Origin of the sequence: Methylocystis rosea SV97 (assembly GCF_000372845.1) — a bacterium.
GTDB lineage: Bacteria > Pseudomonadota > Alphaproteobacteria > Rhizobiales > Beijerinckiaceae > Methylocystis > Methylocystis rosea.
Genome location: NZ_KB889963.1, coordinates 1,512,978 through 1,570,648, shown reverse-complemented (window position 1 = coordinate 1,570,648; position 57,671 = coordinate 1,512,978). Strand labels below are relative to the sequence as shown.

Annotated in this window: 48 protein-coding genes (1 of these 48 only partly in view); 28 read left to right on the top strand and 20 right to left on the bottom strand. The window is 62.6% G+C overall.

What is annotated here, in order from left to right; genetic code table 11:
* Nucleotides 1–121 precede the first annotated feature (121 nt).
* Nucleotides 122–478: a membrane protein insertion efficiency factor YidD gene (yidD, locus tag A3OO_RS0108225; protein ID WP_018407360.1), complete on the top strand. Its 357-nt coding sequence runs from the start codon at nt 122–124 to the stop codon at nt 476–478.
* Here yidD and A3OO_RS0108220 read toward each other — a convergent pair.
* The 3 genes from A3OO_RS0108220 to A3OO_RS0108210 form a co-directional block, all read right to left on the bottom strand.
* Nucleotides 475–1,044 (bottom strand): L,D-transpeptidase, encoded by a 570-nt coding sequence (locus A3OO_RS0108220; RefSeq protein WP_018407359.1) that lies wholly within the window; start codon nt 1,042–1,044, stop codon nt 475–477. The genes yidD and A3OO_RS0108220 overlap by 4 nt on opposite strands.
* A gap of 103 nt (nt 1,045–1,147) precedes the next feature.
* Nucleotides 1,148–1,819: a phosphoribosyltransferase gene (locus tag A3OO_RS0108215; RefSeq protein WP_040573738.1), complete on the bottom strand. Its 672-nt coding sequence runs from the start codon at nt 1,817–1,819 to the stop codon at nt 1,148–1,150.
* Between the two features lie 7 nt (nt 1,820–1,826).
* Entirely contained in the window at nt 1,827–2,876 is a 1,050-nt protein-coding gene (locus A3OO_RS0108210) for a hypothetical protein (protein WP_245257135.1), read from the bottom strand.
* Nucleotides 2,877–3,182: 306 nt separating this feature from the next.
* Between A3OO_RS0108210 and A3OO_RS0108205 the strand changes: the two genes are divergently transcribed.
* The 3 genes from A3OO_RS0108205 to A3OO_RS0108195 all read left to right on the top strand — a co-directional run bounded on the left by A3OO_RS0108205 (nt 3,183) and on the right by A3OO_RS0108195 (nt 5,810).
* Entirely contained in the window at nt 3,183–3,827 is a 645-nt protein-coding gene (locus A3OO_RS0108205; RefSeq protein ID WP_018407355.1) for a dienelactone hydrolase family protein, read from the top strand.
* Between the two features lie 61 nt (nt 3,828–3,888).
* A complete protein-coding gene (locus A3OO_RS0108200) occupies nt 3,889–4,914 on the top strand; it encodes a ribose-phosphate diphosphokinase (RefSeq protein ID WP_018407354.1) in 1,026 nt (341 codons plus the stop codon).
* 53 nt (nt 4,915–4,967) lie between these two features.
* Nucleotides 4,968–5,810 carry a GNAT family N-acetyltransferase gene (locus tag A3OO_RS0108195; RefSeq protein WP_018407353.1) on the top strand — a complete coding sequence of 281 codons (843 nt, stop codon included), beginning with the start codon at nt 4,968–4,970 and terminating at the stop codon, nt 5,808–5,810.
* Here A3OO_RS0108195 and A3OO_RS0108190 read toward each other — a convergent pair.
* On the bottom strand, nt 5,780–6,523 hold the full coding sequence (locus A3OO_RS0108190) for an SOS response-associated peptidase (protein ID WP_018407352.1): 744 nt from the start codon (nt 6,521–6,523) through the stop codon (nt 5,780–5,782). The genes A3OO_RS0108195 and A3OO_RS0108190 overlap by 31 nt on opposite strands.
* Before the next feature lie 18 nt (nt 6,524–6,541).
* Nucleotides 6,542–6,826 (bottom strand): hypothetical protein, encoded by a 285-nt coding sequence (locus A3OO_RS21355; RefSeq protein ID WP_018407351.1) that lies wholly within the window; start codon nt 6,824–6,826, stop codon nt 6,542–6,544.
* A gap of 389 nt (nt 6,827–7,215) precedes the next feature.
* On the opposite strand from A3OO_RS21355, the gene A3OO_RS0108180 reads away from it, so the two are divergent.
* Genes A3OO_RS0108180 through A3OO_RS0108170 form a run of 3 tightly spaced genes read left to right on the top strand, consistent with a single transcriptional unit; the run spans nt 7,216 to nt 8,383 of the window.
* Nucleotides 7,216–7,458, top strand: a complete 243-nt coding sequence (locus A3OO_RS0108180) for a hypothetical protein (RefSeq protein WP_018407350.1) — start codon at nt 7,216–7,218, stop codon at nt 7,456–7,458.
* Complete coding sequence (locus A3OO_RS21350) at nt 7,455–7,796, top strand: antibiotic biosynthesis monooxygenase family protein (RefSeq protein ID WP_018407349.1); 342 nt, start codon at nt 7,455–7,457, stop codon at nt 7,794–7,796. The genes A3OO_RS0108180 and A3OO_RS21350 overlap by 4 nt, the downstream gene beginning before the upstream one ends.
* A gap of 29 nt (nt 7,797–7,825) precedes the next feature.
* Nucleotides 7,826–8,383, top strand: a complete 558-nt coding sequence (locus A3OO_RS0108170) for a peroxiredoxin (RefSeq protein WP_018407348.1) — start codon at nt 7,826–7,828, stop codon at nt 8,381–8,383.
* On the opposite strand, the gene A3OO_RS0108165 is transcribed toward A3OO_RS0108170, so the two are convergent.
* Nucleotides 8,367–9,305: a dimethylarginine dimethylaminohydrolase family protein gene (locus tag A3OO_RS0108165; RefSeq protein WP_051080394.1), complete on the bottom strand. Its 939-nt coding sequence runs from the start codon at nt 9,303–9,305 to the stop codon at nt 8,367–8,369. The two genes, A3OO_RS0108170 and A3OO_RS0108165, sit on opposite strands and share 17 nt — an antisense overlap.
* Nucleotides 9,306–9,319: 14 nt before the next feature.
* Nucleotides 9,320–10,387 (bottom strand): ornithine cyclodeaminase, encoded by a 1,068-nt coding sequence (locus A3OO_RS0108160; RefSeq protein WP_018407346.1) that lies wholly within the window; start codon nt 10,385–10,387, stop codon nt 9,320–9,322.
* A 132-nt stretch (nt 10,388–10,519) separates the two neighbouring features.
* On the opposite strand from A3OO_RS0108160, the gene A3OO_RS0108155 reads away from it, so the two are divergent.
* Nucleotides 10,520–10,936 carry an Lrp/AsnC family transcriptional regulator gene (locus tag A3OO_RS0108155; protein WP_018407344.1) on the top strand — a complete coding sequence of 139 codons (417 nt, stop codon included), beginning with the start codon at nt 10,520–10,522 and terminating at the stop codon, nt 10,934–10,936.
* 63 nt (nt 10,937–10,999) lie between these two features.
* On the opposite strand, the gene A3OO_RS0108150 is transcribed toward A3OO_RS0108155, so the two are convergent.
* Both A3OO_RS0108150 and A3OO_RS0108145 read right to left on the bottom strand, forming a co-directional pair.
* Complete coding sequence (locus tag A3OO_RS0108150; RefSeq protein WP_018407343.1) at nt 11,000–12,436, bottom strand: ATP-binding protein; 1,437 nt, start codon at nt 12,434–12,436, stop codon at nt 11,000–11,002.
* Nucleotides 12,433–13,158, bottom strand: coding sequence for a response regulator (locus A3OO_RS0108145; protein WP_018407342.1), 726 nt, complete (start codon nt 13,156–13,158; stop codon nt 12,433–12,435). The genes A3OO_RS0108150 and A3OO_RS0108145 overlap by 4 nt, the downstream gene beginning before the upstream one ends.
* A 275-nt stretch (nt 13,159–13,433) precedes the next feature.
* Between A3OO_RS0108145 and A3OO_RS0108140 the strand changes: the two genes are divergently transcribed.
* The 8 genes from A3OO_RS0108140 (at nt 13,434) to A3OO_RS0108100 (ending at nt 24,439) form a co-directional block, all read left to right on the top strand.
* Nucleotides 13,434–15,254, top strand: coding sequence for a SulP family inorganic anion transporter (locus A3OO_RS0108140; protein WP_018407341.1), 1,821 nt, complete (start codon nt 13,434–13,436; stop codon nt 15,252–15,254).
* A 60-nt stretch (nt 15,255–15,314) separates the two neighbouring features.
* A complete protein-coding gene (hyfB, locus tag A3OO_RS0108135) occupies nt 15,315–17,312 on the top strand; it encodes a hydrogenase 4 subunit B (protein ID WP_018407340.1) in 1,998 nt (665 codons plus the stop codon).
* Nucleotides 17,309–18,262: a respiratory chain complex I subunit 1 family protein gene (locus tag A3OO_RS0108130; RefSeq protein WP_018407339.1), complete on the top strand. Its 954-nt coding sequence runs from the start codon at nt 17,309–17,311 to the stop codon at nt 18,260–18,262. Before hyfB ends, A3OO_RS0108130 begins: the two co-directional genes overlap by 4 nt.
* Nucleotides 18,262–18,924: a hydrogenase-4 component E gene (locus A3OO_RS0108125; protein WP_018407338.1), complete on the top strand. Its 663-nt coding sequence runs from the start codon at nt 18,262–18,264 to the stop codon at nt 18,922–18,924. The genes A3OO_RS0108130 and A3OO_RS0108125 overlap by 1 nt, the downstream gene beginning before the upstream one ends.
* Nucleotides 18,921–20,369, top strand: a complete 1,449-nt coding sequence (locus tag A3OO_RS0108120; protein ID WP_018407337.1) for a hydrogenase 4 subunit F — start codon at nt 18,921–18,923, stop codon at nt 20,367–20,369. Before A3OO_RS0108125 ends, A3OO_RS0108120 begins: the two co-directional genes overlap by 4 nt.
* 17 nt (nt 20,370–20,386) lie before the next feature.
* A complete protein-coding gene (locus A3OO_RS0108115) occupies nt 20,387–21,904 on the top strand; it encodes a hydrogenase large subunit (RefSeq protein WP_245257134.1) in 1,518 nt (505 codons plus the stop codon).
* 12 nt (nt 21,905–21,916) lie between these two features.
* Entirely contained in the window at nt 21,917–22,432 is a 516-nt protein-coding gene (locus A3OO_RS0108110; protein WP_018407335.1) for an NADH-quinone oxidoreductase subunit B family protein, read from the top strand.
* Nucleotides 22,433–22,690: 258 nt separating this feature from the next.
* Entirely contained in the window at nt 22,691–24,439 is a 1,749-nt protein-coding gene (locus tag A3OO_RS0108100; protein WP_018407333.1) for a carbohydrate porin, read from the top strand.
* A gap of 78 nt (nt 24,440–24,517) precedes the next feature.
* On the opposite strand, the gene A3OO_RS0108095 is transcribed toward A3OO_RS0108100, so the two are convergent.
* A complete protein-coding gene (locus A3OO_RS0108095; protein WP_018407332.1) occupies nt 24,518–25,549 on the bottom strand; it encodes an HAD family hydrolase in 1,032 nt (343 codons plus the stop codon).
* A gap of 603 nt (nt 25,550–26,152) precedes the next feature.
* Nucleotides 26,153–28,432, bottom strand: a complete 2,280-nt coding sequence (locus A3OO_RS0108085) for a PAS domain-containing protein (protein ID WP_018407330.1) — start codon at nt 28,430–28,432, stop codon at nt 26,153–26,155.
* 137 nt (nt 28,433–28,569) lie between these two features.
* Here A3OO_RS0108085 and A3OO_RS0108080 point away from each other — a divergent pair, with 137 nt between their 5' ends.
* Nucleotides 28,570–29,340, top strand: coding sequence for a bestrophin-like domain (locus tag A3OO_RS0108080; RefSeq protein WP_156824779.1), 771 nt, complete (start codon nt 28,570–28,572; stop codon nt 29,338–29,340).
* Nucleotides 29,341–29,461: 121 nt separating this feature from the next.
* Nucleotides 29,462–30,292, top strand: a complete 831-nt coding sequence (locus tag A3OO_RS0108075; RefSeq protein ID WP_018407328.1) for a class I SAM-dependent methyltransferase — start codon at nt 29,462–29,464, stop codon at nt 30,290–30,292.
* A gap of 388 nt (nt 30,293–30,680) precedes the next feature.
* Here A3OO_RS0108075 and A3OO_RS0108070 read toward each other — a convergent pair whose 3' ends face one another.
* Nucleotides 30,681–32,057 (bottom strand): tryptophanase, encoded by a 1,377-nt coding sequence (locus A3OO_RS0108070; RefSeq protein ID WP_018407327.1) that lies wholly within the window; start codon nt 32,055–32,057, stop codon nt 30,681–30,683.
* Between the two features lie 316 nt (nt 32,058–32,373).
* Nucleotides 32,374–33,684: a hypothetical protein gene (locus A3OO_RS0108060; RefSeq protein ID WP_040573388.1), complete on the bottom strand. Its 1,311-nt coding sequence runs from the start codon at nt 33,682–33,684 to the stop codon at nt 32,374–32,376.
* A 455-nt stretch (nt 33,685–34,139) separates the two neighbouring features.
* Between A3OO_RS0108060 and A3OO_RS0108050 the strand changes: the two genes are divergently transcribed.
* Entirely contained in the window at nt 34,140–34,943 is an 804-nt protein-coding gene (locus tag A3OO_RS0108050; RefSeq protein ID WP_018407324.1) for a lytic murein transglycosylase, read from the top strand.
* Between the two features lie 74 nt (nt 34,944–35,017).
* On the opposite strand, the gene A3OO_RS0108045 is transcribed toward A3OO_RS0108050, so the two are convergent.
* On the bottom strand, nt 35,018–35,770 hold the full coding sequence (locus A3OO_RS0108045; protein ID WP_018407323.1) for a hypothetical protein: 753 nt from the start codon (nt 35,768–35,770) through the stop codon (nt 35,018–35,020).
* Nucleotides 35,771–36,229: 459 nt separating this feature from the next.
* On the opposite strand from A3OO_RS0108045, the gene A3OO_RS0108040 reads away from it, so the two are divergent.
* The 9 genes from A3OO_RS0108040 to A3OO_RS0108000 all read left to right on the top strand — a co-directional run bounded on the left by A3OO_RS0108040 (nt 36,230) and on the right by A3OO_RS0108000 (nt 51,734).
* Nucleotides 36,230–36,997 (top strand): Bax inhibitor-1/YccA family protein, encoded by a 768-nt coding sequence (locus A3OO_RS0108040; RefSeq protein WP_018407322.1) that lies wholly within the window; start codon nt 36,230–36,232, stop codon nt 36,995–36,997.
* A 113-nt stretch (nt 36,998–37,110) separates the two neighbouring features.
* The gene (locus tag A3OO_RS0108035; RefSeq protein WP_018407321.1) at nt 37,111–37,839 is read left to right on the top strand and encodes a cytochrome c biogenesis CcdA family protein; all 729 of its coding nucleotides are present in this window, start codon (nt 37,111–37,113) and stop codon (nt 37,837–37,839) included.
* Entirely contained in the window at nt 37,797–39,014 is a 1,218-nt protein-coding gene (locus tag A3OO_RS0108030; protein ID WP_245257133.1) for an acetyltransferase domain-containing protein, read from the top strand. Before A3OO_RS0108035 ends, A3OO_RS0108030 begins: the two co-directional genes overlap by 43 nt.
* 155 nt (nt 39,015–39,169) lie before the next feature.
* The gene (locus tag A3OO_RS0108025) at nt 39,170–41,764 is read left to right on the top strand and encodes an MMPL family transporter (protein ID WP_018407319.1); all 2,595 of its coding nucleotides are present in this window, start codon (nt 39,170–39,172) and stop codon (nt 41,762–41,764) included.
* 72 nt (nt 41,765–41,836) lie between these two features.
* Entirely contained in the window at nt 41,837–42,409 is a 573-nt protein-coding gene (locus tag A3OO_RS0108020) for a DUF2147 domain-containing protein (protein WP_040573384.1), read from the top strand.
* A 280-nt stretch (nt 42,410–42,689) separates the two neighbouring features.
* Nucleotides 42,690–44,234, top strand: a complete 1,545-nt coding sequence (locus tag A3OO_RS0108015) for an efflux transporter outer membrane subunit (protein ID WP_018407317.1) — start codon at nt 42,690–42,692, stop codon at nt 44,232–44,234.
* Nucleotides 44,231–45,490, top strand: a complete 1,260-nt coding sequence (locus A3OO_RS0108010) for an efflux RND transporter periplasmic adaptor subunit (protein WP_018407316.1) — start codon at nt 44,231–44,233, stop codon at nt 45,488–45,490. The genes A3OO_RS0108015 and A3OO_RS0108010 overlap by 4 nt, the downstream gene beginning before the upstream one ends.
* Nucleotides 45,487–48,627, top strand: a complete 3,141-nt coding sequence (locus A3OO_RS0108005; protein WP_018407315.1) for an efflux RND transporter permease subunit — start codon at nt 45,487–45,489, stop codon at nt 48,625–48,627. The genes A3OO_RS0108010 and A3OO_RS0108005 overlap by 4 nt, the downstream gene beginning before the upstream one ends.
* Nucleotides 48,624–51,734 (top strand): efflux RND transporter permease subunit, encoded by a 3,111-nt coding sequence (locus A3OO_RS0108000; RefSeq protein ID WP_018407314.1) that lies wholly within the window; start codon nt 48,624–48,626, stop codon nt 51,732–51,734. Before A3OO_RS0108005 ends, A3OO_RS0108000 begins: the two co-directional genes overlap by 4 nt.
* A 1-nt stretch (nt 51,735) precedes the next feature.
* Here A3OO_RS0108000 and A3OO_RS0107995 read toward each other — a convergent pair whose 3' ends face one another.
* From A3OO_RS0107995 to A3OO_RS0107970, 6 genes are all read right to left on the bottom strand, one after another.
* Nucleotides 51,736–52,023, bottom strand: a complete 288-nt coding sequence (locus A3OO_RS0107995) for a hypothetical protein (protein ID WP_026222795.1) — start codon at nt 52,021–52,023, stop codon at nt 51,736–51,738.
* A 148-nt stretch (nt 52,024–52,171) separates the two neighbouring features.
* Complete coding sequence (gene bluB / locus A3OO_RS0107990; protein WP_018407312.1) at nt 52,172–52,897, bottom strand: 5,6-dimethylbenzimidazole synthase; 726 nt, start codon at nt 52,895–52,897, stop codon at nt 52,172–52,174.
* Nucleotides 52,887–53,915 (bottom strand): threonine-phosphate decarboxylase CobD, encoded by a 1,029-nt coding sequence (cobD, locus tag A3OO_RS0107985; RefSeq protein ID WP_040573730.1) that lies wholly within the window; start codon nt 53,913–53,915, stop codon nt 52,887–52,889. The genes bluB and cobD overlap by 11 nt, the downstream gene beginning before the upstream one ends.
* A complete protein-coding gene (locus A3OO_RS0107980) occupies nt 53,912–55,369 on the bottom strand; it encodes a cobyric acid synthase (protein ID WP_018407310.1) in 1,458 nt (485 codons plus the stop codon). Before A3OO_RS0107980 ends, cobD begins: the two co-directional genes overlap by 4 nt.
* Nucleotides 55,366–56,181 carry a cobalt-precorrin-6A reductase gene (locus tag A3OO_RS0107975; RefSeq protein WP_018407309.1) on the bottom strand — a complete coding sequence of 272 codons (816 nt, stop codon included), beginning with the start codon at nt 56,179–56,181 and terminating at the stop codon, nt 55,366–55,368. Before A3OO_RS0107975 ends, A3OO_RS0107980 begins: the two co-directional genes overlap by 4 nt.
* 173 nt (nt 56,182–56,354) lie before the next feature.
* Nucleotides 56,355–57,671 carry the 3' portion of an indolepyruvate ferredoxin oxidoreductase family protein gene (locus A3OO_RS0107970; protein WP_018407308.1) on the bottom strand. Its footprint extends 2,199 nt past the window's final position, so only the last 1,317 of its 3,516 coding nucleotides appear in the window; the start codon falls outside the window, past its right edge — the gene reads right to left on this strand; its stop codon occupies nt 56,355–56,357.

Genomic DNA, 57,671 nt, shown 5'->3' with positions numbered 1-57,671 from the left:
GGGAGGCTGCGACAAGGATCGTCTCGCCCGGCGGCGGCGCCCCGACAGCCGTCTCGCTCAGGCCCGGTAAAATTAAGCGCGCGCCCTTCAGATTCGCGTCCGGCGGAAATAGATTGCGGTTGTGCTGACCCTTCTTGCCCTGCTGCGATCTCTCCCCGCTCGCGCGGCGCGCGCGCTGATATTCGTCTACCGCGTCACCTTCTCGGCCTTCGCGGGACGCTTCTGCCGCTATGCGCCCACCTGCTCCGAATACGCCGATGAAGCCATCGCGAAACATGGCTTTTGGGCTGGCGGCTGGATGGGGTTCGCGCGCATCTGCCGCTGCCGTCCGGGCGGCGGCGCGGGTTTCGACCCTGTGCCCGAGACACTGCGCGCCAATGCGCGCCCGCTCACGCCCTGGCGCTATGGCGTCTGGCGCCAGCGCTTGGTCTGCGAAGCCGTCGAGCCCGGAGACAAGATGGACGCCGGGCGCCCTTAATTGAGCACGACGACTTTCGTCCCGACCTTCACGCGACTGTAGAGATCGACGACGTCCTTGTTGGTCATGCGGATGCAGCCCGATGACACGGCGGCGCCGATCGTGTCCGGCTCGTTGGAGCCATGAATCCGATATTGGCTCGAGCCGAGGTAGAGCGCGCGCGCGCCAAGCGGATTTTCCATGCCGCCGGCCATATGGCGCGGCAAATCGGGTCTGCGCTTGAGCATTTGCGGCGGCGGGCTCCAGTCCGGCCACTCGCGCTTGCGCGAAATCGTTTTCACGCCGGACCAGGTGAAGCCCATTCGGCCGACGCCGACGCCATATTCGATCGCGCGTCGATCGCCGAGCACGTAATAGAGCCGACGGTCCTTGGTCGAGATGACGACCGTGCCGCGCTTGAATTCCGGATGGCGCCAATAGACGGCCTGCCGCGGTATCGCCTGCTCGCGAAAAACATTGAGGAAATCGGCCAGCGGACCGCGATTGATCGGACTGTCGAAAGCCTGCGCCGGGGCCGCCGTGAAGAGAAGCGCGACAAAAATGATCGATCCGCTGTTTTGGCGCATGGTTGATCTCCCAAAAGCCGCGGAGAGAGTTTTTTGGGCGATTACGGCTGATTTCGGGTCGCCGATAACGGCGACGACATAGCGCCATGCTCCGTTCGGCCGCTCAGATCGTCGCGTTCGACGCGCCCCCGGCCCTCTTGGCGCATCGGTTCAGGATTTCGATCACTTCACCATCGCTGATCTGGCGAAAATCCCGGTAGAAAAAGCCTATCGCGCCGAACGCGCGAGGCGTCTCAAGACAGACAATCTCATCGACTTCAGCGCTGAGTGACTCCAGCGTATCTGGAGGCGCGACCGGCACGGCCAGCACAAGCTTTTTGGGCCCGCGCGCGCGGACGGCGCGCAGAGCCGCGCGCGTCGTCGCGCCGGTGGCGACGCCGTCGTCGACAACGATGGCGATGTGCCCTTTCGCTTCCGGTCGTTCACGGCCTCCAAGATAGAGCTGCCGGCGCCGCTCGATCTCCTCAAGCTCGCGCGCGCACACCTCCTCAAATTCTTGTTCGCTCACATTCGCTATGGCGATCACGTCCTCATTGCGCACGATGATCGGCGCGCCGCCATCCGCCACGGCGCCCATCGCCAGCTCCGGCTGAAAGGGCACGCCAATTTTCCTGACGAGCACGAGATCGAGAGGCGCCTTCAACAAAACCGCGATCGGCTCGGCGACGGGCGCGCCGCCGCGCGGCAGGGCGAAGACGACAACATCCTCGCCCTTGAATTTCTCAAGCTCGGCGGCAAGGCGATGGCCAGCGTCGGTTCGGTCGTAAAAGGACATGGCGCCCTCACCTTCGATTGTCGGCGGCGAGCGCCGATTGCGCAAGATTCAGATAGCGCGTCGCCAGCGGCTCCCACTTCGTTGGCTCCCGGGGCGCATCATCGAGAAGATGCGCCACAGACTGCCGCGCGCGCAGCACCGCGCGCCAAGCCGCGTAAAGCGACACCAGGCGTCGCGGGGGTTCGCAGGAGAGTCGCTGCGCCACTTTGTCGACGAGTTCGACGCCGAGCGTGTGCGCGCCAAGCAGCGCACATTCGACGCCAAGATAGGCAAGCTCGTCGAAGGGATCGACCTGGCGCAGTTCGGCGTTGAACTCCAGACAGTCGAATATGGCGATCGGGTCACGAAAGCAGATGTGCTCCGGGCGCAAGTCGCCATGCCCGTCGACGACCCGGCCCTGAAAGACGCGCTGCTGCAACTCTGATCGGCTGGCCGCCAGTCTTGCGTCGAGAAGGTCGAGCAGAACGGGCGTGCGCCCATGGTCGAGCGCGAAGTCCCGCCGCGTCAGAATGTCCCGATTCTTTTCCTGCTCGCGAAAAAACCGCAGCGCATAATCCTCGGCGCTGATCGAGGAGCGTTCCACGCCGTGATAAAAACTCCCCAATGTGTCGCAAAGCGCGTCAATCTGCGCCGCGCTCAAGCGATCTTCGGCGATCAGCCGATCGAGCATCGCGTCGCGCGGCAGGCGGCGCATCTCGACAAGCCAGTCGATGACCGCGCCATCGCCGCCAAGCGCAATGCCGCCTTCCGCGCTATAGGTCAGCGGCGCGACGCCCAAATACACATCGGCCGCGAGCCGGCGATTGAGACGCACCTCCTCGCGACAATTATGTTCGCGAGCATCGATCGTCGAGAAGTCGAGGAAGGGATAGCGAACGGGCTTCTTGAGCTTGTAGACCTTATCGCCTGCGAGAAAAACATAGGACATATGCGTTTCCAGCACGGCCACCGACGCCGGCGCATGCGAATAGGCTCCGGGCGCGCTGAGAAATCGAACCTTCTCGGCAGTTGCGGGAGAGCCCGTGTCGCCAATGGCGCTCGCTCCGCTATCGGGCATCGACTCCATCGCCGCGGTCGATTTGCTGCGGGCCGCGGCCTTCGACCAAGCCGTCGCAGGCTGTCCCACGTTCAAAGCGAACTTCGAGCTTTTCGATCATGCGCATGATCCTCTCTTGCGCTCGGATGGCCGCTCAAGGCCCTGAAAATCGATCTGCCGCTGCGTTAGCATGAACCTCCCTCTCACAAGCGAGCGTCCTTAAGGGAATATGGCGAGGGCTGAGCGGTTTCTCCAGAAGAAGATTCATACTGCGACGCCATGTAGGACGCCATGTAGGCTGAAACGTCCAATCTGCACGAGGTCCCTATGACGCGCGACTTTACGACCGCCGACGTCGCAATCGGCCCCCATCGATTGGAGGGATCGCTGTACCTGCCTCAATCGCCACAGGGCCTTGTCATTTTCGCGCATGGCAGCGGCTCCTCGCGCTTCAGTCCGCGCAACAGATATGTCGCCGAGCGACTCGTCGCGCAGGGATTCGCCTGCTTGCTGTTCGACCTCCTCACCGCCGAGGAAGGCGAATTCCGGCGCAACGTCTTCGACATTGAACTGCTCGGCGCGCGCGTCCGCGAGGCGATCGACTGGGTGAGGGACAGCGATATTGCTCGCTTGCCCATCGGGCTGTTCGGGGCGAGCACGGGCGCCGCCGCCGCGCTCGTCGCCGCGGCCGATGAACCACGCGTCGCCGCCGTCGTCTCGCGTGGCGGTCGGCCAGATCTTGCAGGCGACGCGCTGCGGCGGGTTCAAGCGCCGACATTGCTGATCGTCGGCGGACTGGACTATGGCGTGATTGAACTCAATCGCAGCGCGCAGCAGCTGCTCATATGCCCCAACCGTCTCGACATCGTCCCCGGCGCCACCCATCTCTTCGAGGAGCCCGGCACATTGGAGAGCGTCGTCGAGCGCGCGGCCAAATGGTTTGGCGAGTCTCTTTGCGCGCCTCAGTCGTGACCCAAGAATAACGCCCAAGAATAACGCATGCCAAATTTTTCTTAGCGCAGAAGGTTTGAAAATGATGACGATGGCGCTGACCGAACCGCCGAGCGAAGCAGAGAGCAGCCTTGCGCTATTCGCGCTCGGCGCCAGCATATCTTTTGGCGAAGACGTCGCACAATTGCTTGGCGCTGAGCTCGCGCCGCTGGAAGACCGCGAGTTCGAAGACGGCGAATATAAGATCCGGCCGCTCGAAAATGTGCGCGGCCGCGACTGTTACGTCGTTTTCACCCTAAATGGCGACGACGTCGCGAGCAGCGCCGACAAGCTCTGCAAACTGCTGTTCTTCGTCGGCGCGCTGAAGGACGCAGGCGCTCAGCGCGTCACGGCCGTCACGCCCTATCTGTGCTTCGCGCGCAAGGACCGGCGCACCAAGCCCCGCGATCCGGTCACCACGCGCTATGTCGCGCAGCTGTTTGAAGCGCTTGGGACGGACCGTGTGGTCTGCGTCGACGTACACAACATCGCCGCTTTTCAGAACGCCTTTCGTTGCGAGACCGTTCACCTTGACGCTCAGGCGCTGTTTGCGCGTCATGTCCTGGCCAACATCGGGGACAGGCCGGTCGCCGTCGTCTCTCCCGATCTTGGCGGCGAGAAACGCGCGGAGCTTTTTCGGCTGCGGCTCGAAGGCATGCTGAAGCGGCCAGTCGCCAAGGCCTTCATGGATAAATACCGAAGCGAGGGCCACGTCGCTGGCGATATTTTCTCGGGCGACGTCAAGGATCGCACGGCGATCATCATCGACGACCTCATCGCCGGCGGCGGCACGGTGGCGCGCACCGCTGCGGCCTGCCGCGCCAATGGCGCGGCGCACGTCTGGGTCGCGGCGACCCACGGCGTCTTTTCCGAAAAGGCGGCGTCCGCGCTTAAGAGCGCGCCGATTGACCGGCTCATCATCACCGATACAGCGCCGCTGCAACCGTCCATGGCGGCCGCGCTTGGCGATCGGTTGATGGTGGTCAGCGTCACTGGTCTCCTCGCCGAAGCGATCAGACGCCTGCACGCAAATGGTTCCATCACGCAGCTTCTGGAGAACGGGCCCTAGCCGCCGGCCGCGCTTTGGTTGCGTCCTGCAGCGACTCGCGCCACAAGCCTCGCATGAACTTGGAAGACATCCTCATTCGCCGAATGTCCAAGAGCGAACTTGATCGCGCGCTCGATTGGGCCGCGGCCGAGGGCTGGAATCCCGGACTGTATGACGCGGAGAGTTTCTACGCCGTCGATCCGAAAGGGTTCTTTATCGCCGAACGCGCGGGCGAGCCTCTGGGCTGCGTCTCCGCCGTCGCCTATGACGAGTCATTCGGCTATGTCGGGCTATTCATCGTTCGTCCGCCCTACCGTGGACAGGGCGTCGGCCTTCGGCTCTTGGACGTCGCACTGCAGCACGTGCAGGGCCGCAATGTCGGGCTCGACGCCGCGATCGACCTTCAGCAGACTTATGCGCGCTACGGATTCACATTCGCCTATCGCAACATACGTCATCGATGCGTCGGCGGCGGCAAAGCGCCTCCCGACCTGACTGAATTGGCTGACGTCCCCTTCGACGAGATCGTGCGATATGACCAGACGGTCTTTCCGACGTCGCGACCGAATTTTCTCTCGCACTGGATCGCGCAGCCGCAGAGCGCCGCGCTCGCCGTGGTGAAGCCAGAGCGGCTCGCCGGCTATGGCGTGCTGCGCGCGTGTCGCGACGGCTACAAGATCGGGCCGCTGTTCGCGGATGATTCACAGATCGCCGACGCGCTGTTTCAAGGCTTATGCGCACGAGCCGCGCGTGCGCCGGTGTTTCTCGATACGCCCGAAGCAAACTCGGCCGCCATCGCGCTGGCGCAGCGACGCCAGATGACCGCCGTGTTCGACACGGCGCGCATGTATACGGAAGGAACGCCGCCGGATCGCATCGACCGCTGCTACGGCGTCACGACCTTCGAACTCGGGTGATTCGCTTCGCCTGACAGGGCGCCGAGGCGATCGATGAGATCGGACGCCGCGAGGCTCGGCGCGATCAGCGTCGCATCGTCGTCGGCTTCGCCCGAACGGTTGACGCGCGGCGACACGGTCCATTCCTGCAGAGCCTCTTCGGGCGGCGCCCGGAGCAACGCCCCGGGATCCTCGCCTGTCATCCATGCGTTGGCGTCGCGCCAGTCGAGAATGACCGGCATGCGATCATGGAAACGGCGCATCCAGCCATTCGCTGGACCGACGATGATCGTCGCGGAGTCGATCGTCGCATCGCTTTCAATATCGCGACAGCTCTCGCACAAGCTGGCGAAGGCGAGCGGGCGGCCGTCGGGCGCCGTGAAATAATGCGGATTCCTGGCGCCTTTCGCCCCGGTCCATTCATAGAAGCCCGACGCCGGGATGATGCAGCGCCGAGATGCGAAGGCCGAGCGGAACATCGGTTTTTCGGCGACCGTCTCGGCACGCGCATTGAAAGTTGCAGGCAGTTCGCGCAGGGGCTTCTTCCACCAGGAGGGCGCGAAGCCCCAGCGCATCTGGACAAGTTCGTTTCCCGCCGGCGTCGGCCTGATGACCTCGATCATCGTCGTCGGCGCCACATTGTAGCGGGGCTGCAAATTACGCGGCTGGCCGATCAAATCGGCAAGCCGCTGGAGCTCCTCCCAGGAGAGATGCTGCGTGAAGCGCCCGCACATAGGCGAGACCGTCCTGTCTCAGTAGTAGTGCCGATGACGGCGGTAATAATATGGGCGCGGCGCCGTCGCGGCGCCAATGATCGCGCCGCCTGCTGCGCCGACCGCCGCCGTGGCGAGCGTCGGGCCGGCCAGTCCGCCTGAGGCAAGCGCGCCGATGCCGGCGCCGCCCAAACCGCCGATGACGCCGCCGCCGAGAGCGCGTTCCGCGGGCGTGTAGCAGCCATAAAGCGGCATCGAGGCCGTCAGAAGCGTCGCAAGGACGAGGGCTTTCTTGGCCCGGCGGGGCGTGGCGATGCTGTGCATTTTTATTCCCTTGTTCACACTCTTCTCGCCGCGTTGGCGCTGAAGCCAAGCCTTCGCGGCGCATCGTCGAATGAACCCAGATTTGCGCCAGAACGATGGCCCTGTCGTGAAGCCACAGGCCAGAACGATGGCCTTGGCGTGATGGCCACAGCCGGAGCGCTCGATGACGACGCGCTTCCTTCTAATTGGAATATTTCGCAAGTAAGAACGCTGCAAACAGCACTTTCTGAAAGACTTCCGATGAGTGATCAATTGTATTGACGTAGCAAGTCGCCTGTTAAATCTTTACACCATGCACGCGGCGCCGCTGAGACTTTCAGCATCGAACCCTCGAGCAAAAAATCAGGCGCGCAACCCCACGCGTGACGTTCCGTGCCCTCAAGGAGAGAATGATGTGCGATCTGGCGCGAGAGAGAAAACGCATTGATTCGATCCTCGCCGACGCGATGAACCAAAACTCGGTTCGACTGTCGATCGATGAAGTCGAACTCGCCGGCTATGGGCTTGCGGCGTTGCGCAGCCACTATGCGCTTTCCTGTCCGGATGAATGCATGCGCAAGAGATGTGACGAATTCGCTGCGCTTATCGCGCTAACGCGTCGCGCGCAGCAGCATGAGATGCATGCGCCATGAAATATTCGGCAACAGGAAAGAAGGAACGCGCGATGTTCATGGCCTCGAACCAGTTCAAGGTCGTCAAAGGCTGCGAAGAAACGTTCGAAACGGCTTGGCGAGAGACAAGCATCCGGCTGCGGGAAGCGACCGGTCTCATCGGATTTCAATTCCATCGAGGGAAGGAGAGCGGTCCGCACGTGCTCTATTTCTCGGTGACCATGTGGGAGACGGAAGAGCGCTTCCTCGATTGGCGACGCGCCGAACTCTATGGGCTGTCGAACGGCGGCGCTGTCCCGCGCTGCGCCTCGAGGCTGGAGGAATTCGACGCAACGGTCTCCAGAAGCAATCCGCAATAGGCGCCGACGGCGTTCTCTAGGAGAAAAACATGTTGGGAATTGGGGACAGCATACGGCCTTTCGTTGTGACTGGCGTCAAGCCGGGATTTAACGAGATCGAAGAAAACGGCGAGACAGCCTTCGAAACGCTCAGCGAGACGAGCTTCCCAGGCATGTGGAAAATCATCTTCTTCTATCCGAAAGACTTTACCTTCGTTTGCCCGACGGAAATCGCGGCCTTCGCGCGCTTGTCGAAGGATTTCGCCGAGCGCGACGCCGTCGTTCTCGGCGGCTCGACGGACAATGAATTCGTGAAGCTCGCCTGGCGGCGCGACCACCGTGACCTGAAGAGCTTGCCGATCTGGCAGTTCGCGGACTCGAAGGGCGATCTGGTCGATGGCCTCGGCGTGCGCGCGCCTTCAGGCGTCGCCTATCGCGCCACCTTCGTCGTCGATCCTGGCAATGTCATTCAACATATCTATGCCACCAATCTCGACGTCGGCCGCGCGCCGGACGACACGCTGCGCGTCCTCGACGCCTTGCAGACCGGCGCGCTCTGCCCCTGTAGCCGGCCGGTCGGCGGAGAAACGCTTATCCCCGCGGTATGACCTTGGACGCGGCGCCCGGCAACTGCAGCGTCAGACATTTCGCGGCGCCGCCCGCCTTCATGAATTCGGAAAGCGGCGTCACGACGGGCGTAAATCCCGCGTCGAGAAGGCGTGAGCGAAGATCCTCGGAACAGGCATTGAGGAAAACGCGCCCGGCGACTTCGACAGCATTGCAGGCGAAGGAGAGCGCGTCTTTCTCGCCGACTTCGATCCGCTTCTCCACTGGCGCGATGGCTCGGATCGCTTCCCGCGACGCGATGTCAAAGGCATCCGGGTAATACATCAGCCAGCCGCCGCTCAGCGGGCAGAAGCAGGTGTCGAGATGATAGAAGCGCGGGTCTATGAGCCTCAGCGCGACGGCGCGACGGCCGAAGATTCTTTCAAGATGTTTGGGCGCTTCTTCGCCTGAGCGCCAGCCATATCCGCACCAGACAATTCCCCGCGCGTGATCGAGGAGCGCGTCGCCGGCGCCCTCGAACGGAACGTTCTCCGGCCAGGGCGCGATTGAATAGCCTTGCGCTTCGAACCATTCGCAAAACAGACGCTCTTCGGGCCGCCGCTCCTTGGCGTTGAAACGACTCACGACGGCCGTGTCGCCGATCGCAAGCCCGGCATTGGCGGTGAAGACCATGTCCGGCAAGCCCGGCGTCGGCGCCACGAAGGCGATCTCGCTATGCGCCGCCAGCTTGCCGCGCAAGTTCTCCCATTGCGCCTTCGCGCGCGGCAGCGCTGCTTGCCCGATCTGGTTTTCCATCCACGGATTGATGATGTAGTCGATGCCGAAATGGTCCGGCGCGCACATCAATATCGCGCGACGCGGAGGCGCAGGCCGTGGCGGCGTGGCCTCGCGCGCGTCGCTTCGCGGCGCATCGCTCAACACAGCCGCTTCAGCGTCGAAGCTCGTCAGCGATTTCTCTGGCATTGAACGTCCGTCGATCATGCGGGCTGTTCCGTCCTTACGAGAGTTGCGTCGTTTTCCTGTTCCGCGTCGAGCGGATGCAGCAGGGAGAACAGATCCTTGGGGTCTGCCGGCTCAGCGATCAGCTCGATCGTGCGGCCGACCCCCGTCTCCCGCGCAAGATCGCGCAATAGGCGCAACACCGAAAAATCCTCGATGGCGAAACCGACGCTGTCGAAGATGGTGATTGCGTCTTTGGAGGTGCGCCCTGGTCGATGACCAGCCAGAATCTCACGCAGTTCCGTCAACGGATGCTCCGGGCCGAGTTGCTGAATTTCGCCCTCGCTGCGCGTCTGCGGCGCATATTCGACGAATATTTCAGAGCGCAGCAGCAGGTCGCGCGCAAGTTCGGTCTTGCCGGGACAATCGCCGCCGACCGCGTTGATATGGGTTCCAGGCCCAACCATGTCGTCGGCCAATATCGTGGCGCATTTCTTATCCGCCGTGATCGTCGTGATGATATCTGCGCCGGATGCGGCGCTGCGCGCGTCGGCGCACCGAATGATCGTCAGGCCGAAGTCGGCCATGTTGCGCTCGAACTTCTCGACGGCGTCAGGATCGACATCGAAGACGCGAAGCCGGTCAACGCCAAGAACGGCGTGAAAGGCGCATGCCTGAAACTCCGATTGGGCGCCAAGGCCGATCAGCGCCATCGTCTTGCTGTCGGGCCGCGCGAGATGCGCCGCCGCCAGCGCCGAAGTGGCGCCGGTGCGAAAGGCGGTGGCGAGCGTCATGTCGGCGATAAGCGTCGGATAGCCGGTTTCGACGTCGGCGAGCGCGCCGAAGGCGACGACGGTCTGCAGGTTGAAGTGCGTGTTGCCGGGATGACCGTTGACGTATTTAAAGGCGAAAGCCTCGCCGTCGCTCGTCGGCATCAGTTCAATGACGCCGCGCGGCGAATGGCTCGCGTAACGCGGCGACTTCTCGAACGCGTCCCAGCGCATAAAATCGTGACGCAGATAGTCGACGAGCAGCAACCAAAAGCGCCGCGCGCCCACTTCTCCAACGATGCGGGCGACATCTCGCGCGCTCAGAAACGTCACCATGCCTTCTCCAATCGATCCCTGTCAGGAGACTAGAACGCGGCGCCGCTAATCAAAATCGCCATAAATTGTCGAAACGGCTCGAAATCTGTCATTTCGGTCATAGATATTGACTGTTTCGACAGAGATATGGGCATGGACGATCTCGACCACCGACTGATCGCGCTGCTGCGAACCGACGCGCGCGCTTCATTATCCCAGCTCGCCAAGGCGCTCGGCGTCTCGCGCGGGACGGTCCAGAACCGACTCGACAAGCTCATCGCGTCCGACGTGATCCTGGGCTTTACGGTTCGGCTGAAAAATCCCGCCGCATCCGATCGCATCCGGGCGATCATGATGGTCGAAGTCTCCGGCAAGAATTCCCGTCGCGTCGCTCAGGCGCTGCGCGGGCTCCCGCAGATCCACACGCTTTACAGCACCAACGGGCCTTTCGACCTCATCGCGGAGATCGAGTGCGCCAATCTCGAGGAATTCGATCGGGTGCTGTCGGGCGTGAGGATGATCGAGGGGATCGCTCGAAGCGAGACGAGCCTGCTGCTTGCACCCGCATGAACGCCCCCTGGCGCATCGCGCGGGCATTCGGGCGCGTCAAGGACGAACCCCGTCCGATATCGTTCAGAAGAGTGCCGGCGCCGCCTTGGAGTCCGTCGGAAACAGCTTTTCGTCTCCTTCGACCGCGCGGGGCAGACAGACACGCGCGATCAGCCCGTTGGGCTCTCGATCGAGCAGCGACACGGATCCGCCATGGTTCTCGACGAGCGAGCGCACAATCGATAGGCCGAGTCCAAATCCGCTGTGCTCGTCAAGCGTTCGTCCCGGCTGGCCGCGAACGAAGGGCTCAAATGCAGTGTTCTTGCCCTCCGCTGACATTCCCGGTCCGTCGTCGACGACGTCGACCTCGATGAGCCCTCCCGGGCCCTCCGCGATGTAGATATCCACGGTCTTCGCGTGATGCGTCGCGTTTTCGACGAGATTGGTGAAAATGCGCTGCACGTCGCAAAGCGATCCGAAGACCATTTGGTGACCATCGCCATGGTAGGTGACATGATGCCCGAGGTCGCAGAACTCGTCAGCGACAGTTTGCAGAACGCTGTCGAGATCGACCAGGGAACAGTCGGACTTGTCGTCTCCTTCAGCGCGCAAATACTGCAGATTCTTGAACAGCATTGCGTCCATCAGATCGACGTCGCGCATCATCCGCTGCTGAAGGCTTTGATCTGGCACGAACTCCGTTTTTAGCTTCAGGCGCGTGATAATTGTTCGCAAGTCATGACTCACCGCCGCAAGCACATGGGCGCGCGCGGCGATCATCTTGCTGATGCGCGCCTGCATACGATTGAGCGAGCGGGTCAATTCGCGCACCTCGTGGGGACCTCGTTCGGGAAGCGGCGTCTTCGTATCGATGTCATTCGGAATCTGCTCGGCGTATTTCGCGAGTCGCTGCAGCGGCGCCATGATCGCGTTCAGCGCCCAGAAGACGAAGATCGCGGTGAATATGATGAAAGATAGCGCCGTTCGCGCTCCCGGAGTGACGATGATCGGTTCGTCCTCCGCGTGCTGCCAGAGCCACCGCCAGATTGAGCCAGGCGACTTTTGATGCTGCGCGATCGAGATGGTCGCGTAGCCGCCCTTGCGCAATTCGACGGCGAGAACGCCGTAGTCCCCTGGCGCCGAGCTGGCAACCTTGAACACGTCCGCGCCTTTCCACAAAAGCGAATCGATGTGACGGATCTCGTTATCGAAGGCCACGTCGCTTCCCAACGAGGCGTCCGCCGCTGCTGGGCGAGTCTCCTGGATCTCGATATTGGCGTAGGGAACGGCAAGAGAAAGCTCTGAAACGATATTCGCTCTCTCTGCATTCGGCGCGACGTCCAGAGCGAGGATTATGCTCGCGATGAAATCGCCCTGATCGACAATGTGCCGCCGGCCGAACACATGGAACATGCCGATCACGATGGTTTGGAATGCGACGATGGACACAAGCATGAGCAGCGTGATTTGCACGGCCAGCTTGTTGAGCCGGAAACGCCAGGGAACGCGAGTTGAGTTCATGCGCGCGCCACGTGAGTGGAGAAAATATAGCCCTCGGAGCGAACCGTCTGGATGAACGCGGGCTTTTTTGGATCCGCTTCTATCTTCTGTCGAAGCCGGCTGATCAGCACATCAATGCTCCGCTCAAAGGGCCCGGTCGTCGGGCCATGCGTCATGTTGATCAGTTGCTCGCGCGTCAACACCCGGTTGGGATTTTCGCACAAGGCATGCAACAGATCGAATTCGGCGCCCGTCATGGCCACTTTTATGCCGCACGGCGCGACGACCTCCCGCGCCAGCACATCCACACGCCAGCCCGAGAAAAGATACGCTTGCCGTACAGCGCGCCCGTCGACGGCGTTCGCGTTCGGGGTTTCAGTTCGCCTCAAAACGGCGCGGATACGCGCCAGCAGCTCGCGCGAATTGAAAGGCTTGACGATGTAATCGTCGGCCCCGAGCTCCAGACCCAATATTTTGTCGATGTCCTCCGACTGCGCCGTCAGTATGATTATGGGGATGCGTCTCTCGGATCGCACCCGCCGGCAGATCGACAAGCCGTCTTCGCCGGGAAGATTAAGGTCGAGGATCAGCAGGTCATAGGCTCCGGCGCTGAACGCAGCGTCCATTGCCTGGGCGTTTGCGGCCACCTTAGCCTGAATATCGTGCGCCGCGAGATAGAGCGAGATGAACTCGCCGATTTCGGCGTCATCCTCGACGATCAGAATTGAAATGGGAGGGGTCAAAGGAGGCGCAATCGCTTTCGTTGGAGCTCACTGGAACTATGCGGAACCTAATAATGCAGTGTTTCTAGAGTGTTTCCATCACAAAAAAGGACGCCGTCCCGCGACGCTTCAGTAGCTCTTGGTCTGATCTCGTCGGATTTGGGAAAAGAATCAGAAACAATCTCTGTGGTCTGAAAAACTGGAGAAACACCACAGCCACTAGCCTATCCTATGTTGCGGCCGAGCTACCCGGTTGGTGCCAAGGTTTCGACTGAGCGCGATGGCAAGGACAATGTATGAAAAGTAAGGCTCAGGCTGTCACCCAAGACCTCGAAGCGACCGCGGCAGACGCGAACGCCTCTCAGCGCGCCGGATCGTCGGCGCAGGACGGATGGCTGGGCTTAGGCGGATCAGACGGAATTTTGGCCGGCGCGACAGGAACCAGTCACATCGCCGTGGACGACAATCATTCACGAGGGACGCTTCCAACAAGGTTCACGCCGAAGACCGGCCTCGCCGGATTGGCTCAAAATTGGCGCGCGGACGTTCTGTCCGGCTTTCTGGTCTTTCTTATCGCGCTGCCGCTCTGCCTTGGCATTTCGATGGCGTCGGGCTTTCCGCCGCAGGCGGGCATCATCACCGCCGTCGTCGGCGGACTGCTGGTGTCACGAATCAATGGCTCCTTCGTCACCATCACCGGCCCGGCGGCGGGCCTCATCGTGGTCATTCTGGACTCGGTGCAGGCGCTCGGCGGCGGCGACGCCAAAGCCGGCTATCACTACACCTTGGCGGCGATCGTCTGCGCCAGCGTCATTCAGATGCTGATGGGCATCATGAAAGCCGGCAAGATGAGCGCCTTTTTTCCGTCCTCGGCCGTGCATGGCATGTTGGCGGCGATCGGCATCATCATTATGGCCAAGCAGATTCACGTCATGCTCGGCGTGAAGCCCGATGCGCAGACGCTGTTTGAGACGATTGGCGCGATCCCCGCCAGCCTTCGCGACATGAATCCCGAAGTCGCCATGATCGGCGGCATTGGGCTTTTGATCCTGATCGCCTGGTCGCTGGTGAAGAGTCGCCGCCTAAAAATGATCCCCGCGCCGCTCGTCGTCGTCATCATCGGCATGGCGCTCGCGCAATATTACGATCTCGACGATGAACATATCTATCTCTTCCTGCCCGACACGCCGTTCCTGCCGCATCACGAATTCACGATCGGTCCGAAATTCCTTGTCTCGATTCCGCAGAACTTCCTGTCCGGCTTCGCCTTCCCGGATTTCTCGCTGATCGGCTCCGGCATGTTCTGGCAGCAGGTCTTCGCCATCTGTCTTGTTGGCAGCCTGGAGAGCCTGCTCAGCGCGGCGGCGGTCGATAAGCTCGATCCCTATAAGCGCACCTCGGATCTCAACCGCGACGTCGCGGCCGTCGGCTTCGGCAACATCATCTGCGGTCTGATTGGCGGTCTGCCGATGATCGCAGAAATCGTTCGCAGCTCCGCCAATGTGAATAACGGCGCGCGCACGGGGTGGGCGAATTTCTTCCACGGGTTGTTCCTGCTGATCTTCGTCGCGCTTTTCCCGAGGGTCATTCATGAGATCCCGCTTGCCTCGCTCGCGGCGCTGCTGGTGTTCACCGGTTATCGACTTGCGTCGCCGCTCGAGTTCAAGAAGACGCTGGCGATCGGCTGGGACCAGCTCACCGTTTTCGTGATTACCATCATCGGCGTGCTGGCGACCGATCTCTTGATCGGCGTCGCCATCGGCATCGCCGCCGAGTTCCTGTTTCACTTCTGGCGCAGCGTCAATTGGGGGCAGGTCTTCAAGTTGCATCGTGACGTCGTGGAGAGCGAACCCGGCGTTTATCAGGTCAAGATCGGCGGCGCCGCGTTTTTCGCCAATTACCTCGCGCTCAAGGGCGATCTCGCGAAGCTCCCAAAGGGCAAGACGGTGATCTTCGACCTCTCGGAGTCCTGGTGCGTCGATCATACGGTGATGGAGAACCTCCATCACTTTTGCGAGGACTATGAAGCAAACGGCGGCCACGCAGAGATTTGCGGACTGGATCAACACGTCGCAACGTCAAAGCATCCCCTCGCCCCGCGCAAGCGCAGCGTCTAGTCCGTAAAGTTCACGCAAGGCGCGACCGACGACCGTCGCGTCGATTCAAAGGTGACACGTATGCCGCTCTACCTGGCGCTGACCTCTGTCAGCGCCCTGCTCGCCGTCAGCGTTTACGCCATCGTCGACAGGCGGAACCATGACGTCAGCCGTAACGTCTACCGCCTGTGCATCGGCCTCTGCGGCGTCATCTTTCTCGCAGCGGTCATGCCAAGGGGCGCTCATGTCGTTTCCACGACTTTGCCGCTCGGGCTGCCGTGGATCGGCATGCATTTTCGCATCGACGTCCTGACCGCCTTTTTTCTCGCGGTCGTCAATCTGGGGGGCGCGGCGGCAAGCGCCTATGCGATCGGCTATGGCGCGCATGAGAAAGAGCCGATACGCGTGCTGCCGTTCTATCCGGCTTTTCTCGCTGGCATGAATCTCGTCGTGCTGGCCGACGACGCCTTCACCTTTCTTGTCGCTTGGGAGTTCATGTCGCTTGCGTCATGGGCGCTCGTGCTGACGCATCATCATGAGGAAGAGAACAGGCGCGCCGGCTTCGTCTATTTGTTGATGGCGAGCTTCGGCGGTTTCGCGCTGTTGATGGCGTTTGGCGTTCTCGGGGGCGTCGGCGGCGCCTATGACTTCGCCTCGATTCGCGAGTCGACTAGGGCGGGCTGGACCTCGGGCCTTGTCCTCGCCCTCGCGATAGTCGGTATGGGGTCGAAAGCCGGACTCGCGCCCCTGCATATCTGGCTGCCACTCGCCCATCCGGCGGCGCCGAGCCATGTCTCGGCCCTGATGAGCGGCGTTATGACGAAGGTCGCCGTCTACGGCTTCATTCGCGTCGTGTTCGATTTGCTCGGGCCGCCGGCGTTCTGGTGGTCGGTCGAGCCGATGACCTTTGGCGCAGCGAGCGCGCTCATCGGCGTTCTCTTCGCGACGATTCAGAGCGATCTGAAGAAGCTGCTCGCCTACAGCACCATCGAAAACATCGGCGTCATTTTCATCGCGCTCGGACTTGCCTTGGCGTTCAAGGCCAATGGCATGGCGCTGCCGGCCGCCCTCGCCTTCACAGCCGCGCTGTTTCACGTTTTCAATCATTCGCTGTTCAAGAGCCTGCTGTTCTTTGGCGCCGGCGCGGTGCTGAACGCGAGCGGCGAAAGAAGCATCGAGCGGCTCGGCGGGCTCATTCACTCCATGCCGAAAACGGCGTTCCTTTTTCTGGGCGGGTGCGTCGCCATCGCCGCCCTGCCGCCGCTGAACGGCTTCGTCTCGGAATGGCTGGTCTTTCAGGCGATCCTGCTGAGCCCGGCGCTGCCGCAATGGACCGTGAAGCTCCTCGTTCCGGCGGTCGGCGTGGCGCTGGCGCTGAGCGCGGCGCTCGGCGCCGGCTGTTACATACGCGCTTATGGCGTCGCCTTTCTGGGACGTCCCCGCAGCGAAGCGGCGCGCGCGGCGCACGACCCGGATCGCTGGTCGCTCGCGACCATGGCGGTTTTGCTGACGCTGTGCCTCACGGCCGGTCTGCTGCCGAGCCTCGTCATCGACACGATCTCGCCCGTGGCGAAAGATTTTGTCGGCGGCCGCATGCCTACGCAGGCTGAACTCTCCTGGCTCTCGATCGCGCCCGTGGCCGAAAGCCGCAGCTCCTACAATGGGCTTCTGGTCTTCGCGTTCATTCTCTTCTCCGCCTATTCGGCGAGATGGGTCATCCACAAATTCGGCACGGCGCGGTCGCGGCGCGCGCCGGCCTGGGACTGCGGCTACATCGAAACCAGTCCCATGACGCAATACACCGGCAGCAGCTTCGCGCAGCCGATCCGGCGCACTCTTGGCGTCATCGCCTTTTCGGTGCGGGAGCGCCTCGACATGCCGGCGCCTGGCGATACGCGGGCCGCGCGCTTGAGCGTCGACGTCAAGGATCGAATCTTCGATTACCTCTACGCGCCGCTCACGCGGGCGGTGGAATCTTGCGCCGCCGGGCTGAACATTCTCAGTCTCCTGACGATCCAGGAATATCTCGCGCTGGTCTTCGCGGCGCTCGTCTTCCTCCTGGTTCTGGTGGCGATATGACGCTTCTTTTCAACCTTATGGCCCAGAGCCTCCAAATGCTTTTGGTGCTTGCGCTCGCGCCGCTGCTCATCGGCTTTGTTCGAAAGCTGAAGGCGCGTCTCTTGCGCCGCAAAGGACCGCCGATCATTCAACCCTGGCTCGATCTCATTCGGCTGCTGCGCAAGGAGGTCGTCCTCGCAGACAACGCGTCCTGGCTATATCGCGCGGCGCCCTATCTGATCTTTGCGATGATCTGGGTCGCCGCATCGCTCGTGCCGACATTCGCCACGGGACTGACGTTCAGCTGGTCGGCCGATCTCATCGCCATCATCGCCCTGCTCGGCAGCGCCCGCTTTTTCCTTGCTCTCGCCGGCATGGACATTGGAACAAGTTTCGGCGGCATCGGCTCCAGCCGCGAGGCGATGTTCGGCTCGCTCGCGGAGCCGGCGATGATGATGATCGTCTTCACCGTCTCCTTCGTCGCCGGAACGACGCAGCTCTCTGAAATTGCGGCCTACATGGTCGCGAATATGGAATTGCGCGCCTCCGTCGGCATGGCGCTCGTTGCGCTCCTCATCGTCGCCATCGCGGAGAATGGACGGATTCCTGTCGACAATCCGGCGACGCATCTCGAGCTGACGATGGTGCATGAGGCGATGATTCTTGAGTATTCCGGGCGCTATCTCGCGCTCATTGAACTCGCCTCCGCGCTCAAACTGCTCCTTTATCTCTCGCTCATCGCCTGCGTCTTCTTCCCAGTTGGCCTCGCGACGCATGACGCGGGCCCAAGGGCGATGGCGATCGGCCTTGGCGCTTACGTCCTCAAGCTGGCGATCGGCGGCGGCGCGCTCGCGCTATTTGAGACATCCACGGCCAAGATGCGCATCTTCCGCGTGCCCGACTTTCTCGGCGCGGGGCTGATGCTCGGCCTCCTCGCGACGCTGCTCGTTTTCGTGACACGGAGCCTCTGATGGAGCTTCTGACAATCGACATCGCCCATGTGCTGGCGGGCGCGCTCCTGCTGACGAGCTTCATGCTGCTGTATCAGGACAGACTGTCGGGGCTGATCAATATCTACACGCTCCACGCCGTCATTCTGTCGCTGTCGGTCGCCTGGCAGGCCTATTACCAGGACGCACATCATCTCTATCTCACGGCTGCCATCGCGGCGATCTTCAAGGCGCTGATCATTCCGTTCAGCCTTCGCCGCATCATCAAGCGCTTGCGCATCCACCGCACCGTGGAGGTCGTTGGCGGCGTCGGCATAACCATGCTCATCGGCATATTTCTTGTGGCGCTGTCGCTCGTCGTCATGCTGCCGGCGACCGCCTCCGCCGATCCGCTGTCGCGCGAGGACATCGCATTCGCCTTGGCGATCGTGCTGCTGGGGCTGTTGATGATGGTGACGCGACGCAACGTCGTGAGCCAGATTATCGGTTTCATGTCGCTGGAAAATGGTCTGGTTCTGGCGGCGGCAGGGGCGAACGGCATGCCGCTCGTCGTCGAGATCAGCGTCGCCTTTTCCATTCTCATCGCCTTCATCGTGATCGGCATCTTCCTGTTTCGCATCCGCGAGCGATTCGACAACGTCGACCTTTCTGAACTCGATCGCGTACGCGGAGGACGTTCATGAGTTCCGATCTCTTCCTGGTCTCGAACGCGCTTGTCGGCATTCCCGCCGTCGCGGCCATCGCCGTGGCGCTTGAACCGGCCTACCGACGCTCGGCGATCATCAACCTCTGCGCCTCCGGCGCGACGTTTCTCTTCGCGCTTGTGCTTCTCGTCGTCGAACCCGAACGCGGCGGCTATCTCTTCGTCGACGACCTCAACATCGTCTTTATTGTGCTCTCGACCTTCATCGGCTTCACCACGAGCGTCTATAGCGCGAGCTATATCGACCATGAGATCGAAACCGGCCGGCTGACCACGAGAAACGTCCGCTTCTATCACGCGATGTATCAGTCGCTGATGTGCGCGATGAATCTGGCGCTGCTCGCCAGCAACATCGGCCTCATGTGGGTCGCGGTCGAAGTCGCGACCCTGACGACCGTATTGATGGTCGGCATGTACCGCACGCCACACGCGCTCGAGGCCGCCTGGAAATATTTCATCCTCGGCAGCGTCGGGATCGCGCTGGCGCTCTTTGGCACGATCCTCATTTACATGGCGGCCGAGCCGGTTCTGGGACAGGGCTACGACGCCATGGTCTGGACGACGCTGATGCAGCAAGCGCCGCAGTTCAATCCCCGGATGCTCAACGTCGCCTTCGTGTTTCTGATGCTCGGCTACGGCACCAAGGTTGGGTTGGCGCCGATGCACGCCTGGCTTCCGGATGCGCATGCGGAAGGCCCGACGCCGATCTCGGCGGTCTTGTCCGGCCTCCTTCTGAATGTCGCGCTCTATGCGGTACTGCGGTTCAAGATGCTGCTGACGGCGAATGCGGCGGCGATTACGCCTGGCCCGCTGATGATCACGCTCGGCCTTGCATCGCTCATCATGGCGGCCTTCATGCTTTACCGCCGCGGCGACATCAAGCGGCTGTTCGCCTACTCCTCCATCGAGCACATGGGCATTATCGCCTTCGCCTTTGGCATGGGCGGACCGCTCGCCAACTTCGCCGGTCTGCTGCACATGACGATGCACAGCCTGACGAAGTCCGCGATCTTCTTCTCGGTCGGTCACATCGCGCAGGTCAAGGGCACGCAGAGAATCGCCGACATCCGAGGACTGACGCAGAGCCAGCCGGCGCTCGGCTGGTCCCTCGTCGCTGGCGTCGTCGCCATCATCGGTCTGCCGCCGCTTGGCATCTTCATGAGCGAATTTCTCGTCGTGAGTTCGACCTTCGCGCGCCAGCCCCTCCTCGCTATTCCACTGGTCTTCGGCCTCCTGCTGGCCTTTGGCGCGCTGCTGTTGCGCCTCACCGGAATGGCGTTCGGCGAGCCGAGCCGCGACCAAGGCGAGGTGAAGGCTTCGATGTGGCCTGTCTACGCGCATCTCTCGCTTGTGCTGCTGGCGGGAATCTACCTTCCCTCTCACGTCGTGACCTGGTTCCAGAACGTCGCGCGGCTCTTGGGTTGAGTTCAAAGGATGAAAAGATGAACTTCGCCAGCAAACAGATAGAGGCCCAGCCGTCGCCGCCGACGTGCCTGCCTTGGCCGCGTGAGATCGTCGACAGAGCTGGTTGGCTCGCTTTCGCCGAAAGTCTTGCGAGAGGCGAGCGCGAACTCCTCAGCCTGTGGGGCGAACCTTCGAGCGTTCACATGGCGGTGCTCGAAGAGCGGCAGCCGCGCCTGCGCATCATCACATTGGAGTGCCCTGAAGGCTCCTTTCCATCCGTCGGGCGATTGCATCCGCCGGCGTCGAGGCTCGAGCGCGCTATCCGCGATCTTTATGGGTTGAGGGCCGAAAACCCGCCCGATGACCGGCCCTGGCTCGACCATGGCCGCTGGGGCGTGCGTCATCCTTGCAACGACCCCGAAAAGATCGACTCCGCCAGTGACAGCTACACGTTCCTTCCCGCAGAAGGCGAACCGCTCCACCAGATACCGGTCGGACCCGTGCACGCCGGCATTATCGAGCCGGGTCACTTCCGCTTCTCGGCCAATGGCGAAACCGTCGTGCGGCTTGAGGAGCGGTTTGGCTTCGTGCACAAGGGCGTCGATCAACTGATGGCCGGCGCCTCGTTCGAGCGCGCCGCGCGTCTCGCGGCGCGCGTGTCCGGCGACAGCACGGTCGCCTATAGCCTCGCCTTTTCGCAGGCGATCGAAGCGGCGTTCGACGTCAATGTTCCGCCGCGCGCGACATATCTGCGCGCGCTGATGGCCGAACTGGAACGCCTCGCCAATCACTTCGGCGATATCGGCGCCATCTGTAACGACGCGGCCTTCGCATTGATGCATGCGCAATGCGGCATCGTCCGCGAACGCATCTTGAGGGAGGCCGCGAGCTGTTTCGGACACCGCCTGATGATGGATCGCATCGCGCCGGGCGGCGTCGTCGTCGATCTGGCGCAAGAGAACGTCACGGCGCTTTTCACGCTGATCGAGTGGATCGAGCTCATGACTCCCCGGTTCATCGCGCTCTTCGGCGACACGACGTCGCTGCAGGATCGGACCGTCGGAACCGGCGTCGTCAGTGAGGCGCTCGCGACGCAATATGCATGCGGCGGCTATGTTGGACGCGCCTCGGGCCGGGAGTTCGACGCGCGCAAGGCGATCGGTTACGCCCCCTATCCGCAGCTGACGTTCGAGATCGGCGCCTCAAAGGAAGGCGACGTCGATGCGCGCGTCTGGGTCCGGTTCGACGAAATCAAAGCCTCCCTCAAAATCGTCAGACAGATTCTCGACGAAATGCCGGAGGGACCGATCATCGCCGCCTGGGCGCTGCCGGAAGACTGGACGCGCGAAGGCGCCGCGCTCGTCGAAGGCTTCCGCGGCGATATATTTGTCTGGCTGCGCATCCGCGCTGACGGCGTGGTGCAGCGCTGTCATTTGCGCGATCCGTCCTGGTTCCAATGGCCGCTGCTCGAAGCGGCGATCAAGGACAACATCGTCGCCGACTTCCCCCTCTGCAACAAATCCTTCAACTGCTCCTACTCGGGGCATGATCTCTAGGACGCGCGCACGATGCAGAAATTCTTGCTTCAGGGCCTGCTCCGGCGCGCTCTGACCGAACAGGCGCCCACGCCAACTCCGACGTCGATCGCCGAACTTGGCTACACGCTGGGGCGAACAGCCCGCCAGAAACTGGGCCGCAGTCTGTCGATCCGCGAAGTCGACGCGGGTTCCTGCAATGGCTGCGAGCTGGAGATCCACGCGCTCAACAACGCCTATTACGATCTCGAGAGATTTGGCATGCGCTTCGTGGCGTCGCCGCGTCACGCCGACGTCTTGCTCGTCACCGGACCGGTGACGAAAAACATGCGCGAAGCGCTTGAGCGAACCTATGCGGCGACGCCGGATCCAAAATGGGTGATCGCCGTCGGCGACTGCGCCTTTGACGGCGGCGTCTATTGCGAGAGCTACGCATGCGTGGGCGCCGTCGCGAAAGTCATTCCCGTCGATCTTCACATTCGCGGCTGTCCGCCTGATCCGACGACGCTGCTCAAAGGGCTGATCGCCTTCGTTGAAACGATGAGCTGAACGACTCGGCCGAAGGCCCCTCGCCCCGCGAATGTGGCGACGTTCTGTCAGCCGCCCGACTCTCGAAATGCGCGAGCAATATTTCCTCGCAAAGAGAAAAACTCGGGAAAAACCTACGTACGAAAACTTGGCTAGAACGGAAGCGTGCTTAGCGCTTCGCATATGCGAGTCGCGGCGTTCAACGCGATGAACTTGCTGTCTTGATTCGCGGCGCAGCGCGCGCCGCCCACGCGAATGAAGACGCAAGCGAGGCTAGTCATGAATCTCCCAGGCTGGAAGCATGTCGCGGCAAGCGGACTTGTCGCGGTTCTCTCGACAACGACGGCGCATGCCGCCTCAAGCGACGTGATTGAGGCGAGGCTGCGAGCGCTGGAGGCGGAGATCGCAAAACTGCGGCGAGAGGCTCGTCAGGCCAAAGAGGAAGCCCAGCAGGCTTCCCAGTCCGCTCAACGAAGCGCCGCGAAGGCCGAGGCGGCGCAGACCGCTACGCCGCTTATGCCGCCAGTTTTCGTCGCATTCAAGAACGGTCTGTTCGTCGAAAACGCAGACAAATCTTACAACTTCAAGATTGGCGGGCGCATGCAGTTCGACGGCGGCGGCGCGGCGCAGCCGCTGAATGGCTGGTCAGGCCAGGCTGGCGTTCGCCAGGTGCGTCTCGAAGTCGAGGGGAAGGCTGCCAAATATTGGTTCTACAAACTGCAATATGATTTCGCCGGCTCGCAATATGGCACGCCATTCAACGCGCCCGTGCAAGGCGGCATTCGCGATTTCTATCTTGGCGTACAACATCCCCTTCTCGCGCTGCCCTTCACGAAGGAGCCAGCGTTCATCCATATCGGCAGCTATTTCGAACCCTTCAGCCTCGAATTCACCGCTTCTTCGCGATTCCGGGACTTCATCGAACGCGCCATGGCGGTCGAAGCCATCGCGCCCAGCCGCCATCTCGGCGCGGCGATCGGCGCCTATGGCGACAACTGGACGGCAAAAGGCGGCATCTTCACGACGAGCTTCGAAGATTTAAACACAAATCCCACAGTCGGCGCGCCGCCGTCGTTCGGTGTTCCCGCGAGGGCCGGTTGGGTCCCAACCGGCGGCGGTCAATATTTCGATCTGACCGGCCGATTGACCTACGCGCCGATCATGACCGAGCATGATCTCCTGCATGTCGGCGTCTCGGGCCGCTATCACCAGCCAAACAGCGCCACGGGATTATCCGACGATCGCGTGCTGCGGATCGGCAACCGCATTCGCTCGGAAGCCTATATCCTCAATCAAGGGCTGCTCGGCACGCCCGATCTCTCCTGCGGAACCGTCGCTCTGCCGGGATGGGGCGCCGCCGCCGCCGCGCATTGCGTCAACAGCGTGCAGTCCTTCGGCGTGGAGTTGTCCGCGGCGCATGGACCGTTCTCGCTGCAGGCGGAATATCTGGGGCAGCAAGTCAATCGCAATACGACCAATATTGGGCTTGCGCGCCTCGCGGGCGCTTTCGCGCCGGGCGGCGCCTCGCATTATTTCAGCGGCTTCTATCTCTACGGACAATTGTACCTGACGGGTGAGGAGCGCGCCGCCGCATATGACGTGACGAACAAAATCGGCGCGAACTTCAATCAGATCACGATCAAGCATCCGATGAGCGCGGGCGGCTTCGGCGCGGTTGGGCTCGCCGCGCGCTACAGCGCGCTCAATCTCAACAGCGGACCCTATAGCGGCTCAAGCCTGTACAACATGCTCGCCTATACGACGCTCATCGCGCCCAATCCCGCGGCCGCGTCTTATATCGGCAACGCGGGCGTTGTCGGCGGTCGCCAGCAAAACGTCACTCTGGGACTCAATTGGTATCCTGACAATGGAATCCACTTTCAGTTCAACTGGGTCCATGTGCTGCAAGCCTCTGCGCCGCTCAATGATTACGCCTTGTTCACAACCGGCGTTCCGACGCGGCAAGGCCCTTATTTCAACGGCGCCCATCCCGATCTCTTTGAAGCGCGCGCGCAGGTCTATTGGTAGGCATTCCGCCGCCGAGCAACACGGCTCGGGGGGCCTTAGAATTACTGGCTGCTTTGGAGCGCGCTGCTCCCATGCGCTTCATTGTTCGAAAGCCCATATCCGATTCCAATCGCTTTTCATGCTGGTGACAAACCATCCTTGCCGCTTCGCCTCGTCATACAAAGACTGAGGAAAAGTCCCAATTTTGGTGTCAGGCAAGCCGAGCGCCGGACCATAGGCGTATTCGCGCGTGGGGTCGTCGTGCAAAACCAACATGCCAAACCGCGCGCCGTCCCCGGACGTCGTGTATTCGAGCATCTGCCGGTCGCCCGTTGAGTTCCCGAACGCGGCGCGCGGCAGACGACCGATCATCAAATGGATGGCCTCGGGTTTGCCGGCGCCGACGTCGCTGAGCAGCGTTTCGGCGCTCTCGATCAGAACGGGACGCCCGCGCTTGTCATAACGATAACTCACGCTCTCCAGAGTTCCGACAACCTGCTCGGGCGGAACGCCATAGGTCTTCTCCGCATAGACTCGCACGAAATCCTGCCCGCCTCCGGTGACGATGTAGGTCTTATAGCCATTGGCGCGCAGATGCTTCATCAGCTCGAGCATCGGCAGATATGTCAGCTCGGTGTAGCGGCGGCCCCAGCGCGGGTGTCTTGCTGTCTCAAGCCATGTCTCCGCATCGGCTCTGAACCGCTCTATGCTCATGCCGCTCAGCGGCACGGCCATGATCTTGATGAGGTCCTTCGTCGAAAGCTTCGATATCGCCTCCATGTTGCGCGAGAGCGCTGTCTTGAAGGGTTCGATCTTCGCAAGCGCGGGTCTTGCCTTTACGACGGCAGGCAGGCGATCCAGACAATACATCAACTGCGGATAGATTGGATGGGACGCCCAGAGCGTGCCATCCTGATCGAAGACCGCGATGCGCTCCTCGGGCGGGACGAATTTCGTATTGGACGGATCGGTCGTCGCTCGAACGAAGTCGACGATTGCATGTTTAGTCGGCGCTTCGTTCCATGACGGAAGCGGATCGCTTCCCGCCCCGGCATCAGATGATCCCGCCAACAGGAATGTTGTGGCCATCACAGCGATCAGGAAGCCCAATCGAACCAGCGCTTTCATCATTCCTCGCTGATAAGCCGAAAGTCGTCGAAAGTGCTGCATTGCGCCGAAAATCTATCGAGAGCCATAAAGCGCCGCGACAAATTTGCAACGCCTGGCGCAATTCTTCGACGAAAGACGCGAGATGATCGGAACAGAGCTTGATTTCATTCGTTGTTAGGATGACGCTCTCAATAGGTTGTTCAGTGGTCCGTCTCTAAGAAGGAGATTTTCAATGACCACCAGAAAGCTTCAGCGAAGACGAAGCGCGATCAGGTCGCTTCTCCAGAATCTCGAAACTCGTCCGTTCTGCGAGGATCAATTGCCGCACTCTGGCGGATGGCTGAGTCAGCCTCGGCCGAAGCTGTCGCGCGGTTCGACCAACGTCGGCGGGCACGGCGATCGTCGATAGATATGGGCGGCGGCGGGCGTGAGCGCGTCAGCCGCAAGCATTGGACGCGCCGACAGGGTAGCAAACGAATGCCCCGACCGTGATGTAACGGCGGGGCGTTCTGCATAGAGCGGCAAAGATTTAAGCAAGTGGGCCGGCCGCGATAGCGGGCTCGCGCTTCGACGAGCGCCTCGCCCTAGAGGCGAAAGGCGTAACAGCCACATGCTGCGGCGTCGCTATTCGGCTCGGGAAGCTTCCGTCGCCTCCAGCACATTCTCGATCGGACAGTTGAACTCCCAGACGATGCCTGCGCTGTCGTATTGGAGCCTTGCATCCCCTCTGAGGTTCAGTCTGATCATATCGCGAATGACTGTGGACCCGAAGCCCTTACGCGCAGGCGTAACGACCGTGGGACCCTCCGTCTCACGCCAGCTCATCGTGAAGCGCCGGCCCTCGCCTTCCTGCTCGCGGACGCCCCATTCGATGTCGACGCGGCCATCCGAGTTGGACAGCGCGCCATATTTGACGGCGTTGGTCGCCAGCTCATGCAGCGCCATGCTGAAAGATTGCGACGCCGCGGCCGAGATGGTCAGCGGCGGGCCTTTTAGCGTGATGCGATCGTCGATCAAATCCTCCAGATGAGCGAGCTGCGAGCGCACGAGATCGCTTAGCGTGACGCCCTGCCAATCACTGGCGACCAGCAGGTCCTGGTTCGCGGCGAGAGACAAAATGCGCTCTTGAAACGTTTCCTCGAAGTCGCGTCCTGGATCGCCCGCGGTCGCTCGTGCGATGGCCAGCACGATGCTCAACATATTTTTCGAGCGGTGATTGAGTTCACGCATGAGAAGAGCGCGCTGTTCCTCCGCGCGCACGCGCTCAGTCACGTCCCTCGACAGCACGGCGACTCTTGGGCTTTCCGCTTCCTCGATGCGGAAGACAAAGGCGTCATAGATCTTGCCGAGGGCTCGCGCTCTGCGGACGACGCGTTCGGCGTTCCCGGACACCGCGACTCTGCCGATCGTATCGATCCAGTCCTTTTCCAGACTGGGCACAAGCTCGCGACCGCTACGCCCTTCAACGTTTTTCAGACCAGTGATAGCCTCAAATGCTGGATTGACTTCAAGGAAGCGGTAGTCGGTCGCATGACCTTCCTCGTCATAGAGCGGCTCGACCACCGTGAAGCTTTCGTCAATGGATTCAAACAGCAGGCGATACCGCGACTCGCTCTCGCGCAGCGCCTCTTCCGCGCGCGCCCGTTCGATCGCCGACCACGTCCGCTCGGCGACATCTTCTGCGACGGCCGCCTGAGCGGCGCTCCAGGTCCTCGGTAGCCGCGAATGAACGGTAACCACCGCGACCAGCCGGTCGTCCTTGACCAGCGGCGCGGCCAGAAAAGCGGAAACCGAACGGTTTTCGAATGACCTGAGGGTCTCAGGCGCCGCCATGCGCGGGTCGTTGCGGACGTCGTTAACGGCGATTGTTCTGCCGCGCTTGAGGTCTGCGAGAAGGGCCTCACCCCAACTCGCGAGACGATGGCGCCCGGCGTTGCTTGGCGCCGCGCCGTCGTTCCAGTCGTGCTGAACAGTTGCGTATTCGCCGGCCTCGTCGATCTCCGCATAGGCCGCATCGTTGGCCTCGAGATGACGGCCCAGGACCTCGCTCGCCGCAGCCTGAATGGCCATGGGATCCTCCAACGGGCGCAAACGGTCGTTCAGATCGATCAGGAGATTTTGCCGGGCCTCGCGGTCCCGACGGCTCGCCTCGCGCGTCCGCTGCTCTGTCGTGTCGCGTATGGCGAGAAGGATCAGGTTAAGCTGCTCGAGCCGACGGCCGTTCAGCAGCATCACCCGAGGACCGAAGCCTTGGAACACGCGTTCGATCCGGTGGTCGTCGAAACTCTGGCGACGAGGGAGAATGTCCTCAAGCAGTCGTCGCAGCTCCGGGGTGTCCCAATGGCCATTGCCCAGCTCGTAAATGGAGCGCCCTGCCGTCTCCTTGGGATCGCCGCCGAAGAGTTGATAGAAGGGGCGATTCGCCGAGTGAACCGTGAGGTCCCCGTGGAGAATCAGCAGCGCTTCATGCACGCTGTCGATCAGTTTCTCGGCGAATTCGATTCGTCCCTCGAGTTCATGACGGAGCCGCTCACGCTCGGTGTCATCGGATATCGCAAGCAGGATGCATTCTTTATCATCTGGCCCGCGGAGGCGCTTGGCCTTGAGCCGCAGGATGCGACGTCCGACACGTTGGAAATCATGTTCAACGCGGCAATCCTCGATCGTACTGTTTCGCTCAACAATTTGCTCTAGCAGCCTGCGCAGCTCCGGGATGTCCCACTGACCGTCGCAAAGCTCATAAACTGTCCGGCCAACCGTCTCCTCGCGCGTCACCTGAAACTGACTGAGGAACGCCTTGTTGGCGACCTCGACCGTGAGCTGTGGATCAAGCGCCAGCAGCGGCAAACCCACGGTCTCCAGGATTGAACTCGCATAGGCGGAAATGTCAGTCTCGGTTGTCATGCCTACCGAACTCAGATTGACGATCAGCCTTGCTGAAGGTAACGCGTTTGGACGCGAGAGGAACCCCGTACGATCGGCTGGCGAATCTCGATTATGATGCCCTTCAATCGCCATTGACTGTCGATTCGAGGGAACACGTGATTCTAAAATTCTGGATGTCGCAGACGACGCTCGTCATGGCGCTCATGCTCACAGGCGCCATGGCCGCTGTCGCGCTTTTCCTGTGCTGGCTAAGCTTCGCCTCGCGCTTTGCCGCCTATGCACAGAGCTGGAAAGGCGTCGTGCCGCCCTTCGTGGCCGTCCCGGCGACCCTGTTTGGCCTGCTGATGACGTTTCTCTCGCAGGACGTCTGGGACGCCAATCGCAGCGCCTATCGCGCCATCGCCATGGAGCGCGAACAATTGGCGACGCTCGCAGCGCTTTCCGGCAATCACGGAGACCACGCGGACGATATTCCGCGCGCCGTGCGTGACTATGTGGAAACCGCCGTTGGCCTCGAATGGAAAACCATGGAAGACGGCAAAGAATCGCCGGAAACCGAGGCCGCGCTGAACAGACTCACGCGCGCGGTCGCCAGCGCGAGAATCGAGGCGGCCTTCCAGCGCGCGCTCGTCGATACGGTGATGCGTTTGCGGTCGGCGCGGGAACAACGACTCGCGATTGCGGGGGCCTTTCCCGACGATCGAAAATGGGCGGCGGTGATCATCATCGCCTTCATCACGCAAATCGCCCTTGCCGTCGTGCATCTCGACCGCCCGAGGCCTCAGCTTCTCGCGCAGACAATTTTCGCTTTGGCGGCGATCGTCCCGATATCGCTCGTCGCATCCGTGGACGAGCCCTATTCGCCGCCCAACGCGGTGAGTTCCGAGCCGCTTGCGCAACTGCTGGAGCGCTATCCTCAAAAGTGACCGGCTCACCTTTGATAGCGCCCTGCAGACGCAGCTAAGAGTTCCAATAAAATTGCATTAACCTTCAACGAACGCCGGAACGCGTTCCTGCGCCGAACCCGAGTCCGATCGAGACGAGCCAATGACAAAAATTCAAAAAGTGGTTGGCACCGCTTTTGTCGTGGCGGAATTCCGCAATGACGAAAACACGCAAGCTCATCCGCTCTACCGTGATCCCTACGTGCACCTGTTCCTCGATCGGGAAACGAAGGAGGCGGCGGATCGCATTTCCCAGTCGTTTCCGCCGATCAGGAACAATGTGCGACTGAGGACCCGCTACTTCGACGACCGGCTTCGTCATCAGATCGACCAAGGGCGCCGACAGATCCTCATACTTGGCGCCGGTCTCGACACAAGGCCGCAGCGGATCGCGGCCGAAGGCGTCGCCTATTTTGAAATCGACGCTCCAGAAACCCAGGCGTTCAAGAAGGCGAAGCTCGAAGCAAGCGATGTTGATCCCAACACGACATATATCGGGGCGGATTACGTGACGGATGGAATGATTGATCTCCTACGAGAAAACGGATGTGATTTCCGGCTTCCCACCCATGTCATATGGGAAGGCAACACAATGTATTTGAACGAAGCGGCTGTGAGTCAGATCTTGACGGGACTCATGCGCCATATCGAGCGCTGCTCCGTGTCCTTCGACTATATGGCTGAGGACGTCATCAGCAACGCCACCGGCGATCCTGAAATCACCAGCGTCGTCGAGAGATTCGCCGCCATGGGCGCCCCCTGGACGTACGGGATCGACAATCTTGCCGAACTCGCGGCGCGTTGCGGCGCAAGGGTGCTCGATCGGGCGACGCTCGCCGACCTCCATCGAACCTATTGGCCGGATCAGCCGTTAACCTCGCCCCTTTACGGGTATTATACGCTTTGCACGTTGCAGAACGCGGTGGCGTTGTAATGGGCACGCCGCGGCGCCAGCCGGGGGAATAAGCGCAAACGACGTAAAGATCGTCGGGGAGGCGGACCAGCGCTACATGAATATCTAAAGTTATAAGACAGGAGGCCCCCATGCCAAAAGGCATTCAGTTCACCGGCGATTTTGAGGTATCCGCGATGCCGGCGCTCATCCCTGGCAGCTGGTATATTGGAATTGCGTGCAAACAGTGCCGACAACGCTTTGCTTTTCTGAGCGAACTGACAGGCACGGGCGCTCTGGAGATATCCGGGCCCGCCACATTTAAGGTGACGTGTCCGAACTGCGGAGCGCGCGGAGAATATTCCGCCACCGAGGTCATACAGTTTCAGGCCGCTCAGGGCGGCCCATCGTCGACCGCCTAGCTCGCGGCTCAACCGACCCGTTCGTAATGGGCGGTGAAGTGTCGGAGAAACGGCGCCTGTTCGGTGATCCGGTAGGCCGGGATTGCGTCGCGCCGGCGGCCAATGGCGTCCAGCACTTCAATCAGATAGTCGAAATGGCTCTGCGTATAGACCCGGCGGGGGAACGCCAACCGCACCAATTCGTGCGGCGCTGCGATCTCCTCTCCCCCTCCCGGCGAAGGCTTTCCGAACATGACGCTGCCGAGCTCCACGGCGCGAACCCCGCCCTCGAGATAAAGCGCATTGACGAGTCCGATGCCGGGATAGTCGCTGGCCCTCAAATGCGGGCAAAACGCCGCGGCGTCGATGAATATGGCGTGGCCGCCGGCTGGGCGCACGATCGGTATGTCGCGCGAGATAAGCGCCGACGCCACATATTCGACGGTCGCGTGCCGATAGCGCTGATAGTCGTATTCCAACGCCTCCAACAAGCCGACGGAGATGGCTTCCAGATCGCGGCCGGCGAGACCGCCGTATGTCGGAAATCCTTCCGTCAGGATGAGCAGGTTACGAAAGTCGTCGGCCCAAGAATCATTGTTGCAGGCGAGAAATCCTCCGATATTTGCGAGCCCGTCCTTCTTTGCGCTCATCGTCGCCCCGTCGGCGAATGAAAACATTTCCCGCGCAATTTCCAACAGGCTCCGATCGGCGAAGCCTTGCTCGCGCTCTTTGATGAAGAAGGCGTTTTCCGCAAAGCGGCAGGCGTCGATAATCAGCGGAATACCGCGCTTGTTCAGGATTTCCCTGACGCTTCGGACGTTTTCCATCGACACCGGTTGGCCGCCGCCGGTGTTGTTGGTCACTGTCAGCATGCAGAAGGGAATGTTTCCGGCGCCTTCGGCCTCGATCAACTGTTCGAGCTTGCCGAGGTCCATATTTCCCTTGAACAGTTTCTCAGATTGCAGTTCGCGCGCTTCGGTCGACGGCAAATCCGTCGCAATCGCGCCGACATATTCGATGTTCGCGCGCGTCGTGTCGAAGTGACCGTTGTTGGGAACGACGTTCCCTTTCTTGAGACGCGTCGCAGCCAGAATGCGCTCGGCGGCGCGCCCCTGATGCGTCGGAAAAATGTGTTTGAATCCGGTAATCTCGCGCACGGTTCGCTCGAATCGTCGCCAGGAGCGGCTGCCGGCATAGCTTTCGTCGCCGAGCATCAGAGCCGCCCATTGGCGATCGGACATGGCGCCCGTGCCGCTGTCGGTCAGCAAGTCGATGGTGACGTGGTCGGCGTCCAAGAGGAAAACATTGTTGAAGGCGCTGGCGAGAAACGCCTCACGCTCGCTGCGCGTGGTGATGGGCAGCGCCTCGGTCATCTTGATGCGAAACGGCTCGATGATCGTTCTCACGGGAATGCTCGCGATTGATAGCCGAACCGACCGGCTGTCGGCCACGTGCTACTCAAATGGGCCTCATCGCACGGCTGGTCCACTTCCAAGCGCCAACGGCAGGCATCGCCGCTCTTTCACAGCGCCTGCGAGCTTATCGCTCTTTCGTGGATTCAATCTTCGGGATCGTCGGGCAGTTCGGCGCGTTCTGGCGTTCGCGCGTTTGACGCGGCGCGTGCATAACGGCGACTGGACGCCGAACCGATTGCGCCAAGACTGGTCGCGGCGCCGGGAGCAGCCATCGATTGTGGGCGACTGCGCCGATCAACTGCGATCGTTACTGCTTCTCCCCGAGCCGTCCGAAAAACTTGCGAACCGAATTCGCGGTGCGCTTCAGAAAGGTGGAGAGGCCGTCGGGCTTCCGAGAGGTTTGATGGCTGGCGTTCCTGTCCTTGGCTTGATGCTTGGGTTTGGCGTCCGCGCCGGTATTGACTGCTCCGCGTTTGGACTCAGAGGCGTTTTGCTCTTGTTCGGGCCTGATCTGCACACGCGATCTTTCCGGCGCCACGGTTGCAGGCTCCGCAGTTGAATTCTTGTCCGGCTTTGCAGGCGCGGCGGATTCCGGAGCGGCCCGCGGAACTGGCGCCGGCAGCGTCGCCGCTGGCGCAGCCTCATTGCCATGGAGAGCCTTGTCTCCCTGCTCACGCTCTTGAGATGGAGAGTTCGCTTTGCTTCCGTGCTCGGCGCCCGGCGCAACAGGATTCGGTTTCGAGTCTTCTGGCGTTGCGGCCGGAGGCGCGGCGATGATTGCGGCGTCGCTCGGCCCTGCCGGCGCGGCGCTGCTCGGATGTGGCGCCGCGTCGTTTGTCGGCGCGCTCTCCTTCTCCATGGGCTTTGCCGCCGGAGCGCCCGTCTCCGCCTTGGGCAATGCGCTCTGGCTGGGATTGACCTTTTCCTGTCTTGTCGGCGGCGATGCGCGCGGGGCGCCTGCGCGTTTGGTTGAATCGACAGAGCCAAAGAGCAATGTTTTGACGCCAATGACGGAAACCAAACCGCCAACAACGACCAGACCGGCGATCATGATGGTTCGGCCAGCGCGGCGCGGCGGCTTGTCGAGAACCGTTCCGTCGTGGCGGCTTACAAGAGGCACAAGGGCTGTTGCTGTAGCTTCATTATTGGCGCCTATCGCGTCTTCGTTCGCAGACCCGCGATCCTCGGACAGGCTGATGCGCTCCACGACGACGTCGCCATCCGACGGCGACGAGTCCAGATTTGAAATGGGATGGTCGTCGCCAACATTCCGCGCTTCTGCTTCATCAGTTCTGGAGATTGTTTCTCGTCGCCGATCTTCTTCCTGGTGACGTTTGAAGCCTTCGATGAGCCAGTTATCGACGGGAACTTCCTTGCTGGCGGCATGCATATGTGCGCCGCGGGATGGATGCCTCGCCGCTTTTGCGCGCTCTTCCTCTTGCCGGCGCCTGAAGGCTTCAGCGATCCAATTATTGCCGGATCGGTCGTGAGCTCGGCGCGTTTCGCCGCTGTCGGCGCCGCTTGGGGAAGCGCCGGGCTCGCCGCTTCGCCGCGCATCTTCGCGGCGTTTAAAGGCGCCCAGCGTCCAATCGCTTTCGAGAATTTCTTGCAAAGTCATATCCCCACTCACCGGCTCCGCTCCTGCGCTCATGGCTGCAGCGATGATCATCCGGGAACGCATGAGGTTTACACGAAATCGATGCTAGCTGACTGACGGCGTGCGTCAATGATCCTGGGCTTGACTCCGCCCTGGTCAGGTTCGCGGCGCGAGAAATCTGCGCGCGAACAAGCTGCTAACGCAAGCGTCGCGCGAACCAGAACAGCGGCGCTGGGACTTTCAATGCCGAGCTTACGACGCGCCATGAGACGCGCCATGTGAACGCGCCAGGAGGACGCGCCAGGAGGACGCGCCATGAGGACGCGAAGTGACGGTGGCGCTGAAACGGCCATTCGGGGTAAGCTCCCGCTAAGCGGGAAGAGGTGAGAGAAGCTGGAACGCCGCGGCGGCCGAGCGGCCGCGCCTGACGGCCACGACGGAAGCGAGTCCAAAAATTTAAACAAAGGAAACAGACTATGCGGACTGTCCTCAAATTTTCGATTGCGTTCGCGTTTGTTGGAATCTCGTATCCCGCTCTGGCGGCCCAGTGTGGACACTCGGCTGCGGGCTTCGACAATTGGAAGCAGGAATTTGCCCAGGAAGCGCGCGGCCAAGGGATAGGTCAGGCCGGCATCAGCGCGTTAATGGGCACCCATTACAACGCGCCGACGATTTCCGCCGATCGCGGCCAGAAGAGTTTCCGCCTTTCGCTCGACCAGTTCCTCGCCAAGCGCGGCGGCTCGGCCATTGTGTCGCGCGGCCGCGCGCTCAAGCGCTCCTACGGCGGGCTCTTCGCCCAGATCGAGCAGCGCTACGGCGTGCCGCCGGGACCTCTTCTCGCGATCTGGGGGATGGAGACCGGGTTTGGCGCGGTGCATGGCAACCAGCACGCGCTGTCAGCTGTCGCGACTTTGGCCTATGACTGCCGCCGCTCCGACTATTTCACCGATCAGCTCTATGCCGCGCTGACGCTGGTCGATCGCGGCGCGCTGTCGCCGAGCGCCCGCGGCTCGATGCATGGCGAAATCGGCCAGACCCAGTTCCTCCCGAAAAACATCCTCAATTACGGCGGCGGGGGCAATCTCGACAACTCGGCCGCCGCCCTAAACGCCACGGCGAATTTCCTTCACGCTCACGGCTGGCGCGCCGGCGGCGGCTATCAGCCTGGCGAAAGCAATTTCGGCGCGATCCAGGCCTGGAACGCGGCCACGGTTTATCAGCGCGCGATTGCGCAGATCGGTCGCCAGATCGACGGCGGCGGCGCGTCGCCGGACCAATGACGCGCTAAGCCAAAAAAAAGCGCCGGCGCGATTGGCGCCGGCGCAATTCCCAAATGCCCTGAGGCGAGAGGCCATCACTCAGCCGGCGTCGCCTCCGGTCCGTGATCCTCATCGGGCGCACTCGGCGGCGGAGGCGGCGGCGGAGGTTTATGCGCCTTGGCCGCGGTCGTCGTGTCACGACGGCGATGGACGAGATAGATTAAGAACGCGGCGATCGTGCCGAGCCCGAGCGTAAGATAGACTGGCAGATCGCGCATGAAGCTCTTTCCCACCGAGAAGGGGAAGCGAGACACCCATCGCTCACCGTGATCGCCCGTGACCGTGACGATGCCGACGAAATAGCCCGGCTCACTGAACGTATGTTCGAAATTGATCGTGCCTGTCGGGTAGCTCTTGGGCTCCCGGTAGGCGACGGTGACGGCCTGGAGATCCTCGTTTTCCTTCTCCTCCCCGCCGATGTCCTTGACGATGCGCAGTTCGACCTTCATGTCGCGCAGCTCTTCCTGCTCCGCGTCGAAAACCATGATAATCGGCCCGGTGGCGGGAATGTCTTCGCAGAATTCGTTCTTGGACGCTTCCGGCAGGTAGCCAGTAAAATTCATGATGTCCGGCCCAATGAAGAGCCGGCACCGGCCTTCGGCCGCCCCCAAGCGCCCATGCGCCTCGGCCGGAGCGGGCGCGCCGGCGACAATCGCCACGACAATGGCCGCGGCCGATAAAACAGCAAGGCGAAGGCCTCTAGCGAAACGGCAAGCGTTCCGCTGCGCCAAGCGATCTTCGCCCACGTCCGGCGCGGGATGCGCTTCCGGAATTCCACCATCACGCATGATGACCTCCTGGGTCTTCGTGTGACAAGAACACGCGACTCTCAGAAATGTTGCCTTTGCGCCGCACAAGCTACTCCCGTCAGGCTTACGCTCGGGGGTCGCTCGTAACAACGCCTGAGGCTTGATGTTAGCGGATTCCGGCGCATCAGCAAGGGTGCGACAATCGGCCGCTGTTTCCGCGGTGCGCAACGTGGCGGCTCTCTCTAAGTGCGGCGCTCCTTGGAAACCGCCAGCAGCCAAACGAACGCCGCTCGGAGAAATGCATTTTGCAGCGCGAAATGAAATTGACTAAAATCAGAAAAATATTCTCCGGCGGCTCTCCGTCGTGAAACCACCTTAACAAGAGTTCATCACGGGGAAGCTTGCCTCCCAATTAAGGCGGAGCCATATTCAGCGCGAGGCTGGGAGCGCTTTCTCTATCGCGAAGCGCGGAACGGCCAAACAGACTAAGAGGATCACATGTCCAACTTCGACCGCAACACCAGCTTCGGCTACGGGCGCGGGGTCGCGCGGCCGACCACGGCTGAGATCGACCAGGGCCTGCGCAGCTATATGCTTGGCGTCTATAATTATATGACGCTGGGCTTGGCCGTGACCGGGCTCGTCGCGCTCGGCGTTTATATGCTCGCCGTCGCCAGGGTGGCGCCCGGCGCGATTGAACTGACGTCCTTCGGCCACACGCTCTACGCCACACCGCTGCGCTGGGTGGTGATTCTGTCGCCGCTGGCGTTCATTTTCTTCTTGGGCGCGCGCGCGAACACCATTTCGGCGGCGACGGCCCGCAATCTTTTCATCGCCTTCGCGGCGGTGATGGGATTGTCGATGTCCTCGCTTCTGCTCGTCTTCACGGGCGTATCGGTCGCGCGGGTCTTCTTCATTACCGCGGCGGCGTTCGGCGGGCTGAGCCTTTACGGCTACATGACGCAGCGGGACCTGTCGGCCTTCGGCTCCTTCCTGGTGATGGGCGTCTGGGGGCTCGTGATCGCCGGCCTCGTCAACCTGTTCCTGCAGTCGACCGGCCTGCAGTTCGCGTTGTCGATCATCGCGGTGTTGGTGTTCGCCGGCCTGACGGCCTGGGACACGCAGAACATCAAGGACATGTATTACAGCAGCGACAGCTATGAAGTCGCGCAGAAGAAGAGCGTTTTTGGCGCGCTCTCGCTCTATCTGGACTTCATCAACATGTTCCAGTCGCTGCTGTTCCTGTTCGGCCAGCGCAACAACTAAACGGGCGCCCGCCCGAGAAAAGCCCCGCTTCGGCGGGGCTTCTTCTTGCGTAAGCCTTTGCGGTCCGGCCCGCCCTGTGGCAGACGCGCCGAGCGACCCAACGAGGAGCCTTAATGGCGGATGTGACATTCCCGGCCGCTGCGGCGGCGGGACTACTGTCTTTTCTCTCCCCCTGCGTCCTGCCTCTCGTGCCGCCCTACCTGACCTATCTCGCGGGCGTCAGCATGGAGGATCTCGAACTTGAGACGCGCTCCGCCGCGCGGCGCGACATTCTGCTGTCGTCAATTCTGTTCGTCCTTGGCTTTACGACGGTCTTCGTCGCGCTTGGCGCGACGGCCAGCGCCTTCGGCGGCGTGCTGCGCGCCAATATGCATATTCTGTCCTGGGTCGCGGGCGGCATCATCATTTTGATGGGCCTGCACTTCATCGGGCTTCTGAAAGTCGACCTGCTGTATCGCGAGAAGCGCGCCGAGATCGCCAAGCCCATGGGGCTTTTCGGCTCTTATGTCATGGGGCTTGCCTTCGCTTTCGGCTGGACGCCCTGCATCGGGCCGATCCTCGCCGCCATTCTCGCCGTCGCGGGGACACAGGAGACGGTGCCGCTCGGCGCCGCTCTGCTCGCAACCTATTCGCTCGGCCTCGGTCTGCCTTTCATCGGGGCCGGCTTGGCGCTCGGCCGCTTCCTCGCCTTCGTTGCGCGTTTCCGCCGGCATTTCGGAAAAGTCGAAAAGATCGTCGGCGTGCTGCTCGTCTTCACCGGCATCGCATTTCTCACGGGCGGCGTGCAGGAGATGTCCTATTGGCTACTGGAACTGTTTCCTGGCCTCGCCAGGCTCGGATAGGCGGCGCGCAAAACCCGCTGTACGACGAGCACCGGCTGCCGGAGATCGACCGGCTGCGCGGCCTCGTCATGGTCCTCATGGCGCTCGACCACATGCGCGACTTCTTCGACGCGGACGTCATGCGCTTCTCGCCAACCGATCTCGATCACACCTATCCGTTTCTATTCTTCACGCGCTTCATCACACATTTCTGCGCGCCGACCTTCACCGTTCTCGCCGGAGTGAGCGCCTATCTCTATGGCGTGAAGGTGAGGGACCCTGTCGCGCTTTCGAAATTTCTGGCCGCGCGCGGCGTATGGCTCATCTTGCTCGACGCCGCCGTCATAAGCCCGATCTGGAGCATGGGCTGGGGCCGAATCGAGCTGTCGACGCTTTGGGCGATCGGCTGCAGCCTCGTGGCGCTCGCCGCCCTCTCGCGCCTGTCGCCGCGAATTGTGCTGCTTATCGGCGTCGCAATCATCTTCGGTCATAATCTCCTCGATGGGATTCATGCCGCCGACCTCGGCGCGTTCGGACCCTGGTGGTCTCTGCTGCATGAGCCCGGCAAACTGCCCTTTGATGTGCAGGGCGGCGTCCTCTATCCGGCGCTTCCTTGGATCGGCGTCGGCGCGCTGGGTTACGGACTCGGGCCGCTGTTCCTCAAGCCGGCGAGACTGCGCGACCGCACGCTTTATCTTGCTGGCGGCGCGGCGCTGGCGCTTTTTGTCGTGCTGCGCTTCTCCAATCTCTACGGCGATCCGCGCCCTTGGAGCGTGCAGCGTGACTCCGTCTTCACCCTGCTCTCCTTTCTCAACGTCACGAAATATCCGCCCTCGCTGCTCTATCTTCTGGTGACGCTTGGCGGCGCGGCGTTGACGCTGCCCGCGCTGGCGCGCGCCGGAAAAAGAATCGGCGACGCGCTGACGGTCTTCGGCCGCACGCCGTTGTTCTTTTATGTCCTGCATCTTTACGTCGGCGCCCTCGCGGCGCTGGCGCTCACCTTCGCGCGCGGCTATTCCCTGGAGGACGTCGCAGCCTGGGCAAAGAGCGGGGGGCCGCCGCCGGAATTCGGCGTTGGGCTCGCGGGCGCTTACGTCGCGTGGATATTGATTGTTTTGGCGCTGTACCCGCTGTGCCGCTGGTTTGCGGAGGTGAAGCGTCGACGCCGCGATCTCTGGTGGCTGACGTATTTATGACGACGCGGCGTCAAATTGACGCATCGCGTCGCCATTAAGGTTTCGGCGTAAGCCGCCTTGGTGGTCGCGCAGCGCGCTTGTATAGAGGAACCCGACCGAAGAGCGCCGGTTCCCGCTCATATCAGGTCTTACGCCAGAAGGCGGGAAAAAACGGAATGCTTGAAAAGCTGGTCGCCTTTTGTCTCCGCTGGCCCTGGACAGTGGTTTTGCTCACTCTCTGCCTGACGGCGGGGGGCGTTTATGTCACCGCTGAGCGGTTCGCCATCGATACTGACACCGGAAATCTTTTCTCGCCAGATATCCCTTGGCGCAAGAATGAAGCGGCGCTCTACAAAGCCTTCCCGGACCTCCTCGACGTCATCGTCATCGTCATCGACGGCAAAACCAGCGAAGAGGCCGACGACGCCGCGAAGCGGCTCAACGCGGCGCTGCAGGACAAGCCTCTCCTGTCGCGCGTATGGCGCCCGGACGAGCACGAATATTTCCGCAAGAACGGCCTGCTGTTCCTGCCGGTCTCCGACATCGAAAAAAATGTCGGCGTGATGATCGGTCAGCGCGACGTTCTCCAACCGCTCGCCGAAGATCCAAGTTTGCGCGGCCTGGCGAGCGTGCTCGTCGGCAACTTCAAGTCCGCTTCCGGCAGCGACCGCGCGATGAAAATGTACATCAGCGGCGTCGAGGAGTTTTCCGCCGGGATTGAGCAGGCGCTCGCTGGAAAGCAGGCGGAGGTCGACTGGGGCAAGCTGCTGGCGTCAGGCGGCAGCGCGCCCGCCGCGCCTGAAATGGACAAGCGACGCATCGTGATCGCCAAGCCGGTCGTCAATTATTCCGACCTTGAGCCGGGCGCCGACGCGATCAGGCTGGTGCGACAGACGGCGGCCGACCTACATCTCGACGAACAACACGGAGTCAAGCTGCGCTTGACGGGTCAGGTGCCGCTCGCGGACGACGAATTCGCCACCATCTCGGAAAACATGACCCTGAACACGGTTGGCACGCTCGCCGTGGTGACGCTCATTCTGTTCGCCGCGCTGCGTTCGCCAAAGCTCATTCTCGCCGTCCTCGCCACCCTGCTCGCAGGTCTCGCCATGACGTCGGGGCTTGGGATCTTGATGATCGGCCGCTTCAACCTGATCTCGGTCGCTTTCGCCGCGCTGTTCATCGGACTTGGAGTCGACTTCGGAATCCAGTTTGCGACACGCTATCGCGAAGAACGGCACAGCGACGACCATCTCGAACGCTCGCTGCTTTCCGCGACTCGGGGCATCGGCAGCTCGCTGACGCTCGCCGCGGTGTCGCTGCTCGCGGGCTTCTTCTGTTTTCTGCCGACCTCGTTCAGCGGCGTGTCGGAGCTCGGACTCATCGCCGGCGTCGGCATGATCGTCGCCTATATCGCGACCCTGACGTTCCTGCCGGCGGCGATCAAATTGCTGCGCCCGCGCGCGGAGCATGTGCCGATCGCGACCACGTCGCTCGCCGCCGTTGACCATTGGATCGCGCATCATCGCGCCTTCGTGCTGATCGCCACGGCGATCGTCGTGCTCGCCGGCATGCCGGCGCTGATGCATCTGACCTTCGACTCCAATCCGATGAATCTGCGCGATCAGAAGGTGGAATCGGTCGCGACGTTTCTCGATCTCTCCAAGGACCCCAAGACGGCGCCGAACAAGATCGAGGTGCTCGCGCCCTCGATCGAAGCCGCGCGCGAACTGGAAAAGAAGATCGATGCGCTGCCTGAAGTCGATCACGTCGACTCGATCGACTCATTGGTCCCCAAGGACCAGGACGACAAGCTCGCCCTCGTCGACATGGCGGTTTCGCAATTACGCGGCGTGCTGAATCCCAAGCTGAAATCGCCGCCAAGCGACGCCCAGACCGTCAAGGCGCTGACGGACGCCGCCAAGGCGCTGCGCCGCGCGACGGCGAAGAAGCCCATCCCGGCCGTGACGCGCTTCGCCGACGACCTCGACGCGCTCGCCAAGGCGAGCCCGGAGACGCGCGCGGCGGCGCGCCAGGCGGTGTTCGGCGGCTTCGACAAGATGCTCGGTGAAATCCGTCAGGCGCTACAAGCGCAGCGCGTGACGGTCGACACGCTGCCCCAGGATTTGCGTCGCGACTGGATTTCCGACACCGGCGTGGTGCGCGTCGAGGTGACGCCCAAAGGCGACAGCAACGACCGCGTCGTCATGACCGAATTCGCTCAAGCGATGCAAGCAATCGCGCCGGACGCGAGCGGTCCGCCGGTGATCGTGTCGGAAGCGCAAAAAACTATTACGCGCGCGTTTCTCGAAGCTGGACTCTACGCCTTTATCGCGATCTTCATCATCTTGGCGGTGGCGCTGCGCAATCCGCTCGACGTCGCCTTGACGCTGGGCCCGCTGGTTCTCGCCGGCATCATGAGCCTTCAGGCCGCAGACTTACTTGGCATGTCGCTTAATTTCGCCAACATCATCGCGCTGCCGCTGATGTTCGGCGTCGGCGTCGCCTTCCACATCTATTATGTCATCGCTTGGCGAAAGGGCGTCGTCGACATGTTGGCGTCGAGCCTGACTCGCGCCATCTTTTTCAGTTCTCTAACGACGGGCACCGCATTTGGCAGCTTGATCCTGTCGAGCCATCCCGGAACCGCGAGCATGGGCCAACTTCTCGCCATTGCGCTGTTCTTCACATTGCTCGCCGCCTTCATTATCGTGCCGGCGTTTCTTGGCCCGCCGCGCGCCCCCCCGAGGGATGCGGGGGACGTGGCTTGACGGAGTCGGCGTTCCGCCGTTCGCTACTTTGAGCGAATCGTATTCATTGCAACCGAACAGAGGTCCCGCGTCATGAGAAAAGCATTTCTACGCATCGCGATGGCGACGGCCCTCTGCGCCCCCACGGCGGCGTACGCCGCCGACGGCGTTTACGGCGTCTGGGTTCGCGAAGGACATCCGAACGACAAGCTGGAATTCTACGACTGCTCGGGCAAGCTTTGCGCCAAGGGAATCGAGGCGATGCCCGATGGCTCGCCGGCCCCTCAGGTTCTGCGCAACGCCGCAAAAACAACGCCCAACCACTGGGAGGGCGAGATCAATGATCCCGAAAGCGGCAAGACCTACATCGGCAAGATCGCGCTTGATTCGCCAACGACGCTGACGATGACCGGCTGCCTCGTCTCCTTCCTGTGCCAAAGCGAGACCTGGACGAAAATTTCCGGCCCGACCAAGCCGGCGGCCGACGCCAAGCCCGCCGGACAGCCTGCCGCCAAAACGGCCGCGCCCGCGCCGGACACGAAGGAGCCTGCTGCGGCGAAACCCACCGCCCACGAACCGGCGGCCAAGGAGACGGCGAAGCCCGCGGCCAAGGCGGCGAAACCGGCGAAAGGCAAGACGACAGCCCCTCCAGCCGCAACGGAATAGCGGCCCGTTGCGGCGCGCGGCAGGCGGTCCTTACAGATACGTAACTTGACCGTCGCAGCGCGCCGCGCGAGCTTAGACTTCACAGCTTTTCGCGCGTTGACGGCCATCGCGCGCCTCCCCGCCGCCGCTCCGAGGCCCGCAACTCGCTGCTCGTTTAGTCTTCGGACGAGCGAAAGCGAGCCGCAGAGACGAGCGAGAAGCCTTCCCGGCGCCTTCGCCGGCGCTTAAGGAAGGGGATGCTCGCGGCCGTTCCCGCGATCCTTCCGGAGACGTCTGCTACTTGACCGCGCCCGCTCCGTCTCGCTCTTTTCGACCAGCGCTGGCGGCCGCCGCGACGCTCGCGGCGGCGCTCGCGGGCTGTGATCTCGAATGGGACAAGCCCGATCTCTCGGCCCCGCCGCCCGCGCAATTTCGGGAAGCGAAGCCGCAGCCACAGCCCCCCATCGCCGGCGGCCGGGATTTCGCCGCCAAATTCGGTTCGAAGGAACTGACCCAACTCGTGGAGCGTGCGCTCGACGACAACCAGGATATCGCAGCCGCGATCGCCCGCATCACTCAGGCCGACGCTCAAGCGCGGGTCTCGAGCGCTGCGCTGTTTCCAACCGTTAACATGACCGATATCGCTCGCTCCACGCGCGTTCCCGGCACGACGATCAACGTGGGCTCTTCAAGCACCGGCTTCAATCCTTCGACGTCGAGCACCGGATCGCAGCAAGGCTTCGACGCGCGGACCTTCGGCTTCTTCCAGCTTGCGCTTACGGCGAGCTACGAGGTGGATTTTTGGGGTAAGAATGAGAACGCCTCAAAAGCCGCGCGCATACTCGCCAATGTCTCGCGCTTCGATCGCAATGTTGTTGAAATCTCGACCGTCGCGGCCGTGCTGAACGCCTATTTCCAGGTGCTCACGGCGCAGGACCGTCTGCGCATCGCCAATCAGAACGTCGCGATCGCGCAGGGCGTCATGGACGCTATCAACGCGCGGCTTGAAGCCGGGACGGCGACCGTCCTCGACACCTCGCAGCAGGAAACGATACTGGCTCAACAGCGCGCGACGATCCCGCCGCTCGAACAGACCTTGCGCCAGACGCGCAACAACCTCGCCGTATTGCTGGGACAGACCCCCGAAAGCATGACTGTAAAGGGCGGCTCTCTCGTAAAGCTCAAGTTTCCGCTGATTGCGCCAGGGCTGCCCTCTGAAGTGCTGCTGCGCCGCCCAGACGTCGCCGAAGCGGAAGCGCGCCTCGCATCCCAGGAATTTTCGGTGCTGCAGGCGCGGGCGGCTTTTTTTCCGTCCCTGACTCTGACGGGGCTGTATGGTTTCCAGAGTTCGATGCTGTCGACGCTCATTATGAGGCCGGACGCGATCGCCTGGCAGGTCGCCGGCTCGCTCACGCAGCCCGTGTTCGACGGCTGGAACCTGCAGGGCCAATATGACCTGCAGAAAGGCCGATATTCCGAATTAGCGGCGCTTTATCGCAAGCAGATTCTAACCGCTCTGTCGGATACTGAGAACGCGCTGATTGCAATACGCGAAACGGACCGCCAGATGAAGCTCCTGGGCGTCGCCGTCTCCGCGGCTCGACGCGCATTGGACGCCGTAGAGATGCGTCTGCGGGAAGGGACAATCGATATCGTGCAGCTGGCGCAGACGCAGACGACGTATTTCCAGACGGAGGATCAGCTCGCGATCGCGCGACTCTCCCACTTCCAGGCGGCCACGAGCCTGTATCAGGCGCTCGGCGGCGGCTGGTCGCCGACGACTCGCGAAATCGAGATCACGCGCTCCAACGCCGCCTATGAGGCCGACAGAGGACCTTGGCCATGAGCCGCATCAGCCGAAGGGTGCTGCTTGCGGTCGGCGCGCTCGCGCTCGCCGGCGCCCTTGCGTGGGCGTATCAGACGGGCAGGCTTCCTGGCTTCGCCGCCAAGGACCAGGGCCCGGTCGCCGGGCGTTCCGGCGGCGGGCGCAGCGAAGGGACCGTCACCGTCACCGCCACGAAGGCGCGTCTCGACGACGTGCCCGTGACCATTGACGCCGTCGGCACGGTACAGGCGCTGAACACGGTGACGATCCGCACGCAGGTGGACGGGAGGCTGATGCGCCTCGCCTTCACGGAGGGACAGGACGTCCGCAAAGGCGACATTTTGGCCGAAATTGATCCGGCGCTGTATCAAGCGCAGTATGATCAGGCGGTGGCCAAAAGAGCGCAGGACGAAGCTAATCTCGCCAACGCTCGCGTCGATCTCGCGCGCTACGAAAGACTTCTCGTCGGCGCCTACGCCTCGAAGCAGCAACACGCCACTCAAAAGGCGTCCGTCGCCCAGCTTGAAGCGCTGGTGCGCGCCGACAAAGCGGCGATCGACAACGCCAAAACCACGCTGGACTATGCGACGATCCGTTCGCCGATTGACGGGCGCGTCGGCATCCGCCTCGTCGACGTCGGCAATATCCTGCACGCCTCCGACCAGACCGGCATTGTCGTCATCACGCAACTGAAGCCGATCTATGTTGTGTTCACCTTGCCTCAGCAGGCGTTGCCAGCGGTGCAGAAGGCTCAAGGAAAGGCCAAGGTTTCGGCGCTTGGTCCGGACAACGCCACGCCGATCGAAATCGGCGAGCTGACCGTCATCGACAATCAGATCGACCAGCAGACAGGCACGGTGCGTTTGAAAGCGACCTTCGCCAATCCGAACCTGGCGCTCTGGCCCGGCCAGTTCGTCAATGTGCGGCTGATTCTCGACACGATGAAGAACGTCCTCGTTGCGCCGAGTCAGGCTGTGCAGCGCGGGCCGAGCGGCGCCTTCGTCTATGTCGTGGGGCCCGATAACGTCGCCACGATGCGCCCGGTGACGACAGGCCGGCAAGATGAGACGATCGCCGTTGTCACTTCGGGGCTCGAGCCCAGCGACGTCTTGATCACAAGCGGCTTTTCGCGGCTGTCGGATGGCGCGAAAGTGCGCGTCATGAATGCGCCGGAAACCGCCAACGCCGAAAAAAACGACCCTGGCGCCGAAGACCGGCGCAGCGCGCCCAGCGAAGCGCCTGCGCCTGCGATGCGAGGTAATCGAACAAGAAGATGAACGTTTCGGCGCCCTTCATCCATCGGCCGGTGGCGACGTCGCTCTTGGCGTTCGCCGTGCTGCTGTTTGGCGTGATGGGCTATCTGCGGCTTCCCGTCTCGCCGTTGCCGCAGGTCGACTTTCCCACGATCCAGGTGACGACGCAGCTTCCGGGCGCCAACCCTGACACAATCGCCTCACTGGTGACAGCGTCGCTCGAACGGCAGTTTGGCCAGATTCCGTCCCTGACCAGCATGTCGTCGCAAAGCTCGTTCGGGCTTTCGCAGATCACGCTGCAGTTCGACCTTGATCGCGACATCGACGCGGCCGCGCAAGACATTCAAGCGGCGATCAACGCGGCCGCCTCGACGCTGCCCCGCAACCTTCCCTATCCGCCGGTCTACGCCAAGGTGAACCCCGCCGATACCCCGGTCCTGACGCTGACGCTGCGCTCGAAGACCGCCACGCTGCGCGATTTGAGCGATCGGGCCGACACCTTGATCGCGCCGCAGCTCTCGCAGGTCACAGGCGTCGGGCGCGTGTCGGTGCAGGGCGGCGTCCGCCCCGCCGTGCGCATCCAGGCCGATCTCGGCCGGCTCGCCGCCAATCGCATCGGCATGGAGGAGCTGCGCCTCGCCATCGCCGCGGCGAACGTCGCCGGCGCCAAGGGTTCGCTCGACGGCAGGCGGCAGTCCTATACCCTCGACGCCAACGACCAGATTCTGCGCGCTAGTCAATACAATGACATCATCGTCACGTGGCGCAATGGCGCGCCGGTGGCGCTTCGCGACGTTGCGCAGGTGGTCGATGGGCTCGAGAACTCGCGCGTCGGCGGCTGGCACAATGGCGAGCAGACGGTCGTTCTCGACGTGCTGCGACAGCCCGGCGCCAATATCATCAATACCGTCGAGTTGGTGAAGAAGGAGCTGCCGCAAATTCAGCGGGCGCTTCCCGCTGGCATGTCTCTTGAGATCGTCAATGACCGGACCGTGACGATCCGGGCCTCGATTTTCGAGGTTCAGCTGACGCTCGTCATCGCCGCGGCGCTCGTCGTGCTCGTCGTGTTGATGTTTCTGCGCAGCTGGCGGGCGACGATCATCGCCGGCGTCAGCCTGCCGCTCTCGATCATCGCCACCTTCTCGATCATGTGGGCGGCGGGCTTCTCGCTCGACAATCTGTCGCTGATGGCGCTGACCATCGGCACCGGTTTCATCGTCGACGACGCGATCGTGATGATCGAGAACATCGTGCGCAATATTGAGGAAGGCAAAGCGCCGCGTCAGGCCGCGCTCGACGGGGCGCGCCAAATCAGCTTCACGGTCGTATCGCTCACCGTCTCGCTTATCGCCGTCTTTATACCGCTGCTGTTCATGACCGGCATTGTCGGGCGGATGTTCAGCGAATTCGCGCTGACCTTGACGATCGCCGTCGTCGTCTCGGCGGTGATCTCGCTGACCCTGACGCCGATGCTCTGCGCGGTCCTGCTGCGTCTTGCGCCGCCGCGGGGCCCCTCCCGCTTGGAGACGCTTTCGCTTGCGCTCGACCGCGGTTATTACGTGTCGCTCGACTGGGCGCTCAAGCGCGAGAAGCTCATGCTCGCGATCACCGTCGCGACTCTCGCGCTCACCGTCGCGCTCTATGTTGTGATTCCCAAAGGCTTCCTGCCGCGGCAGGACACCGGCGTGCTGTCGGTGGTTCTTGAGGCCTCAGCGGACGCGTCCTTCGACAAAATGACGGCGCTGCAGGCGAAGATATCCGAGGAGTTCCGCCGAGACCCGGACGTCAGGGCGGTGACGTCCGTGCTCGGCGTCGGGCCGCTCAATGCGACGACCAATGTGGCGCGGCTCACCGTGATGCTGCGCCCGCATAGCGAGCGCCACGAGAATGCTGAAAAGATTGCGGACCGGCTGAAGGCCGCAGGGCAAAAACTCCCTGGCGTCGCGCTGTACGTCCAGCCGGTGCAAGACATCCAGATCACGACGCGGCCGAGCCGGTCTCAGTATCAGTATACGCTGACCTCCCCCGACCGCGAGGAATTGCTGACCTGGTCGAATCGATTGCTCGACAGCCTGCGCGAGACCCCAGGGTTGCGCAATGTCGCCGCCGAAACGCAGGACGGCGGCCTGCGCACGCTTATGCGCATCGACCGGGAGAAGATGGGGCGGCTCGGCATCACCGCGCAGATGGTCGATGACGTGCTCAACGACGCCTTCGGACAGCGGCAGATCTCGACAATCTACACGCAATCGAACCAGTACCGCGTCATTCTCGAAGCCGCCGCGCAATATCAACGCGACCCGTCGGCTCTGGAAAAGCTCTATGTCGCGCCGCTTGGCGGCGGACCGCAGACGCCGCTTGCGAGCTTCGTGAGGCTGGAGAACCTCTCGGCGCCGCTGACCGTCGCGCATGAGGACCAATTTCCGGCGTCGACGATCAGCTTCGATCTTGCGGATGGCTATGCGCTTGGCGATGCGGTGAAAATGATCGCCAAAGCCGAGGCCGCGATCGGCATGCCGTCGTCGATCCTCGGCGTATTCAGCGCCGACGCCGCCGAATTCAACAAGTCGCTGGCGAGCGAGCCCTGGCTCATACTTGCGGCGGTCGTGTCGATCTATGTCGTGCTCGGCGTTCTCTACGAGAGCTTCGCCCATCCTTTCACCGTTTTGACGACTCTGCCCTCGGCGGGCGTCGGCGCATTGGTCGCGCTTCTGTTATTTCGAATTGAGATGTCCATCGTCGCGCTGATCGGCGTCGTTCTGCTGATGGGCATCGTCAAGAAGAATGCGATCATGATGATCGACTTCGCGCTGGACGCCGAGCGCGACGACGGACTCTCGGCGCGTGACGCGATCGTGCGCGCCTGCCATCTGCGCTTCCGTCCCATCATGATGACGACGCTTGCCGCGCTCTTTGGCGCGCTGCCGCTCGCGCTCTCGCATGGGCCGGGCAGCGAGTTGCGCATTCCGCTAGGCGTCGCGATCATCGGCGGCCTGCTGCTCTCACAGGCGCTGACGCTGTACACGACGCCGGTCATCTATCTCGCCGTCGAGCGGCTGCGCGTGCGGCTTTCGCCGCCGGCCGAGCCGCCGGTCGCCGAGAAGGAGTTTGAGCCGGTCGGCGAACTGCCGAAGCCGCCGACCCGGGAGGCCGCCGAGTGAATGTCTCCGCGCCCTTCATCAGGCGGCCGGTCGCGACGACGCTGCTCGCCAGCGCGCTCTTCCTCGTCGGCGCCGTCGCTTATTTTTTCCTGCCGGTGGCGAGCCTGCCCGCGGTGGATTTTCCGATTATCGGCATTTCCGCGCTGCGGCCCGGCGCCGATCCGCAAACCATGGCGGCGTCCGTCGCGGCGCCGCTCGAACGGCGCCTGTCCAGCATCGCCGGCCTAAACGAGCTGACATCGGCGAATTCGCTTGGCTCGACGCAGATCATCGCGCAATTCGACATATCACGGCCGCTGGACGCGGCGGCGCGCGACGTTCAGGCGGCGATCAACGCCTCCATCACCGATCTTCCCTCAGATCTGCCGATGGCGCCCGTCTATCGAAAGGCGAGCCAGTCGAGCATGCCCGTGCTCGTGCTGGCGATGACCTCCGACACATTGCCGACGAGCGCGATTTTCGATGCGGCCGATTCCGTGATCGCGCAGCGGATTTCCCAGATCCCAGGCGTCGCCGAGGCGCGCCTCGCGGGCGCCGAGCAGCCGGCGATCCGCGTCCAGGTCGATAGCGCGCGTCTCGCCGCCATGGGGCTTGGCGTCGACGCCGTCGCCAACGCGCTCAACGCCGCCAACGCGCATTCCGCCGTAGGGGCGCTCGGCGGCAATACGCGGGAGATCACGCTCGCGACTACCGATCAGCTGTCGACGCCCGAAGACTATCGCAACATCGTCATCGCAGCGCGCGGCGGGGTGGTGGTCAAGCTCGGCGACGTCGCCACGGTCGAGCTCGGCGTCAAAAACCGCAACGCCGCCGGCTGGTTCAATGGCAAGCCGGCCGTTCTTCTTATCGTCACCAAGCAGCCAAACGCCAATGTGATCGAGACGGTCGATCAGATCAAAGCGATGATGCCGCAATTTCAGGAGTGGATCCCGAGCGGCGTCAAGATCGATGTGCTTGCCGACCGCACCCAGACCATTCGCGCCAGCATTCACGACATTCAGCGGACGCTGGCGATCTCCGTCTTTCTGGTGATGATGGTCGTCTATGTGTTTTTGCGCCGCGCGACGCCCGTCATCGCCGCCGGCATCACCGTGCCTCTCTCTCTGGTCGGCACCTGCGCCGCGATGTGGGTTGCGGGCTTCTCGATCGACAATCTGTCGCTGATGGCGCTGACGATCTCGGTCGGCTTCGTCGTCGACGACGCCATTGTCATGATCGAAAATATTCAAAGCAACGCCGAGCGCGGTCTCAGTCGCATCGAGGCGGCGCTGGTCGGCTCCAAGCAGATCGGCTTCACCGTCGTTTCAATCAGCCTGTCGCTCGTCGCCGTCTTCATTCCGCTTCTTTTCATGGAAGGCGTGATGGGCCGGCTGCTGCGCGAATTTTCCTGGACGCTGACCTTCGCCATTGCGATCTCGACGGTCGTCTCCCTGACCGTGACGCCGATGGTCTGCGCGCGCCTGCCGGCGCCTCGGGAAAGGGCGCCTTCGCGCTTCGACCGGCTTATCGAAGGCAGTCTCGATCGTATTGTCGATCTTTACGCGCGCAGCCTGCGGCCGGTGATCAATCATCCATGGGCCACGCTGTTCGTCGTGATCCTCTCGATCGGCTGGACGGTGCGTCTCTACCAGACGATCCCCAAGGGCAGCCTGCCGCAAGACGACATTGGTCTGATCAATGGAACGACCGAGGCGGCGGGCGACGTGTCTTTCACGGAGATGGCGCGTTTGCAGCGGCTCGCCTCCGACGTGCTGGTCGCCGATCCCGACGTCGCCAATGTCGGCTCATTCATCGGCGCCAGCAGCCTGACCGCCTCGACGAATCAAGGCCGGCTGTTCGTCGCCTTGAAGCCGGCAGACGAACGGCGCGCATCGAGCAAAGAGGTGATCGCGCGCCTGCGCGGCGAATTCGCGAAAATTCCGGGCCTCAGCGTGTTCATGGTGCCGTCTCAGGATCTGCGAACGGGCGGAAGGCTGAGCAAGTCGCAATATCAGTTCACGCTGTCGAGTCCGTCGATCGAAATTCTCGAGACGTGGCGCGACAAGGTGCTGGAGCGCCTGAAGCAGGCGCCCGAGCTCATCGACGTGGCCTCCGATCAGGAGCGCGGCGGGCTGCGCGCCAAGGTCGTCATCGATCGCAACGCCGCCTCGCGAATGAATGTGCAGATCGCCGCAATCGACGCGGCGCTGAACAGCGCTTTCGGCCAGAGACAAGATGCAATCGTCTATACCCAGCGCAACCAGTACCGCGTGATCTATGAGACGCCGCTCGAACGTCAGCGGGACATTCGCGACCTCGCCGGCATTTATGTCTCCTCTGTAACCGGCCAGCAGATTCCGCTCACCGCGATGGCCCATATCGAGCGCAGCTCGATGCCTCTTGTCGTTCATCATCAGGGCGTCGTGCCGGCGACGACCATCTCCTACAATGTCGCGCCAGGCTACAGTCTCGACGCCACCGTCGCGGCGATCGAATTGGCGATCGCCGAACTCAATCCGCCGGGCGGCCTGCGCGCCGAATTCGCCGGCGACGTCGCGGATTTCCGCAAGGTGGCGGCGGGAATGGCGGTGCTGATCCTCGCCGCTCTGCTTTCGGTGTACATTATTCTTGGCATTCTTTACGAAAGCCTCGTCCATCCGATCACGATCATCTCGACGCTGCCCTCGGCAGGCCTGGGCGCGCTGCTGTCGCTCGAACTATTCAACGTCGAATTCACCATCATCGCTTTCATCGGCATTTTGCTGCTGATCGGCATCGTCAAGAAGAACGGCATCATGCTCGTCGACTTTGCCTTGCAGGCGGAGCGCGACAGCGGCATGTCCGTGCATGACGCCGCGCTCGCTGCGGCGCGCGAACGCTTCCGTCCAATTCTCATGACGACGCTTGCGGCGACCTTCGGCGCGCTGCCGCTGGCTTTTGCCACCGGGATCGGCGCCGAGCTGCGACGCCCGCTTGGCATCACCATCATCGGCGGATTGCTGCTCAGCCAGGCGCTGACGCTCTACACGACGCCGGTGATCTATCTGTTGATGAGCAAGCTTCGGCGCGAGAAGCCGGCCGCGCCCGCGCAAGCGCGGGTCACGCCCTTAAAGGTCAGTGGAGCTTAGCTCAGTGCGCCGGCGGTTGTGGCGCCGCGAAGAAGAAGCGCAGCACCTGGGCCGCGCCGCAATCCTCGATCGGGACGTGCCAGAACTTGGAATCGAGATCGGGAAACCGCTCCATCGGCAGCTGGATCTGCGTGAGCCGCGCGTGACTGTCGAAACCTCGAAGCATGGCGCGTTCGAACAATTTCAGCAGCTGCTCTTCGCAGTCTGGCACTTCCGTGACGGTGAGAATGGTGTTGTTGGCGAGGGGGAAGTCTTTGTCGAACAGCTGTTCCATATTAACCGGCGCCATGTTCGCGTCTCCGACGCCCCCGAGATGGAGCTTCGACTATCCTGGAAGTCCTAACGCGCCAACCCTTAACATCACGCCAAAAGATGAGTGAGGCTAACACGTTGGCGATAGGAGTCCACAGGGAAGCCGGGCTCAGCCTTTCAGTTATTTAAGGCGGGTTTGTGGAAGCGACCAGTTCTCCCCAGCTGTCCTCGAAGATCAGATTCTCCAAAGGCAGACGCGAGGCCCAGCGTTTCGCTTCGAGCTCCGGCAGCTTATAGGCCTGCGCGACATAGCCGACGCAGAGATAGGCCACGATGGCTATCTCTTTAGGAATTTTAAAGATCTGGCGCAGATCGGCATCCTTGACGATGCTCACCCAGCCGACGCCGACGCCTTCGGCGCGCGCCGCAAGCCATAGATTTTGAACAGCGCAGGCGGTGCTCAGAATATCGGTGTCGGGCTGCTGCGTGCGTCCGAGCCCGGTCGCGCCGAACCGCGCGCGATCGCAGGTGACGCAGATATTGAGCGGCGCCTTCACGATGCCCTGCAGCTTGAGGCTGCGATAGAGCGAGCGACGCTCCGGCTCCAGCGCCTGCTCCTCGGCTTCGCAGGCGCGCTGAAAGGCCGCATAGGCGGCGCGCCGTTTCTCGACGTCCCGGATGACGATGAAGTTCCAGGGCTGCATGAAGCCGACGGAGGGCGCATGATGGGCCGCGTCGAGGATGCGCAGCAGAACGTCGCGCGGCACGTCTTCGGGAAGGAATTCGTCACGCACGTCGCGGCGCGCGTGGATGACGCGATAGATCGCCGCGCGCTCGGCCTCGCTGAAGGGCGCGGCGGGCGCCAGCTCCGCTGGCTTCTCGTCCGGCTTGTTCGGCGCCTCAGTCGCCATCGACGCTCTCCAGCGCCGCGGCGAGCCGCGCCCAGGCGGGCTCATTTGGCGGCAGACCGAACCGCAGCCAGTTTGGCCTTTCGGCGAAGGCTCGGGTCAATATCCCCCGCGCGGCAAGATGCGCGGACCAGCGAGAGGCCTGCGGATGCGCCGCCAGCCGAAACAGCGTCGTTCCGCCCATGATGTGACAACCGGCCTGCGTTAAAAGCGCGTCGAGGCGCGCAGCGTCGCCCGCGCTGGCTCGCGCGGCGTTCGCGCGCCATACGTCATCTGCAAGCGCGCGAGCGCCGATGGCGAGCGCTGGACCGGACACGGCCCATGGCCCGAGCGCGGCGCGCAGCTTCGCCCCGCGTGCACGCGAACAGAGCGCGAAGCCGAGCCGCAATCCGGGAAGCCCGTAAGCCTTGCCGAAGGAGCGCAGCACAAGGAGGCCGTCGTTATGCGTGAAACGCGCGACGCTGCGTTCCGGGGTGAAATCCATGAAGGATTCATCGACGATCAGCAGACGGCCGCGTTGCGACATCTGCGTGGCGGCGGATAAAATATCCTGCGGCTCAACGGTGCGTCCGTCAGGATTATTGGGAGCGACAATCACGCCGACGTCGGCGTTCGCAAGCGCGTCCAATGTTTCCACCGTATCGACCTGCGCGCCCATTGCCGCCCAGCAGGCGGCGTGCTCGGCGTAAGTGAAGCCGAGGATCGCGACGCGTTCGGCCGGGAATACGCGCGGAAGCATCTGAATGAAGGCTTGCGCGCCGCCGCCTGGAACGACGTCGGCTCCGGCGGGCGCGCCATAGTTCTTGCGCGCGGCGCTGTCGAGCGCGGCGAAAGCGTCATCGTCGGGTAGCCGCGTAAACACATCATCGGCGAGCGGCGGCAGCGGATAGGCGCGCGGATTGACGCCCGTCGACAGATCTATCCAGGGCTGCGGCGCGTTGGGATAGAGTCGGCGCGCGGCGTCGAGTCGCCCGCCATGCGCCACGACCAGCGGCGCGCCGATTGCGGAATGCGCCGTCACCGCGCCATCTCCCACAGCGCGTCGAGATCGATATGCTGCGCGCAATGCGCCGCCAGCGCATCGAGCGTCTCTTCGATTGAATCTTCATACCGAAGCGAAGATGGCGGCGCGCCGAGCGTTCGCAGCAGCGACGCGCGCAAGCAATCATCCGCGAAGATTCCATGCGCATAGGCGCCCGCCACACGCCCATCGCGCGAGATCGCGCCGTCTGCGCGCCCATCCGCCAGTTGCAGCGCCGGGCGCGCGCAGTCGGGACCGGTGGTTGCGCCGACATGCATTTCGTAGCCGCAGAAGGGCGCGGCGAAAATCGGCGCGTGGCCACTGACCGGGGCCAGCGTTTTTTCTCCCGTCAGCGTCGTTTCAACATCGAGGAGACCCAAGCCCTGCGCTTCGCCGGCGGCGCCTTCGACGCCGAGCGGATCGCGGATAACGCGGCCCAGCATCTGATAGCCGCCACAAATGCCGAAAACGCGCCCGCCGCGTCGCACATGCGCGAGAATGTCGATATCCCAGCCATTGTCTCGCAGCGCCGCCAGATCGGCGATCGTCGCTTTCGAGCCCGGCAGCACAACGAGTTGCGTTTCCGGCGGCAGCGGCTCCCGATCCTTGAGGAAGACCACGCGCACGCCGGGTTCGGCTTTCAGGGGATCGAGGTCGTCGAAATTGGCGATGTGCGGCAGCAGCGGCGCGGCGATCGTCACGCCATCGCATTGATCCTGGCCTCGCATGCGCAACCCGAATGCGTCCTCCTCCGGAAGCCGCGCCGCGGCCTCAAAAAACGGCACGAGGCCGAGCGAGCGCCAGCCCGTCCGCGTTTCGATGAAGCGCAGGCCATCGTCGAACAGCGAGGCGTCGCCGCGAAACTTGTTGACGATGAACCCTTCGATCATCGCCGCGTCGTCATCGTCCAACGCCGCCTTGCAGCCGACCAGCTGGGCGATGACGCCGCCGCGGTCGATGTCGCCGACCAGCACAACCGGAACGTCGGCTTCGCGAGCAAAGCCCATATTGGCGATGTCGTTCTTGCGCAGATTGATTTCGGCGGCGCTGCCGGCGCCTTCGACGATGACAAGCTCGGCTTCAGCTTTCAGCCGCGCGTAGCTCTCGAGCACAGGCTGCATCAGGCGCGGCTTCAAATCCTGGTAATCGCGCGCCTTCGCCTGGCCGACGACGCGTCCCTGCACGATGATTTGAGCGCCCGAGGCGCCTTGCGGTTTGAGCAGCACGGGATTCATGTCGATGCGAGGCGTAAGCCGCGCGGCGCGTGCCTGCAAGGCCTGGGCCCGGCCGATCTCACCGCCGTCGACCGTGACCGCGGCGTTGTTTGACATGTTTTGCGGCTTGAAAGGCGCGACGCTGACGCCGCGATTGACGAAGGCGCGCGCGAGCCCGGCGACGAGCAGCGACTTGCCGACGTCGGAGCCCGTGCCCTGGATCATCAGGGTGCGGCTCATGAAGCGAGGAAAGCCATCGCCGCGTCGATGCTATGCGTCGTCGCGGCGTCCGCGCCTGCCGGACGGGCGATCATAACAACGTCAAGCCCGAGCATCCTCGCCGCTTCGATCTTGGCGTAGGCGAGCGCGCCGCCGCTGTTCTTGGTGACGATGATCTCAATGCGCCCCTCGCGCATCAGCGCGATCTCATCCGCGAGCGCAAAGGGACCGCGGCCGAAGATCACCTCGTAGGAGGGCGGCAGGTCATCGGAGTCGGGCGGTTCGATCACCCGCAGGAGGTAGTCGTGCTGTGGCGCGGCGCGAAAATCGGCGACGCCCTGCCGGCCGATCGCAAGAAAGACCCGGCGTGGCGCGACGCCGAGCGCGCTTACCGCTGCGGCGTTGTCGTCGACGTCGATCCAGCGATCGCCCTGCGCAGAGACCCATGGCGGGCGTGTCAGGACGAGCAGCGGCACGCCGGCGACGGCGCAGGCGGCGCGGGCGTTGGCGGAGATGCGCGCGGCGAAGGGATGGGTCGCGTCGACGACATGCGAGATGCGTTCTTCGATGAGATAGCGCGTCAATCCTTCAACGCCGCCGAAGCCGCCGACGCGAGCCCGCAGATCATGCGCGAGTGGCGCGCTGGTGCGGCCGGCAAGCGAAATGACGCCGTCGAGACGCGGGTCGGCGGCGATACGCGTCGCAAGCTCGCGCGCTTCGCTCGAGCCGCCGAGCACGAGCGCGCGGCGATGCGGGTGCGCGGCATACGAAGAAAGAAGAGATGACGAAAGCGAAACTGTCACGCCAATGTCCACCGATCCTTTTACGCGCATCAGAACTGATTGATCGCTTCGTGGGTGTCATTCCCGACGCGCGGAAGCGCGATCGGGAATCCCGACGCTTATCGCGATACTGGATTCCCGGTCGGACCTTCGGTCCGCCGGGAACGACAGCCCGGAAGCCCCGGCTACTGAGCTTTATATCGCCGCATCGTTCGGAGCGGGGCTCACTCGGCGGCGAGTTTCACCGCGCTTGGCTGGCGATATTCGGCCATGAGCCGCTCGCGCTCGGCGTCCGCCGCCGCGATGTGGCGCGCCTTGACGTGGCCAAACCCGCGGATGTATTCGGGCACGCGCGCCAACGCCACGGCGCTTGCATGGTTTTCCCGCGTCAACGAAGCGGCAAATTCGTCGAGCAGCGCTTCGTAATCCTTCAGCAACCTGCCCTCGACCACCCGGTCGTGGTCGAAGCGGAAGACGTCGAACCAGGTGTTGCGCAAGCTCTTCATCCGCGCCAACACGCGCAGCACCTTGAACATCCAGGGACCGAAGGTGATCTTGCGCGAGCCGCCGAAGTCGGTCTTGCGCTGAAGGGACGGGAAGTTGGGCGCAAGATGCAGTTCGAGGCGAAGATCGCCCTCGAAAGTTTCCTTGAGCTGACGTTGGAAGGCGCCGTCCGTGTAGAGCCGTCCGACTTCATAATAGTCTTTCGCCGCCATCAGCTTGAAGAGATAGCGGGCGACCGCCTCGGTAAGTTCGCGCGAGCCTGGCGCGCGCGCAGCTTCGAGCCTCGCGATCTTCTCGACGCGAGTGCGATAGCGGGCGGCGTAGGCTTCGTTCTGGTAACCGACGAGAAAAGCCGCGCGACGCTCGATGATGTCCTCGAGCGTCTTCGCTTTCTCGCGACCGCCATTGGGCTGGCGCAGCGACTTAACGGTGGCGAGCACGCTGCTCAGATCATGCGCGGCGCGCCGGCCCCACAGAAAGGCCGACTGATTCATCGGCACGGATTCGCCGTTCAGTTCGATGGCGCGCAGGATCGCCGCTTCCGACAGCGGCAGATAGCCCTTCTGCCACGCGTAGCCGAGGATGAAAATATTTGCGGCGATCGAGTCGCCGAGCAGCGCCTGCGCGAGCGCCGTGGTGTCGATGAACGTCGACTCCGGCCCGCCCGCGCGGCGGATCGCCTGCTTGATCTCTTCCGAAGGCAGCACGAAGTCGGGATTGCGCTCGATATCGCCGGGGAACACTTCGGCGCTGTTGACGAGCACCGCCGTCTTGCCCTGCTCGACGGCGGCGAGCACCTGTTTCGCGCCGGCGACGACGAGGTCGCAGCCGAGCAGAAGATCGGCTTCGCCCGCAGCGATGCGGATGGCGTGAACGTCCGCCGGCGTGCGGCCGATCTTCACGTGGCAATAGACCGCCCCGCCCTTCTGCGCGAGGCCGGCCATATCGATGACGCCGACGCCTTTGCCTTCGAGATGCGCGGCCATGCCGAGAATGGCGGAAACCGTGACGACGCCGGTGCCGCCAAGCCCGGCGAT

Bases quoted from the DNA above. Each gene is read 5' to 3' on its own strand.
- A3OO_RS0108220 (WP_018407359.1), bottom strand. From the start codon at position 1,044: ATGCGCCAAAACAGCGGATCGATCATTTTTGTCGCGCTTCTCTTCACG.
- A3OO_RS0108215 (WP_040573738.1), bottom strand. From the start codon at position 1,819: ATGTCCTTTTACGACCGAACCGACGCTGGCCATCGCCTTGCCGCCGAG.
- A3OO_RS0108210 (WP_245257135.1), bottom strand. From the start codon at position 2,876: ATGCCCGATAGCGGAGCGAGCGCCATTGGCGACACGGGCTCTCCCGCA.
- A3OO_RS0108205 (WP_018407355.1), top strand. From the start codon at position 3,183: ATGACGCGCGACTTTACGACCGCCGACGTCGCAATCGGCCCCCATCGA.
- A3OO_RS0108200 (WP_018407354.1), top strand. From the start codon at position 3,889: ATGATGACGATGGCGCTGACCGAACCGCCGAGCGAAGCAGAGAGCAGC.
- A3OO_RS0108195 (WP_018407353.1), top strand. From the start codon at position 4,968: ATGAACTTGGAAGACATCCTCATTCGCCGAATGTCCAAGAGCGAACTT.
- A3OO_RS0108190 (WP_018407352.1), bottom strand. From the start codon at position 6,523: ATGTGCGGGCGCTTCACGCAGCATCTCTCCTGGGAGGAGCTCCAGCGG.
- A3OO_RS21355 (WP_018407351.1), bottom strand. From the start codon at position 6,826: ATGCACAGCATCGCCACGCCCCGCCGGGCCAAGAAAGCCCTCGTCCTT.
- A3OO_RS0108180 (WP_018407350.1), top strand. From the start codon at position 7,216: ATGATGTGCGATCTGGCGCGAGAGAGAAAACGCATTGATTCGATCCTC.
- A3OO_RS21350 (WP_018407349.1), top strand. From the start codon at position 7,455: ATGAAATATTCGGCAACAGGAAAGAAGGAACGCGCGATGTTCATGGCC.
- A3OO_RS0108170 (WP_018407348.1), top strand. From the start codon at position 7,826: ATGTTGGGAATTGGGGACAGCATACGGCCTTTCGTTGTGACTGGCGTC.
- A3OO_RS0108165 (WP_051080394.1), bottom strand. From the start codon at position 9,305: ATGCCAGAGAAATCGCTGACGAGCTTCGACGCTGAAGCGGCTGTGTTG.
- A3OO_RS0108160 (WP_018407346.1), bottom strand. From the start codon at position 10,387: ATGGTGACGTTTCTGAGCGCGCGAGATGTCGCCCGCATCGTTGGAGAA.
- A3OO_RS0108155 (WP_018407344.1), top strand. From the start codon at position 10,520: ATGGACGATCTCGACCACCGACTGATCGCGCTGCTGCGAACCGACGCG.
- A3OO_RS0108150 (WP_018407343.1), bottom strand. From the start codon at position 12,436: ATGAACTCAACTCGCGTTCCCTGGCGTTTCCGGCTCAACAAGCTGGCC.
- A3OO_RS0108140 (WP_018407341.1), top strand. From the start codon at position 13,434: ATGAAAAGTAAGGCTCAGGCTGTCACCCAAGACCTCGAAGCGACCGCG.
- hyfB (WP_018407340.1), top strand. From the start codon at position 15,315: ATGCCGCTCTACCTGGCGCTGACCTCTGTCAGCGCCCTGCTCGCCGTC.
- A3OO_RS0108130 (WP_018407339.1), top strand. From the start codon at position 17,309: ATGACGCTTCTTTTCAACCTTATGGCCCAGAGCCTCCAAATGCTTTTG.
- A3OO_RS0108125 (WP_018407338.1), top strand. From the start codon at position 18,262: ATGGAGCTTCTGACAATCGACATCGCCCATGTGCTGGCGGGCGCGCTC.
- A3OO_RS0108120 (WP_018407337.1), top strand. From the start codon at position 18,921: ATGAGTTCCGATCTCTTCCTGGTCTCGAACGCGCTTGTCGGCATTCCC.
- A3OO_RS0108115 (WP_245257134.1), top strand. From the start codon at position 20,387: ATGAACTTCGCCAGCAAACAGATAGAGGCCCAGCCGTCGCCGCCGACG.
- A3OO_RS0108110 (WP_018407335.1), top strand. From the start codon at position 21,917: ATGCAGAAATTCTTGCTTCAGGGCCTGCTCCGGCGCGCTCTGACCGAA.
- A3OO_RS0108100 (WP_018407333.1), top strand. From the start codon at position 22,691: ATGAATCTCCCAGGCTGGAAGCATGTCGCGGCAAGCGGACTTGTCGCG.
- A3OO_RS0108095 (WP_018407332.1), bottom strand. From the start codon at position 25,549: ATGATGAAAGCGCTGGTTCGATTGGGCTTCCTGATCGCTGTGATGGCC.
- A3OO_RS0108085 (WP_018407330.1), bottom strand. From the start codon at position 28,432: ATGACAACCGAGACTGACATTTCCGCCTATGCGAGTTCAATCCTGGAG.
- A3OO_RS0108075 (WP_018407328.1), top strand. From the start codon at position 29,462: ATGACAAAAATTCAAAAAGTGGTTGGCACCGCTTTTGTCGTGGCGGAA.
- A3OO_RS0108060 (WP_040573388.1), bottom strand. From the start codon at position 33,684: ATGACTTTGCAAGAAATTCTCGAAAGCGATTGGACGCTGGGCGCCTTT.
- A3OO_RS0108050 (WP_018407324.1), top strand. From the start codon at position 34,140: ATGCGGACTGTCCTCAAATTTTCGATTGCGTTCGCGTTTGTTGGAATC.
- A3OO_RS0108045 (WP_018407323.1), bottom strand. From the start codon at position 35,770: ATGCGTGATGGTGGAATTCCGGAAGCGCATCCCGCGCCGGACGTGGGC.
- A3OO_RS0108040 (WP_018407322.1), top strand. From the start codon at position 36,230: ATGTCCAACTTCGACCGCAACACCAGCTTCGGCTACGGGCGCGGGGTC.
- A3OO_RS0108035 (WP_018407321.1), top strand. From the start codon at position 37,111: ATGGCGGATGTGACATTCCCGGCCGCTGCGGCGGCGGGACTACTGTCT.
- A3OO_RS0108025 (WP_018407319.1), top strand. From the start codon at position 39,170: ATGCTTGAAAAGCTGGTCGCCTTTTGTCTCCGCTGGCCCTGGACAGTG.
- A3OO_RS0108020 (WP_040573384.1), top strand. From the start codon at position 41,837: ATGAGAAAAGCATTTCTACGCATCGCGATGGCGACGGCCCTCTGCGCC.
- A3OO_RS0108010 (WP_018407316.1), top strand. From the start codon at position 44,231: ATGAGCCGCATCAGCCGAAGGGTGCTGCTTGCGGTCGGCGCGCTCGCG.
- A3OO_RS0108005 (WP_018407315.1), top strand. From the start codon at position 45,487: ATGAACGTTTCGGCGCCCTTCATCCATCGGCCGGTGGCGACGTCGCTC.
- A3OO_RS0107995 (WP_026222795.1), bottom strand. From the start codon at position 52,023: ATGGCGCCGGTTAATATGGAACAGCTGTTCGACAAAGACTTCCCCCTC.
- bluB (WP_018407312.1), bottom strand. From the start codon at position 52,897: ATGGCGACTGAGGCGCCGAACAAGCCGGACGAGAAGCCAGCGGAGCTG.
- A3OO_RS0107980 (WP_018407310.1), bottom strand. From the start codon at position 55,369: ATGAGCCGCACCCTGATGATCCAGGGCACGGGCTCCGACGTCGGCAAG.
- A3OO_RS0107975 (WP_018407309.1), bottom strand. From the start codon at position 56,181: ATGCGCGTAAAAGGATCGGTGGACATTGGCGTGACAGTTTCGCTTTCG.